The sequence below is a fragment of the Streptomyces sp. NPDC091280 genome (assembly GCF_044768565.1).
Classification (GTDB): domain Bacteria; phylum Actinomycetota; class Actinomycetes; order Streptomycetales; family Streptomycetaceae; genus Streptomyces.
Map to the genome: position 1 here is coordinate 66,810 of NZ_JBIVUZ010000021.1, position 55,197 is coordinate 122,006.

Below are 55,197 nucleotides of genomic sequence, written 5' to 3' on the forward strand. Positions count from 1 at the left end.
CGAAGGGCCACGACCTCGGGCACGCGACCGAGGCGCAGCTGAGCGCGATCGCGACCCTGTCCGAGGCGGAGGTGGCCGTCCTCAACTCCCTCAAGGACCGTCTGGAGGGCGAGGTCACCGCCCACCAGGAGGACGTGGCCGTCGGCGTTCTCGTCTGGTAGCCGACACCCCGGCCGAGCCAGGGTGAACGCAATCACCGTCGGCCGTGCCGTCCACAAGACGGCACGGCCGGCTTCACACACCGCTGTGCCGGGCGGCCCGGCAGGCGTTCGGCAGGAGGCACGCACGAGATGACGACCTCGCAGTACCGACGCCCCCGGACCGGCGAACTGTCCTGGCGGGCCACCGATCTCATGGAGGCGGACGAGAGTCTTCGTACGGCCTGGCCGTGGTCGGTATCGGTACCGGCGCAGGCGCAGGCGCAGGCGCAGGCGCAGGTGTCGGCGTCGGCACCGGCGTTGGCGGTGCGGGACCTCGACGGGGCCACCGGCGCGGGGGTGCGTGTCTGTGTCCTGGACAGTGGGGTCCAGCCGGACCATCCCCTGGTGGGCGAACTGTCCGCGGCCCACGCGGTGGCCGCCGGTCCGGACGGCCGGCCCGCCGTCGTCGAGGACGACTTCGGCGACGCGCACGGCCACGGCACCGCGTGCGCGGGCCTCGTCCGGTCACTGGCGCCCGAGTGCGAACTGACGAGTCTGCGGGTGCTGGGTGCCGAGTCCTCCTGCACGGGGGAGACCCTGCTCGCCGGGCTGGGCTGGGCGGTCGAGCAGGGCTTCGACGTCGTCAACGTCAGCCTGTCCACCACCAAGACGGAACTGCGGGACGCCCTGCACGACCTCGCGGACCGGGCGTACTTCGGCGGCACCGTGCTGGTGGCCGCCGCGAGCAACCGCCGTATCGAGAGTTTCCCGTGGCGCTTCTCCTCGGTCCTCTCGGTCGGCAGCCACGACCTCCCCGACCCGCGCCGCATCCTCTACAACCCCAGGCCGCCGGTGGAGTTCTTCGCCCGCGGCACGAACGTCCTCGCACCCTGGGCGGGGGGCACCACCCGAGTCTGCGCCGGCAACAGCTTCGCGGCGGCCCACGTGACGGGCCTCTGCGCCCAACTCCTGTCCCAGCACCCGGGCTTGACTCCGTTCCAGGTCAAGAGCGTGCTGCATCTCATGGCGGCGAATGTGGTTGTCGGGTGACGGGGGAGCGCGCTCGCACCGCCGGTCACATGCGCTCGGCTTCCGTATCTCCTTCCGCTTTCTCTTTCGCTTCCGTTTCTTCCTTCGTCTTGGCCGTTCTGCCGATCCAGGACCGGCAGCACCATTGGGCGAGTCCGCCCACACCGAGGGACACGAGGATCGCTCCCCAGTCGATGACGTGCGGCAGTCCGGGGAAGAACGCGAAAAAGGCGAGCGCGGCGAGAAGGCCCGAGAGGAACGCGGCGACACCGGCTCGGCGCCGCCGTGTTTTCCAGGCCTGTTCCGGTTGTTGGTCCTTGTTCTGCTCGATCATGAACAACTCACCTCGTGATGTTGTGACACTGGCTCACGCGACGCGCTCCGCCGACGTAGAGGCGGGCGCACGCCTTTCCGTAACGAGGCAGTGTCTGGGGGGAGTTGTTGCGCATCGGGTCGATCTTGCATTCGTTGTGCGTCGCGCCGCGGGACGTGCGGTAGGTCCGGTTGTCGGTGTCGGCATAGGTGAAGTCGATACGCCAGTTGCAGAAGCCGCTGCTCAACGCGCCGACGAATGCGCAGTCGACGCCGGCGTTCTGGTAGCTGATCTTCCGGCCGCCACCTCGGATGATGTGCGTGAACACGCAGCCCGTCGGAATCTTCATCGTCATACCGCCGACGCTGTATTCGAAGGTACGCACGGGAGTTGATCCGATCGCCCCCGCTTGAGCCCCGGTCGACATGGTGAGGACGAGAGCTCCCGCCGTCGCCAGAGTCGTGGTGAGGCGGCTGACGTACTGCATGACCAAGGCAGTCCCTTTCCGGTGATCTCTTGATGAGTACCTGGGACAACCGTGACCTGTAGCGGTCAGTTACAGGATTACTGGTCGATTCACCGCCGTGTGTGATCAGCGAACGACCGGCTGACCGGAAGAAGCGTTCATCCTCCATCCGCAAGACCACGCCGGACAGCGACTCGTACGACATCACGCGCCGAAGTCACGTATACAGGCACGAAGCAGCAGAGAAGCGAAGCAACGGCAGCGACGGCAGCAGCGGGCACCGCCCGTTACGGAGGTCACGGCATGGGTAACTCCAGTGCGGCGGGCGGGGGTTACTCCGCCACTCCGCTCGCCCGGAAGATCGGCGTCAAGCCGGGGCACCGGGTCGGCCTGAGGTGCGCGCCCGAGGGGTGGGGGATCCCCGGGCTGCCCGACGGCTGCGAGGTCGCCGACGGTGGTCCGCGGGACGTGGACGTCACCGTTGCCTTCTACCAGGAGCGGAAGGAACTGGACGCGGAGGCCGCGGAACTCGTCCTCGGTCTCGCCGACACGGCCATGCTCTGGATCGCCTGGCCGCGCAAGGCCGCAGGTCACGTCAGCGACATCACCGAGAACGGTCTCCGTGACCTCTTCCTGCCCCTGGGGGTGGTGGACGTGAAGGTCGCCGCGCTGGGCGAGGACTGGTCGGGGCTGAAGTTCGTGCGGCGGAGGGAAAACCGGCAAAGCCCCAACAAAGGTCCCGCAAAATGAACTTGAGTCGTAGCCACCCGCCGACGTAAGGCAACATCTTGGTGAACGGCGAGTGTTGCGCGGTCGGAGCGCGGGCATCGCCGGATGGCCGGATGGAGTGAGGGACGTGGTGGAACCGAGGATCGCCGTCGCCGTGGTGACCATGGGGAACCGGCCCGCCGAGGTCGACGCGCTCCTCGAATCCGTGGCCAAGCAGGACCTCCCGCCGACCCGCATCGTGATCGTCGGGAACGGCTGCCGGCTCCCCGAGTTCGCCGCCCGGCTCTCCCTGCCCGGCGAGGTCACCACCATCGACGTCGAGGAGAACCTCGGCTGCCCGGGCGGACGCAACGTGGGCCTGGCCCGGCTGCGGGACTTCGGGGACGTGGACGTCGTGGTCGAACTCGACGACGACGGACTCCTCGTCGACGCCGACGTGCTGCGCCGCGTCCGCGACCTGTACGCGGCCGAACCCCGCCTCGGCATCGTCGGGTTCCGGATCGCGGACGAGCACGGCGAGACCCAGCGCCGCCATGTGCCGCGCGTCGGCGCGGGCGACCCGATGCGGGGCGGCTACGTCACCGGGTTCCTCGGCGGCGGCCACGCGCTCAACATGGCGATGCTCGCCGAGACGGGGGACTGGCCGGCCGAGTTCTTCTTCGCGCACGAGGAGACCGACCTCGCCTGGCGGGCCGCCGACGCCGGCTGGCACATCCGCTACGTCCCCGAACTCCTCCTCCAGCACCCCAAGACCTCGCCCGCCCGGCACGCCATCTACCACCGCGTCACCGCCCGCAACCGGGTCTGGCTGGTCCGGCGCCGGCTGCCGCTCGCGCTGATCCCGGTGCACCTGGGCGTGTGGACGCTGCTCACCCTCGTACGGACCCGCTCGCTCGGCGGACTGCGGGCGTGGTTCGGCGGCTTCGCGGAGGGGCTGCGCGAACCGGCCGGGGAGCGGCGTCCCATGCGCTGGCGGACGGTGTGGCGGCTGACGCGACTGGGCCGCCCGCCCGTGATCTGACCTGTGGTCCGAGCAGGTTGGTGGTCCGCGGACATGATGGACGAGGGCCCCGGTCGTTCACCTCCGCCGACCGGGACCCTCTCGCGTCCCCGGACCCGGCCGCGACGGCGACACTCCCCCGAGCTGCGCGTCGCACGCGCGCACCGTCGGGCCAGCTCCGATGAAGTGATCACATCAGGTCGCGCCAACGAATCGCTAACATGTGGCCAACGGTGCGCCCGAGGCCCCGGGGACGGATGGCCTGAAGTCACCGCGCGGCAGCGGGAGAGGGCGGGTACGGTAGCGGATCCCGGCCCTCGACGACCGGGACAGCCTGGCGGGAAACCGCCGGACACCGGGCGGCAATCCGCCAAGGACGGCGGACCACTCCGCCGCGGAGCCACGGCCGCCAGGGCCGTGCGGAAGGGCGACGGGTCGGCGTGATGCGGTGCGAGCTGCGGTTCGGACTGCTGGGCACGACTGTCCTCTACGGCCCCGACGGCGACCTCGTGCGCACCATCGGCGGCACCAAGGTGCGCGTCCTGCTCGCCGCGCTGCTCCTCGAACCGGGCCGGGTCGTCTCCGTCGACGCGCTCAAGGACGCCCTGTGGGGCGGCTCGCCACCGGCCTCCGCGCACGCCTCCCTGCACAACCACGTGACCCGGCTGCGCCGCCTGCTCGACCACCCGGACCGGCTGCGCGCGATCCCGCCGGGCTACCGACTCCGCGTCGAAGAGGGCGAGTTGGACGTCCACGTCTTCGAGTCCCACGTCGCCGCGGCCCGCGCGGCCCACGCCGACCGGGACTGGCCCCGGACCGTCCGCGCCGGCACGGCGGCCCTCGCGCTGTGGCGCGGCACCCCGCTCAGCGGCCTGCCCGCCGACCTCGGCGGCTACGCCTTCGCCCAACGCCTCACCGAGGCCCGCCTCCTCGCCCTCGAATGGCGCTACGACGCGGAGCTGGCCCTGGGCGGTGCCCGACTCGGCGCGATCGTCCCGGAGTTGGCCGCGCTGGTCGCCGACCATCCCCTCCGGGAGGGCTACCACCGCCAGTTGATGCTCGCCCTCCACCGCACCGGCCGCCAGCCCGAGGCCCTGGCCGTCCACCGCGACCTGCGCAACCGCCTGATCGAGGAACTCGGCATCGAGCCGGGACCGACGGTACGGCAGGCGCATGTGGAGGTACTGCGGGTAGTCGCCGAGACCCGGGAGGACCGGGACCCCGGCCCCATCCGGGCCGGCGAAGGTCCCGTACGAGTCGGCGGAGGTCCCGTACGGGCCGGCGGAGGCTCCGTACGGGCCGACGCAGGTCCCGTACGGGGCGGCGGAAACCCTGTCGGTGTCGCCGGAGGTCCGTCCGAGGCCGGTGGGCACCCCGCCACGACTGACGGAGACCCTGCCGCGACCGGCGGAGGCCCCGTCACGACTGACGGAGACCCGGTCACGACCGGCGGACGCCCCGCCGCGGCCGACCGGCCGGACACCTCCGCCACCACATCTGCCACACCTGCCACATCCGGCACGACCGCCGCACCCGCTTCCCATTCACCTCCGTCACCCCACGCGCTCCTCTCGTCCCGTACACCCCGGCCACCCCAGTCCCCCCATTCGCCACCGCCACCGTCCCCACCCCGCCCCGCCCAACTCCCGCCCCCTCCCGCCCACTTCACCGGCCGCGAGGACACCCTCGAAGCCCTGCGCGGCACCCTCGCGCGCGGCCCTTCCACGGGCCCTTCCGCGGTGGTCGGCCCGCACCCCCTGGTCGTCATCAGCGGCATGGCCGGCGTGGGCAAGAGCGCCCTCGCGCTGCACACCGCCCACGCGCTGCGGGAGCACTTCCCGGACGGGCAGTTGTACGTGAACCTGCACGGCGCCACCCCGGGCATGACCCCCCTCACCGCCGGGCAGGCCCTCCACGCGCTGCTGCGCGACCTCGGCGCCGAGCCCCGGCACATCCCCGAACACCCGGACGCCGCAGCCGCGTTGCTCCGCTCCCTGCTGGCCCCCACCCGCACGCTGATGCTGTTGGACGACGCCGCGAACGCCGCCCAGATACGGCCGTTGCTGCCGGCGGGCAGCGGTTGCGCGGTCATCGTCACCAGCCGCTCCCCGCTGACCGCCCTCGACGGCGCCCGCCGCTTCCCGCTCGCGCCGCTGTCCGGGGAGGACAGCGCGGCACTGCTGCGCGCGGTGTCGGGACGGGACGGTCTCGACGCGGCCCACCCCCTCGTGGAACTCACCGGCCGCCTCCCGCTCGCGCTGCGCGTGGTCGCCGCCCGCCTGGCCGCCCGCAAGGCGCTCACCCCGGGCGTCCTGGCCGGTCAACTGGCCGCCACCGAAAGCCGATTGCCCCACTTGGAGTACGACGACCTCAGCGTCCGCCGCTCCCTGGCGGTGGCCCACGACGCCCTCGCCGCCTCCAGCCGTGAGACCGACCGCGACGCGGCCCGCGCCCTGCGCCACATCGGCGCCCTGGACCTCCCGACCTACGGCGCCCCGCTGCTCGCCCGCCTCTCCGCCACCGACGCACACCGCACCGAGGCCGCCCTCGACCGCCTGGTCGACGTGGCCCTCCTGGAGGAGACCGCGTACGGCCGCTACGCCCCGCACGACCTGATCCGCGACTTCGCCCGCGAACTGGCACGAAAGGAGGGGGAGTCGGAAGGGCAGGGTGACCTCGGCGATCCAGACCGAGACCGAGACCGAGACCTGGATCTTGACCTTGCCCTCTCCTGGTACGCCGCCGTCGCCGAACGCGCGCTCGCCGCGATCGTCGAACCGGGGCTCGATCTGGAGGACCGGCGGCGGCCGACCGCTGCTCAGCCGCCGGAGCACGCGGTGGCGGTGGAGGCCGTCGTTCCCTTCCCGGACTCTCAAGCGGCTTTCGCCTGGGGGGACTTGGAGATCGAGAACGTCGTGGCGCTCGTCAGGCGCTGCGGCGCCAGTCCCGACCGGTGTCGGACCGCTCGTGTCTCGACCCTCGTCCGGCTGCTCTTTCCGTATGCGCTGCGGGGCGGGAGGGTCGCCGAGATGGAGGTGCTCGGGCGGGTCGGGCTGGACGCGGCGCGGCGGCTCGGGGACGCGGCGGCGGAGGCGTACGCGCTGGGGGATCTCGCCGGGCTGCACTTCCTCACCGGGCGGCACAGCGAGGCGCTGGACCTCAACGACCGTGCGCTGGCGATCTGGTGGCGGCTCGACGCGACCTCCTGGATCCGGCGGTGCCTCAACAACCGCGGGCTCCTGCTCGAAGGCCTGGGCCGGCACGCCGAGTCGGGGGTGGCGCTGCGCCAGAGCCTCGCGTACTCACGGCAGTTGGACGACCCGTACGGCGAGGCCGTGACCTACAGCCATCTCGGCAACCTGTACGAGCACACCGACCCGCGCGCCGCCATCGAGCAGCACCGGCGTTCGCTGGCCATCGGTGTGCGGATCGGCGCGGTGATCGTGCGGCACTCCGCGCACTGCAACATCGGCTACGCCCACCTCGCCCTCGGTGAACCGGCCGCCGCCCTGCCGCACTTCGAGGAGAGCCTGCGTGTCCTCGGCGACCTCGGCGACTGGCACGGCGAGTCGCAGACCCGGCTCGGGCTGGTCCGGGCGCTGCGGCTGCTCGGCCGTACCGAGGTCGCCCGTGTCGAGTGCGGGGAACTGCTGCGCCGCGCCGACGCCCGCGCCGACCGCTACATGGGCGGCCTCGCCCGGCACCAACTCGGCCTGTTGCTGCGGGAACAGGGCCGCGCCGAGGAGGCGTACGAGGAGTGGCGGGCGGCGCTGGCCGCGCTCGACGGGACGGACGAGAAGGCGGTCGTGGCGGAGCTGGGCGAGTTGTTGTCGCAGGGTGACGCGCGTTGACCGCGGCCGTGGTGGTGGTCCTTCACTTGGCGTCCGCGTAGCACTCCACGACCGCGACGGTGAACGGGAAGCGGACCGGTGTCTCCCCGAAGGTCAGCCGTCCGGCGAGGTCGGCCGCCTCCCGTATCGCGGCCGTCACGGTCTCGGCCTCCTCCTTCGGGCAGTGCACGATCACCTCGTCGTGCTGGAAGAAGACCAGTTCGGCCGCGAGCCCCGCGCAGGACCGGCGGAGCGCGGCGAGCATCAGCAGTGCCCAGTCGGCGGCGCTGCCCTGGACGACGAAGTTGCGGGCGAAGCGGCCCCGGGCGCGGGAGTTGGTGGAGGCGTAGCCCGGCACCCAGCCCTGGTCGGCGGGGGTGGCCGCGGGTTCGTCCTGCGGGATGCCCGCCTCCTCCGCCGCGTCCTCGCCGCCGGCCACCGGCGGGCAGGTCCGGCCCAGCCAGGTCCGTACGAGCCGCCCCTCCTCGCCGGCCCGCGCGGCCTCGTCGACGTAGGCGACCGCCTTGGGGAACCGGCGGCGCAGCGCGGCGAGGTTCTTGAGGCCGTCGCCGGAGGTCTGGCCGTAGACCGCGCCGAGCACCGCGATCTTGGCCTGGTCGCGGTCGCCGGAGAAGGCGCGGTCGGAGACGGACTGGTAGAGGTCGGTGGGGCGGCCGGCCACCTCCATCAGCCCGGGGTCGCGGGAGATCGCGGCGAGCACCCGGGGCTCCATCTGGTCGGCGTCGGCGACGACGAGCCGCCAGCCCGGGTCGGCGACCACCGCCCGGCGGATGACCTTGGGGATCTGGAGGCCGCCCCCGCCGTTGGTGACCCAGCGCCCGGTGACGGTCCCGCCGGCCAGGAACTCGGGCCGGAACCGTCCCTCCCGCACCCAGTCCTGCAACCAGGACCAGCCGTGCGCGACCCAGATCCGGTACAGCCTCTTGTACTCCAGCAGCGGCTTCACCGCCGGATGGTCCAGGGACTGGATCTCCCAGCGCCGGGTCGACCTGACCTTGATCCCGGCCTGCCCGAAGGCCTTGACGACGTCGGCGGGCAGGTCCGGCCGCACCCGTCTCCCGAACGCGGCCGACACCTCGTCCGCCAGCTCGGCGAGCCGCCGCGGCTCGCCCCCGCCCGCGTACCGCTCGCCCAGCAGCTCGTGCAGCAGTTCGCGGTGCACGTCGGCGCTCCACGGCAGGCCCGCCCGGTTCATCTCGGCGGCGACCAGCATGCCCGCCGACTCGGAGGCGGTGAGCAGCCGCATCCGGTCGGGGTGCGCGGTGCCGTCGTGCCGCCGCTGCTGCTCGGCGTACACGGCGAGGAGGTCGGTGAGGGGGAGACGGACGCTGCGCGGTTCGAAGAGCGAGGACTGCGAGCCGGGTTCGGCGGCCCGCTGCGGCGGATCGGGCGGTACGGGTCCGCCGCGCAGCCGGGCCAGCGCGGCGGCGGCCGACCGCGGCTCGCCGTGCCGCCCCTCGTACCCGAGCAGCAGGGTCTCGGCGTCCTCCACGTCGTAGCACCGCTCCACCCGCACCCCCGCGGCGAGCAGCGCGGGATACACCTCGGCGGTGGACCGCCACACCCATCGGGTCACGTCGGGCCGGCCGCGCACGGCCCCGACGAGGTCCGGCTCCCAGCGCACGGCCCCCGGGCCGGGCAGCCCGTCCGGACCGAGGGCGGCGACCTCGACACCACCGCCCTCGGCCGGGGCCAGTGCCCAGCGATCGGTCATGTTCGCGAGTGTGGCACGCGGGTCTGACAGTGGCCCCGACCTGCGCGGACCGGTTCGCGCGTCCGGTGTCCCCGAGCGAAGAAGCGTCACGCGCACACTCGTACGAGTGACGTATCGCGCGATCGTGGACGGCCCTCTCGCCTACGCTGACAGGGTCGCTCCGTACGAAGGAGGTCCGCCGTGGCACTGACCGCCCCTGAGCGTCGACCGAGTCCTCATCCGATCCCGACGGAGGAGAGGCGCGTGGACGCGTCGGTGGAGGCCGCCTTCGAGGCGTTCGACGCTGCCGCCCCGGAGGGCAGTTTCGCCGACGACCGGCGCTACCACGATCCCGCGCCGGTCGTCCTCGTCGGCGAGGTGACCTCCGAGTCCACGGCCGTCAACGACCGCGGGCCCAAACTCCGCGGCTACGCCCGTGCGGGCATCCCCTGCTACCTGCTGATCGACCGCGAGGCCGGGACGGTCATCGTCTACAGCGAGCCGTCCGAGGGCCGCTACACGCGGGCCGCCGAGATCGAGATCTCCAAGACCGTGGCGCTGCCGGAGCCGCTCGGCTTCGACCTCGACACCAGCCGGTTCTGACCCGGGTGGCGCGGAGCGGTACGAGCGCCACGAGCGGTACGTCAGCCCTGGAGCCGGTTCAGCAGTTCGGCGATGTGCCGTTCGGACGTGGGCTTGTCGATGCCCAGGCCGTTGAGCAGGCCCTCGCCGTTCTCGTGCTCCAGGAGAGCGAGCAGGATGTGTTCGGTGCCGATGTAGTTGTGGCCGAGGCGCAGGGCCTCGCGGAAGGTGAGTTCGAGGACCTTCTTGGCGTCGGGGCCGTACGGCACGAGTTCGGGGGCATCGTCGGACGCGGCCGGGAGCGCCGCGGTGGCCGCCTCGCGGACCGCGCCGAGGGGGACGCCCTGCGCGACGATCGCCTTGGCGGCGAGGGCCTCGGGTTCGGCGAGCAGGCCGAGGACGAGGTGTGCGGGGAGTCCTTCGGTGTTGCCGGCTCCCTTGGCCGTTTCGTGGGCGGCCATCACCACGTTGCGGGCCCGGACGGTGTACCGGCTGAACCCCTGGCTCAGGTCGAGGTCGGCGGACTCCTTGGCGACGAACCGCTTCTGCGCGGCCTGCCGGGTGACGCCCATGCTCCTGCCGATGTCGGTCCAGGAGGCGCCGGAACGCCGGGCCTGGTCCACGAAGTGTCCGATCAGGTGGTCGGCCACGTCTCCCAGGTGGTCGGCGGCGATCACCGCGTCCTGGAGCTGGTCGAGCGGCGCGGGGTGGACCTTCTTGATGGCCGCGATGAGGTCGTCGAGACGTACGGATGAGGTGACGTTCGGGTCGGTCGTCATGTGTCAACCGTAGGTTGACAGTGCGTGGGCGTCAACCCCCGGTTGACAGCGGGAAGGTGGCGCGACGGTGTCCCGCCGTTCACCGCCGTCCGCGCGCGACGCCCCCAACACCCGTGAATCGGTGCGGAGTTGGTTGTCCACAGGGTGTGGACGGACCGGACGCCCCACCAAGAAGTGCCGTAGCGCTTCCGGGTCCCCCCTCCCCGCCGCGCCATGACACGATCGACGGGTGAGCAGCACGACCGGCACCGTCGAGCGCGCCTTCGAGGCGGCGCTCTACACCGACACCCACGACGCCCTCGACACGGGCGCCTCGATCCTCGCCGCCGACCCCGCGGCCGACGCCGAACTCGACCGGCGCGGGCGGGAGTTCGTGGCGGCGGCCTGGCGGCGCGGGTGGCAGCCGGCGGATGTCGTACGGCTGGTGCGGCGGGAGCTGGACGACGTACACGTACGACTGGTGTCCGAACTGATCCGGGCGCAGGCACCCGACGACCGGGCGCGCGGCCCGCGCTGGTCCGCGCAGCTGGACGGACTGGCCGCCGCGCCGGCCGCCCGCGCCGACCGTTTCACGTACGCCACCGCCGTGCTGGAGCTGTACCGGCTGCTGCTGCGGCTGCCCGGCCTCGAACCCCTGGACGAGCCGGGACGGCGGCGCGACGCCGAGCGGCCCGCGTCCCGCATGCTCACCCGGATCCGCGCGCTGCTCGCCAAGGCGGAGGCGACCGGGTTCCCGGAGGAGGCGGAGGCGCTGAGCGCCAAGGCGCAGGAGCTGATGGCGCGGCACAGCATCGACGAGGCGCTGCTCGACGCCCAGGCGCCCGCGAAGGACGCGCCCGGCGCGTGCCGGATCGGGGTCGAGGCGCCGTACGAGCAGGCGAAGGCGGTGCTGCTGGACGCGGTCGCCGGGGCGAACCACTGCCGGGCCGTGTGGAACGAGGCCTTCGGGTTCTCGACCGTCGTCGGCTTCGAGGGCGATCTGGAGGTGGTCGAGCTGCTGTACACCTCGCTGCTGGTGCAGGCCACCACCGCGATGACGAAGGCGGAGGCGGCCCAGCGCGCGGGCGGGCGGCGCCGCACGAAGTCCTTCCGGCAGTCGTTCCTCGCGGCCTACGCCCACCGGATCGGGACCCGGCTGGCCGAGGCCGCCGGGACGCAGGTGACCGACGATCTGCTGCCGGTCCTCGCGACCCGCGAGGTCGCGGTCACCGACCGCGTCGACGCGATGTTCCCGGAGACGACCACGACCCGGCTGCGCGGGGTCGGCGACGAGGCGGGCTGGACGCAGGGCGCACAGGCGGCGGACCGGGCCCGGGTCGGGGCCCGGCCGCGGCTGGACTGACGGGGGCGGCCGTCAGTCGCCGGCCTGGGTGAAGGCGCTGACCGAGGCCTCCGAGTCGCTCGCGGAACCCTTGCCCTGGACGGGGCCGTAGGACCACTTGTAGCTCGCGCTGTCGCTGCTGCCGGGCAGGGTGACGACCAGCTTGGTGGCGGCCAGGCTCAGCTTGTCGCCCGCCTTGCCGCGGACGTAGGTGACGGTGAAGGACGCCGCGTCGCCCTTGGCGAGCTTCAGCTTCTGGGCCTTCGCGCCCTTCTGGGTGGAGAGGGCGACCTTGGTGCCGCCACCCTCCAGGGTGGCGCCGGCGAAGCCGTCCAGGGTGCACGGCTTGCTCTGGTTGGTGAGCGAGACGGGCACCTCGCCCGTGTCGCCGGCGGACGGGGCGGTGCTGGCGGGACCGACCTGGACGGCGACTCCGTCGAAGGAGCAGGCCGAGCCGTTCTTGCCGTCGGAGGACGAGGACGAGCCACTGCCGCCGCACGCGGTCAGGAGCAGGGCCGACGCGACGGCGGTGACGGCGAGGGAAATGGTGCGCATGAGGGGATCATCCCGCACCCGCCACCCCTCCGCCGCCACGACCGGACCGCGCGGGGGCGGGTCCGACTTCTCCGGTCCGACATTCCCGGTCGGCATTTCCCGTCGCCGCGCGGCGGGCGGCCGGGTGACGACGGGTCCTCGCCCGCTGCGGCGAACGAGGGTGTCTTCCGCGCCCTTCAAGTAGTGGGGGAGCGCCTTGGCGCCGCCCGGCGGGCGGGGATCGCCGGGCTGGCGGGAATTGCCGGGCTGGCGGGAACCGCCGGGCGCGCCCCAGGCCGTGTCCGCAATTCCCGTCGTTCGCCCGGAGGGCGGGCCCGCCGGGTGTCGTGAGGCGGGCGGGGCCTCGCGGACCGGGCCTCGCGGACAGGGCCTACGACCCGAGGCCCGCCGTGGGCAGGCCCGACGGGAGTTTTCCGCCCTCCGCCTTGGTGTACGTCTCCTTACCGAGACTGCCCGACCAGGTGACCGAGAGGCCCGACCCGCTGACGGAGTCGACCATTCCGGTCGCTCGGGCCGTGCTCTTGTCCGTGCACTTGAGGTGGATCATCCGCATGCCCGCCTCCTCGCCCGCGGTCCCGCTGCAGACGCTCCCGCCGGTGGTGAACAGGGCGGCCTGCTTGCCGGTGACCACCAGCGCCACCGCCTTGCCGTCGGTGGTGGCGAGCCAGCTGCCCTGCAACTCGTCGGCGGCGGCCGACGGGCTGCTGCCGGTGGCACCCCCGGAGGTCGTGGCCGGGGCCGAGGTCGCGGACGCGCTCGGCGTGGCCGAGGAGTCGTCCTTGGAGTCGCCGCTGCACGCGGTCAGGACGAGTGCGCCCGCCAGACCGGCGGCGGTCGCCGCGATCCGTACCGTCGACACCGTCGGAATCGCCGTAGTCACTGGTAGCTCCCAAGCTGTAGCCGGACGGTCGTCCGGTCGGCCTTGGCCGGACGACCGCAGCAAGCTACCAGGGGCTACCAGGAGGATTTGCGGACGCCGGGTAGGTATCCGCTGTGAGCCTGCCCGCGCAGGTTCACCCGGGACAGTCCGAACGCGCGGAAGTAGCCGCGGGGGCGCCCGTCGACCTGGTCGCGGTTGCGCACCCGGGTGGCGCTGGCGTCACGCGGCTGGGCGCGCAACTCCCGCTGGGCGGCGAGGCGTTCGGCCTCGGTCGAGCCGGGCCGCCGGATGATCTCCTTCAGCTCGGCCCGTCGTGCCGCGTACCGCGCGACGGTCTCGCGGCGCCGCTCGTTCTTCGCGATCTTGCTCTTCTTGGCCATCAGATCCGCACCCCTCGGGCACGGATGCGGGCCACGGCCGCCTCGACGCCGATCGCGTCGACGGTCTTGATGGCCTTGGCGCTCAGCCGCAGCCGTACGTAACGGCCCTCGCCGGGCAGCCAGTAGCGCTTGGACTGGATGTTCGGGTCGAAGCGGCGCGAGGTGCGCCGGTGGGAGTGGGAGATGCGGTTGCCGAAGCCGGGCCGGGCGCCGGTCAGCATGCAGTGGGCGGACACGGGTGACGTACCTCTCCTCGATGGTCGCGGGATCGACCGAAGCCGATGATGCTAATGGAAGTCATTTTCAGTAAGGTATCAGCATGGCTCGCAACGAACTCCGCCCGGTCATCAAGCTCCGGTCCACCGCCGGCACCGGCTACACCTACGTGACCCGCAAGAACCGCCGCAACGACCCCGACCGCCTGACCCTGCGCAAGTACGACCCGGTCGCCGGCCGCCACGTCGACTTCCGAGAGGAGCGCTGACCGACATGCGCGAGAACATCCACCCGCCCTACGGCCCTGTCGTCTTCCGCGACCGGGCCGCGCGGCACGCCTTCCTCACCCGCTCGACGATGACGAGCGAGAAGACCATCGAGTGGGAGGACGGCCGGACCTACCCGGTGATCGACGTCGAGATCTCGAACGTCAGCCACCCCTTCTACACCGGCACCGCCCGCGTCCTGGACACGGCCGGCCGCGTGGAGCGCTTCGAGCGCCGGTACGGGAAGCGGGACTGACCGTGCCCGACCTCTCCGTCGTGATCGTCGGCGGCCTGCACGCCGACGCCCGCAGAGCGACCGTCGCCCAGCTCCTGCACGACGTCCCCGACAGCGTCGTACTCCACCACGACCTCGCCACGGCAGCCGCCGGCACGGTCGTCCGCACCATCCGGGACGCCACGGGCATCGTCGCCGCGGGCGAGGCCCCGCTCGTCAACGACTGCGCGTGCTGCGCCCTGCGCGAGGACCTGGTCCCGGAACTGCGCAGGCTCGCGGCGGCCGGTGAAGTCCGCCTGGCGATCGTCGAGTTGTGGGACTCCGTCGAGCCCAAGGCGATGGCCGAGGTGGTGGTCGCCGGCGGCCTCACGGTCACCGGTGTCATCACCGCCGTGGAGCCCGCCCTGCTGCTGCCCTGCCTCGGCAACGGCGACGACCTCGCCGACATCGGCCTCGCCGCGGCGGCCACGGACCAGCGCACGGTGGCCGACACCTTCGCCCGCCAGCTGGAGTACGCCCCAGTCCTCGCGATCCTCGACTCGCAGGAGGCGGACGACGAAGACCGGGAACTGCTGGGGCAGTTGCATCCGACCGCCCTGCAAATACCGCTCGGGGAAGGTGACTTGGCGTCCGCCGCGCTCGCCGGGTTCGACCTGGAGGCCGCCGCCGCGGCGCAGCATCCCGCCTGTGCGCTGCTTCCCGTCGAGGCCGACGCGTGCGGGGTGAGCACGTTCGTCTGGCACCGGTGCCGGCCCTTCCACCCGGAGCGGCTGTACGCGGCGCTTGAGGAGCTGACCTGCGCGGCGGCCCGCAGCCGGGGCCGGTTCTGGCTCGCGGACAAGCCCGACGCGCTGCTGCACTGGGACGCGGCCGGCGGTGCCCTGTGCGTGGAGGGCGCGGGGCCGTGGCTGGCCTCGTTGCCCGACGCCGCCTGGGAGTTGGTGTCGCCGACGCGCCGTGCCGCCGCCGCGCTCGACTGGCACCCGGAGCACGGCGACCGCTGCCAGCACCTCGTCTTCACGTCCCCGGGCCTCGACCGCGACGGCCTCGAACGGCTCCTGGAGCACTGCCTGTTGACCGACACCGAGTACGCGGCGGGCCGCACCGCGTGGAAACGCCTGCCGCCCGCCTTCGACACCCTCCTGGAGATCTGACCGTGCCCCGCAAGCCCGAACGCAAGACCGCCAAGTCCCGCCGCAATCCGCTGGACGCGGCCGGAGTGACGTACATCGACTACAAGGACACCGACCTGCTGCGGAAGTTCGTCTCCGACCGCGGCAAGATCCGCAGTCGCCGCGTCACGGGTGTGAACGCCCAGCAGCAAAGGCAGTTGGCCGCCGCGATCAAGAACGCCCGGGAGATGGCATTGTTGCCGTACGCGACCCGATAGCCCTCCCGCTCCCGGAACACGAGAGCCCCCGTGCGCGTCTTCACTAGTACATGTCCTTCGAGGACCGGGGCAGACGCTGGAACGGCATCGGTAAAGCGGTCGTCAAAGCTGTAACCGGATCAGCACCCCGCGTGCACGTGCATCTGCTCATGCATCTGCACATGAACAGGGCTATGATCCGGAACAGTTGACCACTGCATCAATGGCCACACCAGCCAGTGCACAACCGGGAGCGACCTGTGGACCACCGCGTTGACAGCGTGTACTTGGGGTTCGACGTGTACAACGGCATGGCTGCCACGCAGCTGGACGGAGTGGCCTGGCAGAAGAGCAGGCACAGCAACTCGCAGGGTTCCTGCGTGGAGTTCGCGCGGCTGCCCGGCGGCGATGTCGCGGTGCGCAACTCCCGCTTCCCCGACGGTCCCGCGCTCGTCTACACGCGCGCCGAGATCGAGGCGATGCTCCTGGGCATCAAGGACGGCGAGTTCGACCACCTGATAGCGGGATAGCGGTCACCGCAGGCCATCGGGACGACAACGCGCGTAGAACCGCGGCGCCGGAAAGCGCCGCGGTTCTCATGTGTCGTTGTGCGGACGGTCCGGCTGGAGCCGGAACAGCGCCCAGACCACCTTGCCGCTGAGCGTGCCCGCCAGCGGGTGCCAGCCCCAGCCGTCGCTGAAGGAGTCGACGAGGAACAGACCGCGGCCCGACTCCGCCGAGAAGTCCTCCGAGTCGCAGGCCGCGGGACTGTCGTGACTGGGGTCGCGCACCGCGCACACCAGCCGCTCGGTCCACCGCATCAGATGCAGCCGCACGGGCGGACCCTGCTCGACGGCGCGCGGGGTGTTGGCCGGCAGCGCGTGCCGCAGCGCGTTGGTGACCAGCTCGGAGACCACCAGGCAGACGTCGTCGAAACGGTCGCCTATGTCCCACTGGTCGAGCGTGCGGCGGGTGAACTGCCGTGCCTCGCGCACCGCTTCGTAGCGGGCGGGCAGTGAACACGACGCGGCGCTGGACACGGCCGAGGGGTCCAGCGGCGGAAGGCCCTGCCGTAACGGCTTGAGCATGGTCGATCCATTCGTCCCCATGCGAGGCACTCCCGGGAATTCGCGGTCGTTGCGATGCAGCGGTGGCGCGAGACCATGGTTTCGGATGCGTACAGCAGATGCAAGGGCAGATGCACGTGCAGCTGACCGAATTGGACCCTCCCGTACCGCTTGTTGGCCATTTTTTCCGCCAACTTCACGCCGTTCTCGCGCTCTGGCCTTGCTTCTTCCTGACTCCTTCCTGACGGCTTCCTGTGAACAGGAGCCTCTTCTTTCCATTTCTGTAATCGAACGAGTACTGCTCGAAGTGTTTTAGTGGCAGACTGCGGCCCCTGAAGACGGTTGGGGAGGCTGGCGAACGTGAGCGCGGGAGAGCCCGGATCGGTGGTGCGGCGGATGCTGCTCGGCTCGCAACTCAGGCGGCTGCGGGAAGCACGTGGGATCACTCGCGAGGCCGCGGGGTACTCGATCCGTGCCTCCGAGTCCAAGATCAGTCGCATGGAGCTGGGGCGAGTGAGCTTCAAGACGCGGGATGTCGAGGACCTGTTGACGCTGTACGGCATCACGGACGAGGCGGAGCGCATCTCGCTCCTCTCCCTCGCGAAGGAGGCCAACGTCGCGGGCTGGTGGCACAGTTACTCCGACGTCCTGCCCAGTTGGTTCCCCACCTATGTCGGCCTGGAGGGCGCCGCCTCGCTCATCCGCGCCTACGAGGTGCAGTTCGTGCACGGACTCCTCCAGACCGAGGCCTACGCCCGCGCGGTCGTCCGGCGCGGCATGAAGGGCGCCGGCGAGGCCGACGTGGAACGGCGCGTGGCACTGCGCCTGGAGCGGCAGAAGTACCTGGTGAACGAGAACGCCCCGGACTTCCACATCGTCCTGGACGAGGCCGCCCTGCGCCGCCCCTACGGCGACCGCGAGGTGATGCGCGGTCAGCTCCAGCACCTGATCGACATCTCCGAACACCCCAACGTCCGGCTCCAGATCATGCCGTTCGGCTTCGGCGGCCACTCCGGCGAGTCCGGCGCCTTCACCATCCTCTCCTTCCCGGAGTCCGACCTCTCCGACGTCGTCTACCTGGAGCAGCTCACCAGCGCGCTGTACCTCGACAAGGCCGAGGACGTCGCCCAGTACGAGAAGGCGCTCAAGGAGCTCCAGCAGGACAGCCCGGGCCCGGACGAGAGCCGGGATCTTCTCCGGGGACTGCTCCAACTCTCTTGAAACACAAGTACGATGACGTGTGATCAGACCGTGATGATCGTGATGATCGCGATGCCTCGGGTCTGCTGTTGATCGTGTCTGCTAGCGATTGAGGGATCACACATGTCGTCCTACTTCACCGACCTGGCTCAGCAGTACATCGACGGTGAATGGCGCCCGGGCACCGGCTCCTGGGACATCATCGACTTCAACCCGTACGACGGCGAGAAGCTGGCGTCGATCACGATAGCCACGGTCGACGAGGTCGACGAGGCGTACCGGTCAGCCGCCCGCGCCCAGAAGAAGTGGGCCGAGACCAACCCCTATGCCCGCCGTGCGGTGTTCGAGAAGGCACTGCGGCTCATCGAGGACCGCGAGCAGGAGATCGCCGAGGTGATCATCGCCGAACTCGGCGGCACGCACCTCAAGGCCGGCTTCGAACTGCACCTCGCCAAGGAGTTCCTGCGCGAGGCGATCCACCTCGCGCTGCGCCCCCAGGGCCGGATCATCCCCTCGCCGGTCGACGGCAAGGAGAATCGCGTCTACAGCGTCCCGGTGGGCGTCGTAGGTGTGATCAGCCCGTTCAACTTCCCCTTCCTGCTCTCCCTCAAGTCGGTTGCCCCCGCACTGGCGTTGGGCAACGGCGTGGTCCTCAAGCCGCACCAGAACACGCCGATCGTCGGCGGCTCCCTGGTCGCGAAGCTCTTCGAGGACGCGGGTCTGCCGGGCGGCCTGCTGAACGTCGTCATCACCGACATCGCGGAGATCGGCGACGCGTTCATCGAGCACCCGATCCCGAAGGTCATCTCCTTCACCGGCTCCGACAAGGTCGGCCGCCACGTCGCGACCGTCTGCGCCGCGCAGTTCAAGCGCTCGGTCCTCGAACTCGGCGGCAACAGCGCCCTCGTGGTCCTCGACGACGCCGACCTCGACTACGCGGTCGACGCGGCGGTCTTCAGCCGCTACGTCCACCAGGGCCAGGTCTGCATGGCCGCGAACCGGGTCCTGGTCGACCGCGCGGTCGCCCCCGAGTTCACCGAGAAGTTCGTCGCCAAGGTCAAGTCCCTCAAGGTCGGCGACCCGCGCGACCCGCAGACCGTGATCGGCCCGGTCATCAACTCCTCGCAGGCGGACGCCCTTTCGGGCGTCGTCGAGCAGGCCATCGCGGAGGGCGCGACGGCCCTCGTCCACGGCGAGACCACCGACAACCTGGTCGCGCCCTCGGTCCTCACCGGCCTGCCCGCCGACTCGGAACTGCTCCGCCAGGAGGTCTTCGGCCCGATCGCCTTCCTCATCCCGTTCGACGGCGAGGAGGAGGCGGTGAGCATCGTCAACGACACCCCCTACGGCCTGAGCGGTGCCGTCCACACCGGTGACATCGAGCGGGGCGTCAACTTCGCCAAGCAGATCGACACCGGCATGTTCCACGTCAACGACGGCACCGTCCACGACGAGCCGATCGTCCCCTTCGGCGGCGAGAAGTCCTCCGGCGTGGGCCGCCTCAACGGCGAGTCGATGCTGGACGCGTTCACCAGCCTGAAGTGGATCTCGGTGCAGCACGGCCGGAGCGGTTTCCCGTTCTGATGCCCGCCCCGCTGTGAGCCCCCGGGCCCTTTAGGACGCGATCTGTCCTAAAGGGCCCGTAGCTTCGTCGGTGTCAGCAAGTGCACGACCCGATGAAAGGCGGCCCGTCATGGTCACTCACGTTCCCGCAGAGGCGCCCGGCGACGAGCGCGGCGCACTGCTCGCCTTCGCCGAGGCCCAGCGCGGCGGACTGCGGCGCGCGGTGCTCGGCCTGAGCGACGAACAGGCGGCGCGGAAGCCGAGCGCCAGCGAGCTGTCCCTCTCGGGGCTGGTCAAGCACGTCGCCGAGTGCGAACTCAACTGGCTCCGGCTGGCCCAGCGGAAGCCCAACGAACGGGCGCGCACCCAGGAGACCTGGCAGGACGGCTTCCGCCTGGACCAGGACGAGACCCTGGCCGGGGTGCTCGCGTTCTGGGACGGCGTGGCGCGCGAGACCGAGGAGTTCGTCCGGTCCGTCGGATCGATGGACGACACCTTCCCGCTGCCCGAGGCGCCCTGGTTCCCCAAGGGCGAGGTGTCGATGCGGTGGCTCGTGCTGCACCTGGTCGAGGAGTTCGCCCGGCACGCCGGCCACGCCGACATCATCCGCGAGTCCCTGGACGGCGCCACCGCGTTCGAACTGGTCGCGAAGGAACAGGGCAGCAGCTGGGGCTGACCTGGACACGACCTACGCTGGGCCCATGTCAGCGATCCGTCTCCTCGTGCTCGGCGCGGTCCGCCAGCACGGGCGGGCCCACGGCTACCAGGTGCGCAACGACCTCGAATACTGGGGCGCGCACGAGTGGTCCAACGCCAAGCCCGGCTCGATCTACCACGCGCTCAAGCAACTGGCCAAGCAGGGCCTGCTGTACGCCCACGAGATCGCGCCGTCCACGGCCGGCGGGCCGCCCCGCATCGAGTACGAGATCACCGACCGGGGCACGGAGGAGTTCTTCCGGCTGCTGCGGGAGGCGCTGACGTCCTACGACCAGCGGATGGACGTGAAGTCCGCCGCCATCGGCTTCCTCGTCGAACTGCCGAGGGCCGAGGCGGTGGCTCTGCTGGAGGAGCGCACCCGGGGCATCGCCGCGTGGCGGGCCTCGGTCACTGAGCACTACATCCCCGAGGGCGGGCCCGAACAGCTGGGCCACATCGGCGAGATCATGAACCTCTGGGTCCACACGTCCGACGCCGAGTCCGCGTGGACCCAGGGGCTGATCGACCGCGTCGCGGCCGGGGCGTACACCTTCGCGGGGGAGGGCGCGCCGTTCGTCGGCGTCCTGAAGGACGGCGAGGAGAACCCGTACGCGACGGGGGAGCCGCATCCTGGGGATGCCCACTGACCGGGTGTGAGCGATGCCCCGGGTGCGGCGTTGCCTCCCGGCCCCCTTCGGGTCGTACGCGGGTGCCGGCCTCAGTGGTGGAAGCCCGTTGCCGCTCCCTTGTCGCCGGTCAACGGGTAGGGCTGGTTGCGTAGTTGGGGGAGGAGCTGTGTCAGGTCGTTCAGGAAGAGTTCGGCCAGGTCCGCGGTGAAGCCGTTGCGGCAGACGACGCGGAGGACCGAGAGGTCCTCGCGGTTGGCCGGGAAGGTGTAGGCCGGGACCAGCCAGCCGCGCTCGCGGAGGCGGCGGGACACGTCGAAGACGTCGTAGGCCTTGATGTCGGAGGCCGTGGTGAAGGCGAAGACCGGCAACTCGTCGCCCCGGGTGAGGAGTCGGAAGTCGCCGAGGGCTTCGATGCGGTCCGCCAGGCCGCGGGCCACGGTGCGGGTGCACTGCTGCACCGCGCGGTATCCCTCGCGGCCCAGGCGCAGGAACGTGTAGTACTGGGCCACCACTTGGGCGCCGGGGCGGGAGAAGTTCAGGGCGAAGGTCGGCATGTCGCCGCCCAAGTAGTTGACGCGGAAGACCAGTTCCTCCGGGAGGGCCTCCTTGTCGCGCCACAGGGCCCAGCCGACGCCCGGGTAGACCAGGCCGTACTTGTGGCCCGAGGTGTTGATCGAGGCCACGCGCGGGAGGCGGAAGTCCCAGATCAGGTCCTCGTCCAGGAAGGGGGCGACCATGGCGCCGGACGCGCCGTCCACATGGACCGGGATGTCGAGGCCCGTGCGCTCCTGGAGGGCGTCGAGGGCCGCGCACAGGTCGGCGATCGGTTCGTAGGAGCCGTCGAAGGTGGAGCCGAGGATGCCGACGACGCCGATCGTGTTCTCGTCGCAGAGGTCGGCCGCCGCCTGCGGGTCGAGGTGGAAGCGGTCGCCCTCCATGGGGACCTGGCGGGCCTCGACCTCCCAGAAGTTGCAGAACTTCTCCCAGCAGACCTGGACGTTGACACCCATCACCAGGTTCGGGCGGGCGGCCGGGTAGCGGTCCTTGTTGCGCTGCGTCCAGCGGCGCTTCAGGGCCATGCCGGCGAGCATGCAGGCCTCGCTGGAGCCGGTCGTCGAACAGCCCATGGCCGCGGCCGGGTCCGGTGCGTGCCAGAGGTCCGCGAGCATGGCCACGCAGCGTTTCTCCAGCTCCGCCGTGCGTGGGTACTCGTCCTTGTCGATCATGTTCTTGTCCCGGCACTCCGCCATCAGGAGGCCGGCTTCCGGCTCCATCCAGGTGGTGACGAACGTCGCCAGGTTCAGGCGGGAGTTGCCGTCCAGCATCAGCTCGTCGTGCACGAGCTGAGCCGCCGTCATCGGGGAGAGCGGTGCGTCCGGGAGCCGGTGCTTGGGGGGTGCCTCGGTCATGCCGCCGACCGGATTGGCCTCCCCGTAGAAGGGGTTCACCGACATGGGGCGTTCGTCGGGTTGCTCGGGACCTTTGTGCAACGGCATGTGCGGGCCTCCTGCGGAAAGGGTCAAAAGGATCAACGGGTGTCAGCGGACCGGAGTTCCGTCCGCGCGCAACTGCATCTGCGGTCGTCCGGTCACCAGCAGCCAGGCCGGCAGCGAGGCGATGCAGAGCAGGGCGAGGATCGCGGGCGAAGCGACCAGAACGGCGGCCGTGAACAGGCTCACCCAGCCCTGCCGGGTGATCGCCAGGAGCATGCCGAGGACGCCCGCGGCGACGCCGAGCGCGGGGTGCACCGCGGGGACCAGGGCGTGGGCGAACAGACCGAAGGCCGCGCCGATGAAGACTGACGGGAAGATCCGGCCGCCCCGGAAGCCACAGGCCGCGGCGACCACCAGGGCGGCCAGTTTGATCACCGTCATCGTCGCGAACTGGCCCGCCGACCAGCCCTCGGGGTCGGCGGCCAGCTCGCCGACCTCGTCCAGCCCCTTGAAGAGCGTCAGATGGCCGCCCACGGCCGCCAGGAGGCCCAGGACCAGTCCACCGGCCGGAAGCGCCAGCATGGGGTGCCTGAGGCGGGAGAAGGCCGCGTGGGCGTACGGGAAGGCGTGGACCGCGCACAGGCCGAGCAGCGCGGCCAGCGGTGCCAGCACCAGGGCCGCCAGCAGATCCCGCCAGCCGGGCCCGCCGAACGCGGGCAGGTGCAGGTCGAAGGTCGGATGGGCCACCAGCGCCGTCGTCATGGCGCCCGCCCCGGCCGCGGCGAGGGGCGCGAACACGTTGTCCCACAGCGCTCCCTTCGTCTGCCGCGCGGCCAGCGCCTCCGAGATGAGCAGCGCCGCCGCGACCGGCGTCCCGAACAGCGCCCCGATGGTCGCCGACTCGGCCAGCGCTCCCCAGACCCCGCCCGGCACCCGGGGCGCGAGTCTGCGTCCCGCCCAGAGCGCGAGCCCCACGTTCACGGCGATGATCGGGTTCTCCGGGCCGAGGCTCGGACCGCCCGCGAGCATCAGGGCGGTCGCCAGCACCAGTCCCGGCAGCACCAGGGGCGGCAGCGGTACGGCCTCCAGGCCGGTGGTGGCCGGGTCCGGTCCCGCGTGGCCCGGCACCTTCCAGACCACCAGGCCGACCGCGACACCGGTCGCCGTCAGCATGACGAGCATCCACAGCACCGAGTAGCGGCCGATGCCCAGGGCGTCGGGCAGGTTCTTCCAGAGCACGTGCTGGAGTCGCTCGGCGGCCTCGCTCACACCGAGGAAGAGCAGACTCGCGAGCACGCCCACGACCAGGGCGGGGACGATCAACGGCAGCAGGGTGCGCGCCGGGGTCGTAGGGGCGACGGGTGCCTGGTGAGCGCTGTCCTGGGCCACGCGATCACCATAAGCGGGCAAAACGGACCCAACATCTTGAGGATGTGCCCGCCTGCGGGGCTTGCACCTCACGTGGCGTGAGGCCCCACCGTGGAGCGCGGACACAGAAGGGAGCGGAAGTGAGCCACTCCGTGGGACAGGACTCCTACTCCGTGGGACAGGTCGCCGGATTCGCCGGGGTCACCGTGCGCACGCTGCACCACTACGACGACATCGGGCTGCTCGTTCCCGGCGGGCGCAGCCACGCGGGGCACCGGCGCTATCGCGACACCGACCTCGACCGGCTCCAGCAGATCCTGTTCTACCGGGAGCTCGGCTTCCCGCTCGACGAGGTCGCGGCCCTGCTCGACGACCCGGACACGGACCCGCGCGCACATCTGCGCCGTCAGCACGAGCTGCTGACCGCCCGGATCGAGAAGCTCCGGAAGATGGCCGAGGCCGTGGAACACGCCATGGAGGCACGCACTATGGGCATCAACCTCACCCCCGAGGAACGCTTCGAGGTCTTCGGCGACAAGGACCCCGAGCAGTACGCCGAAGAGGCCGAACAGCGCTGGGGCGGCACCGAGGCCTACGCCGAGTCGCAGCGCCGGGCCGCCCGCTACACCAAGGCCGACTGGAAACGCCTCCAGGCCGAGGTCGACACCTGGAGCGAGCGCTACGCCACCCTGGTGACCGCCGGCGCACCGCCCACCGGGGAGGCGGCCATGGACCTCGCCGAGGAGCACCGGCTCCACATCGACCGCTGGTTCTACGCGTGCTCCTACGAGATGCACGTCTGCCTCGCCGGGATGTACGTCTCCGACGAGCGCTTTAAGGCGTTCTACGACGCGATGGCGCCGGGTCTGGCCGCACACCTCAGGGACGCGATCGTGGCGAACGCGTCCCGGCACGCGTCCGCGGACACGGCCTAGGGGCCTGGTCCTGGCCCGGGGTCACATCCGGGTCAGGACCACCGCCGTTCCGTAGGCGCACACCTCGGTGCCCACGTCGGCCGCCTCGGTCACGTCGAAGCGGAACGCCAGGACGCCGTTGGCGCCACGCGCGCGTGCCTGTTCGACGAGGCGCTCCATGGCCTGGTTGCGGGTCTGCACCAGGGTCTTGGTGAGCCCCTTCAGCTCGCCGCCGACCATCGACTTCAGTCCGGCGCCGATCTGGCTGCCGAGATGCCGTGAGCGCACGGTCAGCCCGAAGACCTCGCCGATCACCTGCTCGACCCGGTACCCGGGGACGTCGTTCGTCGTCACGACCAGCACGTCGGCCTGCGGCCCCTGGCCGCCGCCGTATTCGTCGATACCCATGGCTCACAGCTTTGTCCTATGCGGCCCACAGTGCATCCTGGAGACACCGGTGGAACCTGGGGCGGACACATTGCGTTGATAGCTTTGTGCGGCCTCGCCCGGACGACGCCGTATCCCTCCACCCCTCAGGAGCCCGGAACCGTGATGACGCTCGCCCTCGGCCCGAGCTGGCTCGACCCGAACACCATGCTCGACCGGTTCGGGATCTGGGGCCTGCTGCTCGTGGTCTTCGCGGAGTCAGGCCTGCTCATCGGGTTCTTCCTGCCGGGCGACTCCCTGCTGTTCACCTGCGGTCTGCTGATCACCGCGGGCACCCTGGACTTCCCGCTGTGGGGGGCCGTCGCGCTGATCTGCGTCGCCGCGATCCTCGGCGACCAGGCGGGCTACGCCTTCGGCAAGAAGGTCGGCCCCTCGCTCTTCAACCGCCCGGACTCACGCCTCTTCAAGCAGGAGAACGTGGTCAAGGCGCACGAGTTCTTCGAGAAGTACGGCCCCAAGTCCCTGGTGCTGGCCCGCTTCGTGCCCGTCGTGCGCACGTTCACGCCGATCATCGCCGGTGTCAGCGGCATGAAGTACCGCTCGTTCCTCACCTTCAACATCATCGGCGGCATCCTGTGGGGCGCGGGCGTGACCCTGCTCGGCTCCTGGCTCGGCAACATCGACTTCGTCCACAAGAACATCGAAGCGATCCTCATCCTGATCGTCTTCGTCTCCGTGGTCCCGATCCTCATCGAGTTCCTGCGCGCCCGCTCCAAGGCCAAGAAGGCCCCCCAGGGGCACGAGGACCAGTCCGCCGACCCGGCCGCCACCCAGCCGTTCCCGGTCGTCATGGACGACTCGACGACCCAGCTCCGCCGCGTGGACACCCCTCGGCAGCAGCCGCAGCCCCAGCAGCAGGCCAACGGCCACGACCAGAACCACGGCCACCAGCAGCACAACGGCTACGACCAGTACTACGCGCAGCCCCAGCAGCAACAGCCGTACCAGCAGCAGCCGTACCAGCAACAGCCCTACGGCAACCAGCAGTACGACCAGTACGAGCAGTACCCGCCGTACAACAACCAGGGCCAGGGCCAGGGCCAGGGCCAGGGTCAGGGCTACTAGGCCTCAGAACCCGCGAGTCCGCTTCGCGGCCCGCCGGGCCCCGGCCGAAGCCCCCGGGACCCGCAGGAACAACCGCGAGATCTCCGAGCCCAGATTGACCCCGATGGCGATGGCCATGGCCAGCGACGCGGCCGTGGCCAACGACACCAGCCCCTTGTCGACCTCGTTCTGGGCGATGGCCAACAGGCCGAAGTACGTGGCGGACCCCGGCAGCAGGGGGCCGATCGCCGCGGTCGTGTAGGGCAGCGCCGACGCGAACCGGTACCGGGACAGCAGCTGCCCGAAGAGTCCGACCAGCCCCGCCGCCACGGCCGTGGAGGCGACCGGTGAGATCCCGGCGACGTAGTGCATCGCTCCGTAGACCGACCAGGCGACGCCCCCGTTGAGGGAGACCAGCAGGACGGTGGATCGTTCCTGCTGGAGCAGGACGGCGAAGGTCAGGGAGAGCAGGACGGACGCGCCGATCTGCCAGAGGGGGCGCTCGGAGTTGCCCAGGGCCACGTCCGGGTTGAGCTGGGCGTCGAGCTTGACGCCGAAGTACAGGACGGTCAGCACACCGGCGACGATGCCGACGAAGAAGTACATGACCTCAAGGAGCCGGGCCGCCGCGGTGATGTAGAAGCCGGTCAGGCCGTCCTGCACGCCCGCCACCAGGGCCCGTCCGGGCAGCAGCGCGAACAGACCGCCGGTGATGACCGCCGAGGCCTTCACGTCGACGTCGGCGACCGTGAGGGCCACCCCTATCGCGGCGGGCGGCATCGCGGCGGCCGTGAACTGGTAGAACTCCGGCAGCCCGCGCCCCGCGCACAGCCACGCCAGCCGGTCGCCGAGCATCGCGCCGAGCGCGGCGGCGAAGAACACGACGATGTCGCCGCCGACGAGGACCGAGGCGGCGCCCGCGAGCAGCCCGCCGGCGGACGTCAGGACCCACCCGGGGTACGGGTGCCGGTTGCGCCGCATCTCCGCGAGCCGCCGGTAGGCGTCCTCCAAGGAGAGTGCGGTTTCCGGGTCGCTGAGGTCCTGGACCAGCCGGAACACGGCCGCGAGCCGCGTGTAGTCGGTGCCCCGGCGCCGGACGGTCCGTGACGCGGTCACCGGATCGTCGACCAGGGAGGGCTGGTAGGAGATCGACAGGAGCGTGAAGGTGACGGTCGGTTCGCAGCGGTCGAGGCCGTAGGAGCGGCAGACCGCGAACATCGCGGCTTCGACGTCCTCCGCGCCCTCGCCGCCCGCGAGCAGCAACTCGCCGATGCGGAGCGTCAGATCGAGCACGCGCGGGACGGCGGGGCCGTTGTCGTCCGCCTTCTGCACCGGCTCCGGCGCGGGCCGCTCGGCCACCGGCATGCGCAGCATCGTGCGCATCCGGTCCTGCCAGGGCACGTCCTTGGTGAGGCTGACGAGGGGGACGCCGGTGGGCGGGGTGAAGGCGGGAGGCGCCTCTCTGGCGCGGTAGGTGCTGGGCGGACTGAACGCCGAGCCCTCGGAGTCCTCGACGGCCGGCAGAGCCACGTCCAGGCCCCGCGGAACGGCGAACTCGGACGTCGTGGACGACTCCCCGTCGGCCGCGGCGACGCCCGGGGGCGCGGTGAACGCGCTCCTGGCCTCGTCCGACTGCGGCTTGCGGTCCTCCGCTTCCGTCACTCCGTAGCACTCCCTGTACGACACCCCGGGTGATCCTCAGTATGCGCACAGACACACGAACGGCCGCACGCGCGCGTGCGGCCGTTCGCGGACAGGGGGCTCAGTGGCCGCCCTGCTCCTTCAGTCGCTTGTACGAGCGCTCGATCTCCGCCTCGGCGTCCGTACGGCCCACCCAGTTGGCACCCTCGACCGACTTGCCGGGCTCCAGGTCCTTGTAGACCTCGAAGAAGTGCTGGATCTCCAGGCGGTCGAACTCCGACACGTGGTGGATGTCACGCAGGTGCTCCACACGCGGGTCGGACGCCGGGACGCACAGCAGCTTGTCGTCGCCGCCGGCCTCGTCGGTCATCCGGAACATGCCGATCGCGCGGCACTTGATGAGGCAGCCGGGGAAGGTCGGCTCCTCCAGGATGACCAGCGCGTCCAGCGGGTCGCCGTCCTCGCCGAGCGTGTTCTCGACGAAGCCGTAGTCGGCCGGGTAACTGGTCGAGGTGAAGAGTCGACGGTCCAGGCGGATCCGACCGGTCTCGTGGTCCACCTCGTACTTGTTCCGCGAACCCTTCGGGATCTCGATCGTGACGTCGAACTCCACCGGTGGCTCCTCCATGATCAGCACATAGTTCTGGTGGTTAAGTGTCCCTCACGCAGGTGGGTGATCGCGAAAGGGGCTGGTGGTCGTGCCGGAGCTGAGGCCTTGGCGGGCCGCGAGACCGCACGTGACGCGGGTCGCGCGAGCCGTCCGGCCCCGTCTCGAGCGGGCCGCGGAATCCGTGAAACCGCAGGTCGCACGGTTCAGGCAGACCGTGAGGCCACAGGCCGTACGGATCAACCAGGCAGTGCGGCCCCAGGTCACGCGGATCACCCGAGCCGTGAAGCCCGGGGTGACGCGACTCACTGACGCCGTGTCACCGCGGGTCACCCGGCTCGTCCGAACCGTGTCACCCCGGGTCGCGAGCCTGCCGAGGCCCGACAGGACCTGGCGGTTCACGGCCGTCGCCACCACCGCGGGGATGGCGCTGGCCGCCGTCGTGGTGACCGCCGCCGGTCCCTGGGACTCCTCGGGTCAGCGTACGGCCGAGCGGGACCACGCAGTCGCACAGGAACGTTCAGGTGGCGTAGATCACGGCCGTAATTCCGATACGTCTGCCAAGGCACCCCGGCCCGCGCCGAGCGCCGCATCCGTTCTCGTCGCCCTGGGCGGTTCCGCGAACAACGTGACGTCCGCGCCGACCGGTACGGCCCTCGGGGGCGTCCTGAACCCCCTCCTGGACAACGCGGCGCTCGGCACCCGCCACACGGCCGCCGTCGTGGACGTGTCGACCGGAAAGCACCTCTACGGAGTGGGCGCCGACGACGCGCTGGCCCCGGCCTCGACCACGAAGATCGCCACCGCGGTGGCCGCGCTCTCCGCGATGGGCGTCGACCACCGCTTCACCACCCGCACCGCCCTGGAGCCCGACACCAAGGAACTCGTCCTGGTCGGCGGCGGCGACCCCACGCTGACCGCCCACAAGGACGCCGAGGGCTGGGCCGACCTGCGCACCCTGGCCGACGAGACGGCCGCCGCCCTGAAGAAGCGCGGGATGCGCGAGGTGACGCTGTCGTACGACACGACCCTGTACGCCGGTTCCGAAGTCCACCCGATCGGGACCAACGAGAACCTCGCCCGGGTCAGCGCCCTCACTGCCGACGAGGGCCGTACCGACGACTCCTCCAGCGGTCCGGTGCGGCGCGTGCCGGACCCGGCCTCGGACGCGGCCGGGAAGTTCGCGGGCTTCCTCCAGGAGCACGGCATCAAGACGACGTCCCCGGGGCCCTCGAAGGCGACCGCCCGCGCGGACACCCTCGCCTCGGTGTCCTCGCCGCCGCTGTCCGACATCGTCGAGCGGATGCTGACCAACAGCGACAACGACATCGCGGAGGCGCTGGCCCGCCACACCGCCGTGGCGACGGGCCGCCGCGCCGACTTCGACGGGGGCGCCGCCGCGATCGGCGCCCAGCTGGCGAAGCTCCGACTCCCGGTCAAGGGCGCGGTGTTCAACGACGGCAGCGGCCTCAACCGCGACGACCGCCTCACCGCCGACCTGCTGACCGCCCTCCTCGTCAAGGCCGGCGCCCCGGCCCACCCCGAACTCCGCCCGGTCCTCACCGGCCTCCCCATCGCCGCCTTCACCGGCACCCTGACGACCCGCTACACGGACGCCACGGGTGCGGCGGGCGTCGTACGCGCCAAGACCGGCACCCTGACGGGCGTCAACACGCTGGCGGGCACGGTCGTGGACAAGGACGGCCGCCTCCTGGCCTTCGCCTTCATGGCCTCCGGTACGACGAACACGCTGGAGGCCCAGGCGGCCCTGGACCACACCGCGACGGCGCTGGCGGCCTGCGGCTGCGGCTGAACCGCGGGGCGACGTTCCGGCGGAGCCCGCCCTCGTGCCCTGCCCCAAGCGGGAGCGACCACGTACGGTTGACGCATGACGAGCATCGGTGGTGCCGAGATGGTCGACTGGAATCTCGCGGTGGCGACCGCGACCCGACTCGTGCGGCCGGGCCCCGACGTGAGCCGTGACGAGGCCCGTGCCGTCGTCGCGGAGCTGCGCCGGCATGCGAAGGCCTCGGAGCAACACGTCCGGGGATTCACCCGGATGGGCACGGACGACATCCACGACACCCCGATCCTGGTCGTCGACCGCCCCGGCTGGGTGCGGGCGAACGTCGCCGGGTTCCGGGAGGTCCTCAAGCCGCTGCTCGACAAGATGCAGGAGCGGCGGAGCAACACTCCCGGGGGCGCCGTCTTCGGCGCGGTGGGCGGCAAGGTGACCGGCGTCGAGCTGGGCATGCTGCTGTCGTTCCTGTCCTCCCGGGTGCTCGGCCAGTACGAGACGTTCGCCCCGGCCACCCGCGAGTTGCCGGCGGGCGCGAAGGGCGGGCGGCTGCTGCTGGTCGCGCCGAACATCGTCCACGTGGAGCGCGAACTCGACGTACAGCCCCACGACTTCCGCCTGTGGGTGTGCCTGCACGAGGAGACCCACCGCACGCAGTTCACGGCCGTGCCCTGGCTGCGCGACCACCTGGAGGGCGAGATCCAGTCGTTCCTGGGTGAGACCGAGGTCGACCCCATGACGGTCCTGGAGCGCATCCGGGAGGCTGCCCAGTCGCTGGCCGGCGGTCGGCCCGAGGGCGAGGAGGACGACGAGAGCCGGTCCCTGGTGGAGATCGTGCAGACGCCCGCGCAGCGCGAGATCCTCGGCCGGCTCACCGCCGTGATGTCCCTCCTGGAGGGGCACGCCGACTTCGTGATGGACGGCGTCGGCCCGGACGTGGTGCCGAGCGTCGCGGAGATCCGGGAGAAGTTCCAGCAGCGGCGGGCCAAGGGCGCCTCCCGGCTGGACTCGGCGCTGCGCAAACTGCTGGGCCTGGACGCCAAGCTGCGGCAGTACCGGGACGGCGAGCGTTTCGTACGCGCGGTCGTCGAACAGGTGGGCATGGACGGCTTCAACCGGGTGTGGACCTCCCCGAACACGCTGCCGACGAAGACGGAGATCGCCAAACCGGCGGACTGGGTCGCGCGGGTGCACCGCAAGGCCGAGTCGTGAACCGGTCGCGGACCGGGTGAACGGATTCGGCCCACGGCAGGCGAACGCCCCCGCAATCACCCGTCCGAGGGACCGTGAGCGATGGGTGGGCGTGCGATGCTCGGGGAACACCCCGGTTCTGTCACCATCTACACACTCTGAGTGACCGGATCTCGGGCCAACCCCCCGAAAACTTCATGAAGGGAACCGGACATGGGTCCCCATCCTGCGGTCGCGGCGATACGCCTGGCGGTCCGCCGCGTCCTCCACGACATCCTCACCGACCACGAGGCGCTCCAGACCGTCGGCGCCTCCCGGCACACCCCGCACGAGCGCCCGCCCTCGCCGCTCGTGCTCGTGGCGTGCTCCGGCGGCGCCGATTCCATGGCGCTCGCCTCCGCGCTCGCCTTCGAAGCACCCAAACTCGGCATCCGGGCCGGCGGCATCACCGTCGACCACGGCCTCCAGGACGGTTCCGACCTGCGCGCCGACGAGGTCGTCCTGCGCCTGCGCGAACTGGGCCTGGACCCCGTCGAGGCCACCGCCGTGACCGTGGGCCGCGAGGGCGGCCCCGAGGCAGCCGCCCGGGACGCCCGCTACGCCGCCCTCGACGCCTGTGCCGCCCGCCACGGCGCCGCCGCCGTCCTGCTCGGCCACACCCGCGACGACCAGGCGGAGACCGTCCTGCTCGGCCTCGCCCGCGGCTCCGGCATCCGCTCCCTGTCCGGAATGGCCGCGGTCTCGGGGGCCGACGGCCGTTACCGCCGCCCCTTCCTCCAGCTCGACCGGCAGACCGCCCGCAAGGCCTGCATGGTCCAGTCGCTGCCCGTCTGGGACGACCCGCACAACGCCGACCCCGCCTACACCCGCTCCCGGCTGCGCCACGAAGGCCTGCCCGCCCTGGAGAAGGCCCTCGGCAAAGGCGTCGTCGAAGCGCTCGCCCGTACGGCACAGCTCTCCCGGGACGACGCCGACGCCCTCGACACCTGGGCCAGCCAGGCCGAGGCCTCCGTACGGGACGCCACCGGCCTCCTGGAGTGCGCCAAGCTCTACGCCCTGCCCCCCGCCGTGCGCCGCCGCGTCCTGCGCCGCGCCGCCATCCAGGCGGGCGCGCCGGCCGGTTCGCTGTTCGCCCGGCACATCGAGGAAGTCGACCGCCTGATCACCGGCTGGCGCGGCCAGGGAGCCATCAATCTCCCGGGCAAGGTCGTCGCCCAGCGGCAGGGTGGCAGACTGGTGATTCGGCAAGGCTGAGTCGACACCCCCTCCGGACCTCCGGGGGCGGGACCAGGCAGTAGCCGCGAGCCGGGACAATGGGGACGACCGAAAGTGATGCGGGTGGACGCGAAAGACATGGGCGACGACCTCCAGTCGGTGCTCATCACCAAGGAAGAGATCGACGCGAAGCTCGTGGAGCTCGCCGCGAAGATCGACGCGGAGTACGCGGGCAAGGACCTGCTGCTCGTCGGCGTCCTCAAGGGCGCGGTGATGGTCATGGCGGACCTCGCCCGGGCACTGTCCACCCCCGTCACCATGGACTGGATGGCCGTGTCGTCGTACGGCGCGGGCACCCAGTCCTCCGGTGTGGTGCGGATCCTCAAGGACCTCGACACCGACATCAAGGGCAAGCACGTCCTGATCGTCGAGGACATCATCGACTCCGGGCTCACGCTGTCCTGGCTGATCTCCAACCTCGGCTCGCGCGAGCCCGAGTCGCTGAAGATCTGCACCCTCCTGCGCAAGCCGGAGGCGGCCAAGGTCGCCATCGACGTGGAGTGGGTCGGCTTCGACATCCCGAACGAGTTCGTCGTCGGCTACGGCCTCGACTACGCGGAGAAGTACCGCAACCTCCCGTTCGTCGGTACGCTCGCGCCGCACGTCTACGGCGGCTAGGGCCACTCGGCCCAAGCCCCGTAAGACGATCGGGAACCCCAGCGGGTTTCGCGCCGTTGGAGCATGCAGACACGTCTCCCAGCCGTCCCGTGCGACTTCGGGCAACATTGCTGGGGTACGGTCAGAAGAACTGTCTTTATCAAACTCACTATGGCAGGAGGGACGGAGCGAATTCGCTCCGTATGGATGGACGTGAAGCGATACTTCCGTGGGCCGGTCATGTGGATCGTGCTGGCCGTCCTTGCCGTGGTCGTGTTGATGCAGGTCGTCGGCTCGTCCGGCGGCTACAAGACGGTGGACACCGGCCAGGTCGTCCAGGCGATCAACGACAACAAGGTCGAGTCGGCCAAGATCACCACCGGTGACGAGCAGACCATCAAGGTCACGCTCAAGAGCGGCTCCAAGGTCGACGGCAGCTCCAAGATCCAGGCGAGCTACATCGGCGACCAGGGCGTGGACCTCGCGGCCACGCTCCAGACCAAGTACCAGGACAAGCAGATTCCGGACGGCTACACGGTCTCGCCGACGAAGCAGAACGCTTTCGTCGGCATCCTGCTGTCCCTGCTCCCCTTCGTCCTCATCGTGGTCGTCTTCCTGTTCCTGATGAACCAGATGCAGGGCGGCGGCTCCCGAGTCATGAACTTCGGGAAGTCCAAGGCCAAGCTCATCACCAAGGACACCCCGAAGACGACGTTCGCGGACGTCGCGGGCTCCGACGAGGCCGTCGAGGAACTGCACGAGATCAAGGAGTTCCTCCAGGAGCCGGCGAAGTTCCAGGCCGTCGGCGCCAAGATCCCCAAGGGCGTACTCCTGTACGGCCCTCCCGGCACCGGCAAGACGCTGTTGGCGCGCGCCGTCGCCGGCGAGGCCGGGGTGCCCTTCTACTCGATCTCCGGTTCCGACTTCGTCGAGATGTTCGTCGGTGTCGGTGCCTCCCGGGTCCGTGACCTGTTCGAGCAGGCCAAGGCGAACGCCCCGGCGATCGTCTTCGTCGACGAGATCGACGCGGTCGGCCGCCACCGCGGCGCCGGCCTCGGCGGCGGTCACGACGAGCGCGAGCAGACGCTGAACCAGCTGCTCGTCGAGATGGACGGCTTCGACGTCAAGGGCGGCGTGATCCTCATCGCCGCGACGAACCGGCCCGACATCCTCGACCCGGCCCTCCTGCGCCCCGGCCGCTTCGACCGCCAGATCGCGGTCGACCGCCCGGACATGCAGGGCCGTCTGGAGATCCTCAAGGTCCACCAGAAGGGCAAGCCGGTCGCACCGGACGTCGACCTCTCCGCGGTCGCCCGCCGTACGCCGGGCTTCACCGGCGCGGACCTGAGCAACGTCCTCAACGAGGCCGCCCTGCTCACCGCCCGGGGCAACCGCAAGCTGATCGACAACGGCATGCTGGACGAGGCGATCGACCGTGTGGTCGCGGGCCCGCAGAAGCGGACCCGGATCATGTCGGACAAGGAGAAGAAGATCACCGCGTACCACGAGGGCGGACACGCCCTGGTCGCGGCGGCTTCCCCGAACTCCGACCCGGTCCACAAGATCACGATCCTCTCCCGAGGCCGTGCTCTGGGCTACACGATGGTCCTGCCCGAAGAGGACAAGTACTCGACCACGCGCAACGAGATGCTGGACCAGCTGGCCTACATGCTGGGCGGTCGCGCGGCCGAGGAACTGGTCTTCCACGACCCGACCACCGGTGCGGCGAACGACATCGAGAAGGCCACCGCCACGGCCCGCGCGATGGTCACGCAGTACGGCATGACCGAGCGTCTCGGCGCGATCAAGTTCGGCGGCGACAACACCGAGCCCTTCCTGGGCCGGGAGATGTCGCACCCGCGCGACTACTCGGAAGAGGTCGCCGCGCTCGTCGACGAAGAGGTCAAGAAGCTCATCGAGAACGCGCACAACGAGGCCTGGGAGATCCTGGTCGAGAACCGTGACGTGCTCGACGCGCTCGTGCTCCAGCTGCTGGAGAAGGAGACGCTGAACAAGGAGCAGATCGCCGAGATCTTCGCTCCCATCGTGAAGCGCCCGGCCCGCCCCTCGTGGACCGGCTCCTCCCGCCGTACGCCCTCCACCCGCCCGCCGGTGCTCTCCCCCAAGGAGCTGTCACTGACGAACGGGTCGAACGGCGCGGGACCCGCGATCACCGCCGGTGCGACCACCGAGTCCGCTCCCACGCTGGAGAAGGCTCCGGAGGACCGCCCCGAGAACTGACGCGCGTCTCACACGGCCTGAAATGGATGCCGCGCCCCCCTGGATTTAGCCTGGGGGGCGCGGCCTTTCCATATGCCCGCAACTGAGGCGTGTGTCCGCACACGCGTGACCCGCACAGGAACGAGGCACGACATGACCGACCCCGTGACGCTGGACGGCGAGGGAACGATCGGAGTCTTCGACGAGAAGCGTGCCGAGAACGCCGTACGGGAACTCCTGATCGCGGTCGGTGAGGACCCGGACCGGGAGGGGCTGAGGGAGACGCCGGGGCGGGTGGCGCGGGCGTACAAGGAGATATTCGCCGGGTTGTGGCAGCGGCCCGAGGACGTGCTGACGACGACGTTCGACCTGGGGCACGACGAGATGGTCCTCGTGAAGGACATCGAGGTGCTCAGCAGCTGTGAGCATCATCTGGTGCCGTTCGTCGGGGTCGCCCATGTGGGGTACATCCCGTCCGCCGACGGCAAGATCACCGGGCTGTCGAAGCTGGCCCGGCTGGTGGACGTCTACGCCCGCCGGCCGCAGGTGCAGGAACGACTCACCACGCAGATCGCCGACTCCCTGATGGAGATCCTGGAGCCGCGCGGAGTGATCGTCGTGGTCGAGTGCGAGCACATGTGCATGTCGATGCGGGGGGTCCGCAAGCCGGGGGCCAAGACCATCACGTCGGCCGTGCGGGGGCAGTTGCGGGACTCGGCCACTCGCAACGAGGCGATGAGCCTGATCATGGCGCGGTAGCGCACAGCCGGGGCGCCTCAGCCGACCGGCGCCGCCCCCGCCGTGTTGTTGTCGTCGTCCTCCGGGAGCTTGCACACCCGCTCCAGGAAGATCGCCGCCGCTATCACCGCGATGCCCGCCAGGACCGAGAAACCGGCGTAGATGGCCTGGTCCCGGCGGGCCGGGATGTCCAGGGACTCCAGGAGGTAGGCGCCGGTGCCGCCGTACATACCGGCGACGAGGGCGGCGACCAGGGCGCTGGCCTGGCCGAAGACGACCGCGCGGGCGGCCATCAGGGGGTCGACGCCCTTGGCGCCGGGGCGGCGCTCGCGCTGTGCCTTGAGGCGGGCGCGCAGCGAGAGCGCCGTGGCCAGCAGGACGGCGGCGATCACGGCGAGGACGATGGGCGCGGCCAGCGGGACGCTGGGCAGGGTCCCCACCGCGCTCCACAGTCGCGCCCCCGCCCAGGACAGCACTCCGGCGACGACGAACACGCCGGCCAGCACCCTGATCCGCAGCTCTCTCACGGTGTCCCTTCAGCTCCCCGTTCGGTTCCCCGTGCCCTGTCCGGGCGTTGTGGTCGTCTCGACCTTAACGACTACTCGGGCAGCCGGAGTTCCAGGTCCTTGCGGGGCGCCACACCGGTTCGGGTGATGTCGTCCAGGAGGGCGGCGACCGAGCCACGGCCCGGCAACTGCGCCTCGGGCTCCACGTCGTGCCAGGGGACGAGCACGAAGGCCCGTTCGTGGGCGCGTGGGTGGGGGAGCGTCAGCACCGGGTCGTCGGAGACGACGTCGGCGTAGGCGACGATGTCGACGTCGAGCGTGCGGGCGCCCCAGCGCTCCTCGCGGACCCGGTGGAAGGCCTCCTCGACCGCGTGCGCCCGCTCCAGCAGGGAGGACGGGGGCAGGGTGGTCTTGAGGACGACGACGGCGTTGAAGTACGAGGGCTGGCTGCCGGGTTCGACGCCCCAGGGCTCCGTCTCGTAGACCGGGGACACGGCCTTGACGCGGACGCCGGGGGTGTCCTCCAGGGCGTCGATGGCGCCCTGGAGGGTCTCCAGGCGGTTGCCCAGGTTGGCGCCGATGGAGACGACGGCGCGCCTGGGGTTGCTGAGGGTGGTGTCGGCGGCGTCCACCTGCCGTACCACCGAGGCGGGTACCGGCTGGACGGTCGGGTCGCTGTGACCCTCGGTGAACGAGAAGGTCATACTCGGCTCCGGGTGATGGTGACGGTCACGTCGTCGAAGGGGACGGTGATCGGGGCGTCCGGCTTGTGGACGCGGACCTCGACCTCCTCGACCCCTTCGTGCTTCAGGCAGGTCTGCGCGATGCGCTCGGCGAGGGTCTCGATGAGGTTGACCGGCTCGCCCTGCACGACGGCCACGACCTCCTCGGCGACGATGCCGTAGTGCACGGTCTTCGTCAGGTCGTCGTCGGCGGCGGCCGGCCGGGTGTCCAGGCCCAGGACGAGGTCCACGACGAAGGTCTGGCCCTCCTCGCGTTCCTTCGGGAACACGCCGTGGTACCCGCGGGCCTTGAGGCCGCTCAGCGCGACACGATCCACGCGAATCACTCCTGCAATCGTCGGTGGTGGCCGGTTCGTACCGGGTGCGGGCGGTACACCGGCCTCGAACGAATCTACCTGCGGGCACTGACAGTGCCGGGCCGCGAGGGCGCGGGCGCCGTCCGGGCCCGCAGGTTTCGCCGACCGTTTCCCCCGGGGAACCCGGCGGCTCATGGGTCGGTAGCCGCCCCTACCCGCCGGTTCGTGATTCCAACCACTTCTTGGTCCTGATGGGTCCCGGCCGACTCCTCCGGGTGCGTGTACCCCCTCAGGAGGGTGTGTCGTCGCTTTCGTCCTCGTCGTTCTCGGCCAGGACCGGGGACGCGTGGTGCGACCAGAGCTTCCAGCCCTCGGAGGTGCGCCGGAACACGTTCGTGGCGACCACGAGCTGGCCGACGAGCGGGCCGAGTTCGTCGCTGTCGTCGGGGGCCGGGCCGCCGCTGAGGATGTTCTCCGTGCAGGTGACCAGAGCGGTGTCGCCGGTCACCGAGACATGCACATCGGTCAGGAAGAACTGGATGTACTCGGTGTTCGCCATGATCAGGGCGTACGACCGCAGCACCTCGCCGCGTCCGGTGAGCACCGGCCAGCCCGGGTGCACGCAGGAGATCACACCGGTGTCCGCCGGGTCGTGGTACTCCTCGTCGACGCCCAGGTCGGCCGGGGTGAGCCAGAGGTCGGACAGCTCGTCGAAGTCGCCGCGCTCCAGGGTCTCGTAGAACGCGGTGTTGGCGAGTTCGACCTGTTCGACGTCGGTGTGGGGGGCGCTCACCGGGCTCCCTCGGAGCTGGTGCGGGAGGCCGGGCGGGCGCCGTGGACGCGCGCCCCCTCGACGGCGCGTGCGACGCGTACGGCGTCCGCGGTGGCGTGCACCTCGTGCACGCGCACCGCCCACGCGCCGGCGTGCGCCGCGAGCGCGGACACGGCGGCGGTGGCCGCGTCGCGCTCGCGCGCGGGCGGGGGCGCTCCCTCGGGTCCGGCGAGGACATGGCCGAGGAACCGCTTGCGGGAGGCGGCGACCAGCAGGGGGTGGCCGAGAGAGAGCAGCCGGTCGAGGTGGGCGAGCAGGACCAGGTCGTGTTCGGCGTCCTTGGAGAAGCCGAGGCCCGGGTCGACCACGATCCGGTCGGGGGCGACGCCTCCGGCGAGAACGGCCTCCACGCGCGCGTGCAGTTCGTCGACGACTTCGGTGACGACGTCGTCGTAGACCCCCTTGACGTTGCCGCCCGCCAGGAAGCCGCGCCAGTGCATGACGACGAAGGGGGCGCCCGAGGCGGCGACGACCGGGATCATCGCGGGGTCGGCGAGGCCGCCGCTGACGTCGTTGACCAGGGCGGCGCCCGCGCCGAGGGCCTGTTCGGCGACGGAGGCGCGCATGGTGTCGACGGAGACGGTGACGCCCTCGGAGGCGAGTCCGCGCACTACGGGGATGACGCGTTTGAGTTCTTCCGCCTCGTCGACGCGGGTGGCGCCGGGGCGGGTGGACTCGCCGCCGACGTCCACGAGGTCGGCGCCCTCGGTGACCAGACCGAGGCCGCGCTTGACGGCGGCCGTGGTGTCGAAGAAGCGACCGCCGTCGGAGAAGGAATCAGGGGTGACGTTCACGACCCCCATGACCGCGCACCGGTCCCATTCCGGAAGGCCCGCGACGCGCCCGCGCCCGCTCTGCTTGCTCATGCGTTCAGCGTAGGCCTTGGGGGCGGCGGGACCGTCCCGCGGGCCGAACGCGAAAGGGCCGGTCCGGGCGGTCGCGCCCCGCCCGGAGGCAGGGTGCTCGCCCGGACCGGCCCGGTCGGTCAAGCGGCCCGCACGTCCCGCTCCGCGAGCCCGTGGGCGCAGGCCGGAGCCACGGCCTTGCGGCGGCGGAGGAAGCGGGGCAGGGGGAGGGCGAGGTTGACGAAGCCCTCGGCCTGCATCGCGGCGAAGCCGATGCGGGGCAGGTCGCCGGAGGCGCGGTAGACGACGAAGCGCGGCTCCCAGCGGGGCTGGAACTTGGCGTTGAACTTGTACAGCGACTCGATCTGGAACCAGCGCGACAGGAAGACCAGCAGCCCGCGCCAGGCGCGCAGCACCGGGCCCGCGCCGATCTTCTCGCCGCGGGCGAGCGCCGCGCGGAACATCGCGAAGTTGAGCGACACGCGCGTGATGCCGAGCTTCGGCGCCGCCTGGAGGGAGGCGACGATCAGCAGTTCGTTCATCCCCGGGTCGGCCGCGCGGTCGCGGCGCATCAGGTCCAGGGACATGCCGTCGGTGCCCCAGGGCACGAAGTGCAGGATCGCCTTCAGGTCGCCGTACTCGCCCGGCTGTTCGTCCGCCTTGTGGGCGGTCGCGATGAAGCAGTCGCCGTCCGCGGGGTCGCCGATGCGGCCGAGTGCCATGGAGAAGCCGCGTTCGGTGTCGGTGCCGCGCCAGGCTTCCGCGGCGAGCCGGATCCGCTCCAGCTCGCCCTCGCCGAGGTCACGTACACGCCGTACCCGGGTTTCGTAGCCGGCCCGCTCGATGCGCTTCACCATTTGGCGTACGTTGCGCATCGCGCGCCCGGCGAGCGAGAAATCCGCTACGTCCACCACCGCCTCGTCACCGAGTTCGAGGGCGTCGAGGCCGGTCTCGCGGGTCCACACCTCGCCGCCCGTCTCGGAGCAGCCCATGACGGCCGGCGTCCAGGAGTGGGCCTTCGCCTCGTCCATGAACCGCTCGATGGCGCCCGGCCAGGCCTCCACGTCGCCGATGGGGTCACCGCTGGCGAGCATCACCCCGGAGACGACGCGGTACGTGACCGCCGCCTTGCCGCTGGGCGAGAAGACGACGGCCTTGTCGCGGCGCAGCGCGAAGTGGCCGAGCGAGTCGCGGCGGCCGTGCTTCTCCAGGAGGGCGCGCAGCTGCGTCTCGTCCTCCGGGGTGAGCCGCGCGGCGGGGTGTTCGGGCCGGAAGGCCAGGTAGATCGTCGTCACCGCGGTGAGCAGCCCCAGGGCGCCCAGCGAGAAGGCGACCGTCCAGGAGGTGCTGCCCTCGTAGTCGACCGGTCCCTCGAAGCCGAACAGGCCGTACAGGACGTGGCTGATCCGGTCGGCCAGGCTCGGGTCGCCGACCATGCGCTTGGAGTGGACGCTGACGATGACCAGTCCGAGGATGAGCGAACCGGCGCCCATGAGCACGAAGTTGGCGAGCGCGCGCCACCGGCTGCGCGGGTCGGGCAGCGCGCGGAACTCGTCCCGGTGCAGCAGCAGCGGCGCGAGCAGCGCGGCCGAGATGACGACTCCTATGACCGAGTGCCGGTACGCGAACTGCGCGACCGCGCCCGCCGGCAGCAGTGCCACCGCGGCCCGCCAGGCCCGGCGCTTGCGCCGCCTGAGCCCGTGCGCGAGGAGCAGCAGCAGGACACCGGCGCTGAGCGAGAGCGCGGCGGCGAAGGGGCCGAGCGCACCCGGCAGCACCTCGGCCATGGTGTGCATACGGCTGTGCCGGAAGCGCGGGAACACTCCCGCGGCGATGTCCAGCAGGCCGACGAGGGCGCAGGCCCTGGCGACGAGCGTGGGAACGACCTCGGGGCGCGGGCCTCGGACTATGCGCCGGACCCGGCCTGACCGGCTCGGAACCCCACCCGACATTTCCCCATCTATCCTGACAGACATCGCATCCCGTAGTTCTGCGAGAGACCTTGGATCCGGGCCCGATACGGGCATCCGGCGACATTGCGCCCTCTAGGACGGTGTCTAGGGGAAGGAGGTTCCTTCCTCACCGGAAAGCCGGTTCAAAGGCAGTGGAAAGCCCGGGGCAAACGTGCGCGAAGGTTGCGTGCCGGCAGGGCGGAAAGCGCAGGCGGGACAGGTCATGGGACTCACGAGCAACAAGGTGCTGGCACTGGCGTTCGTGTGCGCCGCGCTGCTGTTCGTCGGCACGGTCTGGCTGTGGCCGCGGCTGGCCCGCCGCAACTGGCGGGCCGTCAGCGGACGCGTGGGCCTGCTGCTGGCAACGCAGTTGGTGCTGTTCGCCTCGGTGGGCCTGGGCGCCAACCAGGCCTTCGGCTTCTACGCCAGCTGGGCCGACCTGTTCGGCCGGGAGACCGACCAGGGGGTGGTCGTCGACCACACGGCGTTCCAGAACTCCGGCGGCCCGCTCCACGTGGTCGGCACCCGGCGGGTGGACGCCCCGGGCGGCGCGTCCCTGCCGAGCAGCGTGGGCCAGGTGCAGCGCGTCGACATAGTCGGCCGTACGACCCACATCGCCACCCCCGCCTACGTCTACCTGCCGCCGGAGTACTTCCAGCCGCGCTACCGCACCCGCACGTTCCCCGCGACAGTAGTCCTCACGGGGTACCCGGGCACAGCCCAGGCGCTCGTCGACAAGCTCGACTACCCGCGCACGGCACTGCGACTGGCCAGGAGCGGCAGGATGCGGCCGATGATCCTGGTGATGCTGCGGCCCACGGTGGCGCCGCCGCGCGACACGGAGTGCGTGGACGTCCCGGGCGGGCCGCACACCGAGTCGTTCTTCGCCAAGGACCTCCCGGACGCGGTGACCGCCCACTACAGGGTGGGCAAAAACCCCGGGAGCTGGGGCATCGTCGGTGATTCCACGGGCGGTTACTGCGCCCTGAAGCTCGCGATGCACCACCCGGGGGTGTACGCGGCGGGCGCCGGCCTGTCGCCGTACTACAAGGCGCCGATCGACCCCACCACCGGTGACCTCTTCCAGGGCGACGCGACGCTGCGCAACGAGGCGAACCTGTGGTGGTACCTCAAGCACCGGCCCGCGCCCGACACCTCACTGCTCGTCACCAGCAGCAAGGCCGGGGAGCACAACTACAAGGACACCCTGAAGTTCATCGACAAGGTGCGGGCCAACAACTCCACCCGGATCGCGTCGATCATCCTCGACAGCGGCGGCCACAACTTCAACACCTGGCGGCGCGAGATCCCGGCGACCCTGGAGTGGTTGAGCGGACAACTGGGCAACGGCTGAAAGTGACCGCTGAAGCGATGCGGGAGCTCAGGGGTGGCTGTGTTTTTACCGGGCGGGGCACCATGATTCGCCTACGCGCGGTAAGTTTCTGGCCATGCCACGTGGACGTCACCGCCATTCCCCGCCGTTGCACCGGCTGTTGCCTCCCTCGGCGATCGCAGGCGTGTCGCTCGTCTGCGCCTTCGGGCCCTGGGTCTTCTCGCACGCCGCCGCGCTGCGGATAGTCGCCGCGATAGCCGCCGCGACCGCGCTCGTCGGGGCGGCCGTCATGCGCCGCTGGGACACGCAGGCGGGCAAGCAGGTCGCCGACCTGGTACGCGCGCGTACGAGCGACGAGTGGCGCTACGAGGAGCGGCTCGCCGAACTCGAATCCGACCTCGACGAGTCGCGCGAACTGCGCGTCAAGCTGGAGCACAAGCTGCGCGCCAAGCGCACGGAGCTCGCGGGCCTGCGCAACGAACACGCGGCGCTGCTGCGCCGGTACGCCACGGCGGAGACCGAGCGCGCCAGCGCCCTGGAAGGCCGCCGCCTGCTGGAGATAGAGGCCGCGGAGCCCGCCACGCACGCGTTGCCGCCGGTGTCGGCGGACGGCGACGACGAGGTCCCGGCGGACATGGACCTGGATCTCGTGGATCCCCAGGACGTGGACTCCCAGGACCACGAGGGCGACGAAGGCGACGAGAGCGACGACACCGGGGCTGTGGCTGCCCAGGTCGAGGCCGCGACGGACGCCCAGAGGGACGCCGAGACGGACGCCCAGGACGAGACCGGGGACGCCGACGAGGAGTCCGGCACCGAGGCCGCCGCGGAGAAGACGGACCAGGCGGACGAGGCGAAGAAGCCCGCGGTTTCACCGGTGTTCTCCCCGGAGGGGTCCAAGCTGTTCCTGCGCGCCCAGGCGGCGCTGGTGCGGCTCGACGACGACGCCGAGTCCGCGGCGCCCGCGCCTAAGGACGCCGACTCCGCGCCGGCCGAGCCCGCCCCGGTGGAGGTCACCGGCGGCCCGGCGGCCGAGTCGGAGGCCGTGCGGGAGGACGAGGCGGAGGGGAAGCCCGAGGCGGTCGACGGGCATGAGCACTCGGCCGCCGTCCCCCCGGCCGCGAAGCCCGCCCAACCCGCGCACCCCTCGGGGCACTTCACCGTGCCGACCGCGGTGGCGGTCGTACCGGCGGCTCCCGTGCGGCGGCCGATGGTCCAGGGCGGGTTCGACTTCTTCGGCATGCAGAAGGGCGCCGCGTCCGCCGAGATGGACGCCGTGCAGAACGAGGACCTCGCGGACGTCGTGGGCCAGGAGGCCCTGGCGGTGCACAAGGCGGAGGCCGAGGCGCAGTTCAAGCCAGCCGACGAGCGGTCCCGGGGTGTCGGCGCGGTCCAGGTCATCGACCTGACGGCGCACGACGAGACCGAGCAGATCAACCTTCCCGGACTGCGCAGCGCGGCTTCCTGACCGCCCGCGCCCTGACGCCCGTGCTTTGACCGGGCGTCGGGCCAGGGGTACGGAACAGGCGGTCGGGCCAGGGGGCCCGGACCAGGCCGTCAGGCCATCCAGCGGTCCGGGCGGGCGTCCCTGCGGCCCGTCCGGGAGCGCTCGGCCTGGGCGCGGAGCAGCTCGGCGGCCTCGCCCGCGTCCCGCAGACGGGCCGTCACGGTCGCGTTGGCCCCTGTGTCCACATGCACCTCCGCAAGCCCCCAGAGCCGCTCCCAGAGCCCTTGCGTGAGTCGTACGCTCTGCACCTTCGCGTGCGGTACGAGCGCCGTGCTGCGGCGCAGCAGTCCGTGCCGGGCCACGAAGACCGTGTCGGTGACCGCGAGGCCGTAGCCACGCCACCACAGCGGCACGCACCGGCCCGCCCGGCGCGGGGGCCGCGACAGGGCCGGGCGCGGCGGCACCGTCACCCCGGGCAGCACGCGCGCGACGACCGACTCGGCGATCTCGCGCGGGGCGACCGGCACCAGCACGGAGTTGGACGATCCGGCCACGTCCAGCTCGACCCGCACCCAGCCGCGCCGCCGCCACAGCAGCGGCTCCACGATCCGTACGGTCTGCACCCGCCCCGGGGGCACCGTCTCGTGCGTGCGGTCCAGCAGTCCGTGGTCGATGCGCAGCCCGTCCGGGGACTCGCCCACCGTCCAGTCGTACTCGCCGACGAACCGCCCCACACTGCTCGCGCCCGCCGCGCCCAGCAGCGGCAGCGCGGTCGCCAGAACCGACCACACACTGTGGGTGGCCAGCCACAGCAGCGGCGGTACGACGAGTGCGGCGGCCAGCGATCCCCAGGTGGCGCCGGTCAGCACCAGGGACACCGCGAGGACCCCGGCCGGTACGTGCAGCAGCCGCTGGGCGGGCGCCTCGCCGACCTCGTGGGCGGTCTCGGGCGCGAACCCGGCCGCCCGCGCGAGGAGTTCGGCCCGCAGCGCCCGTGCCTCGGCCTCCCCGAGGAAGGCCAGTTCGTCCTTCTTGTCGGTGCCTACGACGTCGAGCTTCAGCTTGGCGACGCCCGCCACGCGCGCGAGGAGCGGCTGCGTCACGTCGACCGCCTGGATGCGCTCCAGCCGGATGTGCGCGGTGCGCCGGAACAACAGGCCGGTACGGATGCGCAGTTCGGTGTCGGTCACCGCGAAGTGGGTGAACCACCAGGTGAGGAAGCCGTAGAGACCGGCGGCCGGCACGATCACGGCCAGCGCGATCAGCAGGGTCAGGGTGGTCAGCCGGGTCAGCTGTTCCTGCGCCTGGTTGGGGTCGTGCACCGCCCACCCGATGACGACGGCGACCGGCGCCCACGCCCGGCGCAACGGCGTCACCGGATGCAACCGCCGCTCCACGACGGGCACTTGTTCCCGTACGGCCGCTACGACCTCCACGGCCTCGGGTACGTCCTTGTCGGCGCCCGGCGTCGTCACAGCCCCGCCGATCTGGCCTCGCCGAGTTCGGTGAGCCGGTCGCGCAGCCGCTCCGCCTCGGCCGGGTCCAGTCCCGGGATGGTCGCGTCGGTCGCCGCGGCGGCCGTGTGCAGCTGCACGCTGGCCAGCCCGAAGTGCCGCTCCACGGGCCCCGACGTGACCTCCACGAGCTGCATCCGCCCGTACGGCACGATCGTCTCGTGGCGCCACAGCACGCCCTTGCTGATCAGCAGGTCGTCGGCGCGCTCGGCATACCGCCAGGAGCGCCAGTTGCGGCCCAGGACCACCCAGCCCCACGCCATGAGGCCTAGCGGCAGCAGCGCGAACGCGGCCCACCCCGGGCCGGCGAACAGGCCCAACGGCACCCCCAGGGCGACGGCCAGCACCCCCAGCCACACCACCAGCAGCATCCGGCGCATCTTCAGCAGCCCCGGCGGCAGCCCGGTCCACACCGGCTCGCGCGCCGCGTCGTCCTGAGCGGCAGTCCCCGTTTCCATGGCGCAAGCGTACGTACGAGAGACTGTGTCCATGACTCCCACGACGGAGACCACGGTCGGTATCGGCGGCGCCGCGGAGAGCACCGACATGGTGCTCAACATCGGCCCCCAGCACCCCTCCACGCACGGTGTGCTGCGGCTGCGGCTCGTCCTGGACGGCGAGCGCATCCAGCACGCGGAGCCGGTGATCGGCTATATGCACCGGGGCGCCGAGAAGCTCTTCGAAGCGCGCGACTACCGCCAGATCATCATGCTCGCCAACCGCCACGACTGGCTGTCGGCGTTCTCGAACGAGCTGGGCGTGGTCCTCGCGGTGGAGCGCATGCTCGGCATGGAGGTGCCCCCGCGCGCGGTGTGGACGCGCACCCTGCTCGCCGAGCTGAACCGGGTGCTCAACCACCTGATGTTCCTGGGCTCGTACCCTCTCGAACTCGGCGGTATCACCCCGGTGTTCTACGCGTTCCGCGAGCGGGAGGTCCTCCAGAACGTCATGGAGGAGGTCTCCGGCGGGCGCATGCACTACATGTTCAACCGTGTCGGCGGCCTCAAGGAGGACCTGCCCGCCGGATGGGCCTCACGCGCGCGTGAAGCCGTCGCCGCGGTGCGCTCCCGGATGGACCGCTTCGACGACCTGGTGCTCGGCAACGAGATCTTCCGGGGGCGCACCAGGGGAGTCGGCGCGCTGTCCGCGGAGGCCGTGCACGCCTACGGGGTGAGCGGGCCGATCGCGCGCGCCTCGGGCGTCGACTTCGATCTGCGGCGCGACGAGCCGTATCTCGCGTACGGCGAGCTCCAGGACACCCTGAAGGTCGTCACGCGCCAGGAGGGCGACTGTCTGGCCCGCTTCGAGGTGCTCCTGGAGCAGACCCACAACGCGCTCGACCTCGCGGACGCCTGCCTCGACCGGCTCGCCGGGCTGGAGCCCGGGCCGATCAACCAGCGGCTCCCGAAGGTCCTGAAGGCGCCCGAGGGGCACACCTACGCGTGGACCGAGAACCCGCTCGGCATCAACGGCTACTACCTCGTCAGCAAGGGCGAGAAGACCCCGTACCGGCTGAAGCTGCGCTCGGCGTCCTACAACAACATCCAGGCGCTCGCGGTGCTGCTGCCGGGGACGTTGGTGGCGGACATGGTGGCGATCCTGGGGTCGTTGTTCTTCGTGGTCGGGGACATCGACAAGTAGGGCCCCCGGGCGGTCAGTTCGGCGGTGGGTCCGGGATGCCGGCCCGGAGCGGGTCCGGGACGCCGACCGGCTGCACGAGCCAGCCGAAGTCGCCGAGGCCGCCCGGTGCGGTGAGTTCGGCGGCCTCGCCCGCACGCGCGAGGGCGCGGACGTACGCCGCCGGGTCGGTGGAGGCCAGCGTGAGCGGGGGGCGCGCGCCGGTGACGTCCAGGGCGCGCAGGGCGGCCCGTTGGGTGAGCAGGCGTGCGCCGGGGAGCGCACAGGCGTCCAGGGCGACGTGCGCGGTGATGTCGCACGAGCCGTCCGGGACGGGTGCCGTTTCGCGGCCCTCGCGGAAACCGGTGAGCGTGCCGAACGGAGGGCGGGTGTCCACGGTGTGCGCGTAGTCGACGGCGACCGCCAGGCCCCGGTCCACGGTGGCCACGGCGGACGCCCAGGCGGTGTCCCTGGGGAGCCCGATCTCGGCGCGCAGTCCCTCCTCGGGCGGCAGCGGCCACCACCGCGCGAGCCAGTCGGCCGCCGCGCCGGTGACCGGCTCCCCGAGCCGCTCGGTCCCGTCCGCGCGGACGAGCACGAGCCGCGGCAGGCCCGCCGGGTCCACCTCGGCGACCTCCACGGGTACGTTGTCCAGCCACTCGTTGGCGAACAGCAGCCCGGTGATCCCCTTCGGGGAGTGCGTCCGCCACTCGACGCGGGGATCGAGCCCTTCGGGGCGGTCGGCGATCTCGACGGCGTACGCACGCACGCGTGCCGCCACTTCGGCGGGCAGCGCGGCGAGCACACCGGTCACCAGCTCGCCGCGGCCCGCGCCCAGGTCCACGAGGTCCAGTACGGCCGGCCGGTCCAGCGCCTCGTCCACCCGGCACAGCAGACGGGCCACGGCCCCGGCGAAGAGCGCCGACGCGTGCACGGACGTACGGAAGTGCCCGGCGGGCCCCTCGGGCCTCCGGTAGAACCCCTGGGGCCCGTACAGCGCGTCCTCGGCCGCCGTCCGCCACCCGGCCGCAGTGTCGTCCGTCACGGGGCCAGATTAAGTGCACAGGACAACCGGGCCTCCACCTTGGGGAGTACGCCGGGCGTATGCGGATCGATCCTCCGGTTGACCCCCGCACACTTCGCGCTTCCCTACGCTGGGTTACGTGCAGCGCCTCTATGACTTCCTCCGCAGACACCCGACATGGGTCGACACCTTCTGGGCCGTCTTCCTGCTGGGGCTGAGCGGCGTGAGCATCGCGAGTACCAGCTATGTGTCGGGCCGGCACGGGACGGTCCCGGCCGCGCTGGCGGTGTCCGCCGTGATGTGTGTGGCGATCGCGCTGCGCCGCCGCTGGCCGGAGCAGATGCTGGTCCTGGTCCTCCTGACGGGACTCGCGCAACTCGTCCTCGACGTCGAGCCGGTGGCGGCCGACTTCGCCATGCTGGTGATCGTCTACACGGTCGCGGCGATCGGCGCCCGCTGGGCCTCCCGCTTCGCCCTGGCCACCGGTCTGAGCGCGGCGACGATGTCGCAGATCCGCTGGCCCCAGGAGCACACCAGTTCCGCCGGCCTGGTCGCCATCGCGGTCTTCCAGACGGTGCCGTTCGCGCTGGCCTGGGTGCTGGGCGACTCGATGCGCACCCGGCGCGCCTACTTCGCGCAGCTGGAGGAGCGGGCCGCCCGGCTGGAGAAGGAGCGCGAGGCGCAGGCGAAGGTCGCGGTCGCCGCCGAACGCGCCCGGATCGCCCGCGAGCTGCACGACGTGGTCGCGCACAACGTGTCCGTGATGGTGGTCCAGGCCGACGGCGCCGCCTACGTCCTGGACTCCGCGCCGGACCAGGCGAAGAAGGCCCTGGAGACGATCTCCTCCACCGGCCGCCAGGCCCTGGCCGAGATGCGCCGCCTGCTGGGCGTGCTGCGCACCGGCGAGCACAAGGAGGCCGGCGAGTACGTTCCGCAGCCGGACGTCGAGCAGATCGACGACCTGGTCGAGCAGTGCCGTACGTCCGGACTGCCCGTCGACTTCAAGGTCGAGGGCACCCCGCGCCCGCTGCCCAGCGGTGTCGAGCTGACGGCGTACCGGATCGTGCAGGAGGCCCTCACCAACACCCGCAAGCACGGGGGGCCGAACACGGGCGCCAGTGTGCGGCTGGTGTACTTCGACGACGGCCTCGGGCTGCTCGTCGAGGACGACGGCAAGGGCGCCCCGCACGAGCTGTACGAGGAGGGCGGCGCCGACGGCCAGGGGCATGGTCTGATCGGTATGCGCGAGCGGGTCGGCATGGTCGGGGGCACCCTGGACGCGGGCCCGCGCCCGGGCGGCGGGTTCCGCATCAGCGCCCTGCTGCCGCTGAAACCCGCGCACTGAACTCTCGTACGCCGCCTGCTGACACCTGTAACGAACTGCTGAACCAGCGGCGAACTGTTGAACGAGCCGTCGAACGATCTCGACCTGTTGAATGAATTGTTGAACGATCCTGTCGATGGAACGGAAGAGGACCCGATGACGATCCGCGTGATGCTCGTCGACGACCAGGTGCTGCTGCGCACCGGTTTCCGGATGGTGCTCGCCGCCCAGCCGGACATGGAGGTCGTCGCGGAGGCGGGCGACGGCGTCGAGGCCCTTCAGGTGCTGGCCGCGACCGCCGTCGACGTGGTGCTCATGGACGTCCGCATGCCGAAGCTGGACGGGGTGGAGACCACCCGCCGCATCTGCCAGGGCGAGAACCCGCCCAAGGTGCTGATCCTGACCACCTTCGACCTCGACGAGTACGCCTTCTCCGGGCTGAAGGCCGGTGCCTCCGGGTTCATGCTCAAGGACGTGCCGCCCGGTGAACTGCTCACCGCGATCCGCTCCGTGCACAGCGGCGACGCGGTGGTGGCGCCCTCGACGACCCGGCGGCTCCTGGACCGCTTCGCCCCTATGCTGCCCGCCGCCGGCAAGGAGCCCCAGCACAAGGAGCTGGAGCGGCTCACCGAGCGCGAGCGCGAGGTCATGATCCTCGTCGCCCAGGGGCTGTCCAACGGCGAGATCGCGGCCCGTCTGGTGCTGTCCGAGGCGACCGTGAAGACCCATGTCGGCCGCATCCTGACCAAGCTCGGACTGCGGGACCGGGTGCAGGTGGTGGTCCTGGCCTACGAGACGGGGCTGGTGCGGGCCGGCGGGCACGGCTGACGCACGGCTGAGGCGCCGCTCAGGCGCGGAGACGGCACCCGGGAGAGAGTGCCTACCTGAGGATGCCCTCCACGAAGTCGCTGCCCAGGCGGGCCACCGTCGTGACGTCCAGCTGGTGCAGGACGTAGCGACCCCGGCGGCGGGTGGTGATCAGACCGGCCTTCTTCAGGACGCCGAGGTGGCGGGATATCTCGGGGGCGGTCATGCCGTGCACCTGGGTCAGCTCGCTGGTGGTGAACGCGGTACGGGCCAGGCTCCGGCACAGCCGCATGCGGACCGGGTGGGACAGGGCGGTCATCCGCAGGGTCAGCTGCTCCAGAGAGGTCGGCGCGGCGAACTTGGGCGACCCTACGGGGTAGTGCACGACGGGCTGCCAGCCGTACCGGTACAGGACCGTCAGATGCGGCCAGCCCAGGCTGGTGGGAACCAGGAGGAGACCGCCGTCCTGGGTCGCCGTACGGCCGTCGCCGAGCTTGTCGACCGTGATGCGGGTGGCGCTCTCGTCGAGCGTCACCGCGGTGGAGATCGACGTCAGCGCCTCCGCCAGGCCCTTGTGCCGCAGCAGGTCCGTCTTGTGGCGGGCGTCGGCCGCGAGCTGGTGCTCCATCCGCGACCAGGTGTCCGCGAAGAACGCCTTGTCGCAGTCCTCCAGGAACTGCCGCAGCCAGGCCCTGGTCCGCGGCGGGTCGGCCAACAGGCGCTCGGTGAACGCCAGTTGATGCGGTCCGCGGGTCGCGGCCTGCTCCAGGGCGCGCAACCTGACCGTGGCGTCCGAGAGCGGGCCGGGTCCGCCGGTGCTGTAGGTGAGGGTGCAGGTGGTGAACTCCAGCGCCGCGTCCACGAACTGCTCGTCCGTCAGCTTGTCGACCAGGTCCAGTTCCTCGGCGAGGGTCGCCCCGGGGAGCGTGCCGCGGCCCGGGATGCCCGCGTACGGCAGGAACAGGTCGGAGAACGTCGACCGCCACAGGAAGTCCGCCTCGCACATCCGGTCCGCCAGGTGCGGGTCGAGCCGCGCGGTGACGCCGGCCACCCACCCCTGGAGGCCGGGGTGATGCCCCGGCTCCGCCATCGCGTGCAGCGCCATGCACAGCTCGCCCAGGGGCGAGGGCGCGAAGACGACCCGCTCCTGCCGCAGCCCCGTGATGTCGATGTGCACGCTCATGTCCCTATCGTGCACCCCGCCACTGACAACGCCACCGTCGATTGACGGCGCCCGTCAATCGACGCCACGGCCGGGGGGCGGCGCACCGCGCGCGAGCCGGTCGGCCGCCCGAGGTCCTGCCCGTCCCACCTGTCGCCGCCCCTCAGCCCCCGGTCCCCTCCTTCAGGAGGGCGTCTCCTTGAGGAGGGCCACGAAGTCCGCGACCGCCGTCCTCACGTCGTCGGCCGTCCACTCCAGGGCGGCGGCCCGCACATAGACCTCCGTCACCGCCAGCCCCGGACCCTTCGCGTTCCAGGGGTTGGCGAACAGGGCGGTACCCGTCTCCTCCGCCTGCCGGATCGCGGCCTCCGTGACGGCGTCGCGGTCGTACGGCAGCCAGACCTGGAAGTCGTGCGTGTGCGGCTGCTCGGGGTGGACGCGCGTCCACGGCACACCGGCGGCGGCGAACCCCTCGCGCAGCGCCTCGGCCACCACGCGCGCGTGGGCCACGTACGCGGGCAGCCGGGGCAGCTCCCGGTCCAGGCCCGCGAGCGCCGTCAGCACGGTGGGGAACTGCTGGAAGACCATGCCTCCGTAGCGGTGCCGCCAGGTCTTCGCCTCGTCGATCAGGGTCTTCGGGCCGGCGAGCGCGGCGCCGCCGAGGGCGTCGAGGGACTTGTAGAACGACACGTAGACGCTGTCCGCCAGCCCCGCGATCTCGTCGAGCGGGCGGCCGAAGTGGGTGGTGGACTCCCACAGGCGGGCGCCGTCGAAGTGGACCACCGCGTCGCGTTCGTGGGCGGCGTCGACGACGGCGGACAGCTCCTCCCAGGAGGGCAGGACGAAACCCGCGTCCCGGAGGGGCAGTTCCAGCATCAGCGCCCCGAAGGGCTCCGGGAAGTCGTGCACCTCGTCGGCGGTCGGCTGCCTCGGCTCGCTGGTCACATGGACCGGGCGCAGGCCGCTGAGCTGGCTGAACGCGTTCCGTTCGTGCACTTCGGGGTGGGCCAGCGGGTGCACGGCGACCGCCGGGTTCCCGGTGCGGCCCGCCCAGCAGCGCAGGGCCACCTGCTGCGCCATCGTGCCCGTGGGGAAGAAGGCCGCGGCCTCCTTGCCGAGCAGTCCGGCGACCCGCTCCTCCAGGGTCTCGACGACCTCGGTGCCGTACAGGTCCGACGCCTCGTCCAGGTCGTACAGCTCGGCCGCCTCCCGCACGAAGGCGAGCCGCTCCCGGAGGGGGCCCAGGAACCCGAGCCGCGCGAGGGATCGCCCGGCGCCCCGGGTCGCCGCGATACGCCGTCTGCGGCGCTTCAGGTTCCGTTCCTCCTCGGTCGCCGACTCCGCCTCTTGGCCACTGTGCTCCGCCGCATCGCTCATGCTCCGGATGATGCCCGGCGTACGTGCGTGCGAGCACCCGGGTTTCCGCCGGACCTCCCGTGCGCGGGGCTGTGTGACAACCCACAGCCTGTGGACAACCGGACGGCTCCCGAACCGATCGCGTTAACATGACGAGAAATCGTCCGGTACCCGGAGCGGACTGGAACGGGAAGGCCGCACTCGCGTGAGCACATTCCAACAGCCAGAGCCCAAGGACCGCCCCGCGCGGCTCGCCGTCGGTGTCGTCGGCGCCGGCCGGGTGGGCCCCGCGCTGGCCGCGTCCCTCCAACTCGCCGGACACCGCCCGGTGGCCGTCTCCGGGGTCTCCGACGCCTCCAGGCGACGGGCCGCGCTCATGCTCCCCGACGTGCCGGTGCTGCCGCCCGCGCAGGTCCTGGAGCGCGCCGACCTGGTACTGCTCACCGTCCCGGACGACGCACTGCCCGGCCTCGTGGAGGGCCTCGCCGACACCGGGGCCGTACGCCCCGGCCAGCTCCTCGTGCACACCTCCGGGCGCTACGGCGCGAAGGTCCTCGACCCCGCTCTGCGCGTCGGCGCGCTGCCGCTGGCCCTGCACCCCGCGATGACCTTCACGGGCAGCCCTGTGGACGTCCAGCGGCTCGCCGGATGCTCCTTCGGGGTCACCGCCCCCGAGGAACTGCGGCTGGCCGCCGAGGCCCTGGTGATCGAGATGGGCGGCGAGCCTGAGTGGATCGCCGAGGAGAACCGCGCGCTCTACCACGCGGCCCTGGCTTTGGGCGCCAACCACCTGGTCACGCTGGTCGCCGAGTCCATGGAACTGCTGCGCACGGCCGGTGTCGAGGCCCCCGACCGGATGCTCGGCCCGTTGCTGGGCGCCGCCCTGGACAACGCCCTGCGCTCCGGGGACGCGGCCCTGACCGGCCCCGTCGCGCGCGGGGACGCGGGCACCGTCGCCGCGCACGTCACCGAACTGCGCAAGCACGCCCCACAGACCGTCGCCGGCTATCTGGCGATGGCCCGCGCGACCGCCGACCGGGCCCTGGCCCACGGACTGCTCAAGCCGGAACTCGCCGAGGACCTCCTCGGTGTACTCGCCAACGGCACCGAGGGAGCTGCCGGATGACCACCACCCTGCTGCGCACCGCCGACGAACTGCACGCAGGCGCGCGTGCGGGCCGTCGCGCCGTCGTCATGACGATGGGCGCCCTGCACGAGGGCCACGCCACGCTGGTCCGCACCGCGCGCGAGATCGCCGGACCGGACGGCGAGGTCGTGGTCACCGTCTTCGTGAACCCGCTCCAGTTCGGCGAGGGCGAGGACCTCGACCGCTACCCGCGCACCCTGGACGCCGACCTCAAGATCGCCGAACAGGCGGGCGCCGACGTCGTGTTCGCCCCCTCCGCGGACGAGGTCTACCCCGGCGGCGAACCCCAGGTCCGCGTCTCGGCCGGCCCCATGGGCACCCGCCTGGAGGGCGCGGTCCGCCCCGGGCACTTCGACGGCATGCTCACCGTCGTCGGCAAGCTGCTGCACCTCACCCGCCCCGACGTCGCCCTGTTCGGCCAGAAGGACGCCCAGCAGCTCGCCCTGATCCGCCGCATGGTGCGCGACCTGAACTTCGGCGTCGACATCGTCGGCGTGCCGACCGTGCGCGAGGCCGACGGCCTGGCCCTGTCCAGCCGCAACCGCTATCTGTCCCCCCAGGAGAGGCGCACCGCGCTCGCCCTCTCCCAGGCCCTGTTCGCCGGCCGCGACCGGCACGCGGCCCAGGAGGCGCTGCGCGCACGGGCCCGCGAGGTGCCCGCCACGCGCGCGCGTGCCGAGGCGCTCAGCGCCATCGGGGAGTCCCGCGCGGCGGCCGACGCGCACGCCGTCGCCAAGGCCGCCCCCGGCCCCGGCGGCCCGGCGTCCGTCCGCGCCGCCGCCCGCCTGGTCCTCGACGACGCGGCCCGCCTCGACCCGCCGCTCGCCCTGGACTACCTCGCCCTGGTCGACCCGTCCGACTTCACCGACGTGGACGAGGACTTCACCGGCGAGGCCGTCCTCGCCGTCGCCGCCCGGGTCGGGACGACCCGGCTGATCGACAACATCCCACTCGCCTTCGGAACCCTCGGAGCCGCCTCGTGACCAGCACAGGCATACGACTGCACGCCCCCGCCCCGGGGTGGTCCATCGCCGCGGACGTGGTCGTCGTCGGCTCCGGA

General features: G+C 71.5%; 57 protein-coding genes (1 of these 57 cut by a window edge). 32 read left to right on the top strand and 25 right to left on the bottom strand.

Annotated elements, in window-relative coordinates; translation table 11 throughout:
* A partial coding sequence (locus tag ACIQPR_RS44380; protein ID WP_403662042.1) for an aroma-sacti cluster domain-containing protein occupies nt 1-161 on the top strand: 161 nt, incomplete at its 5' end.
* A 129-nt stretch (nt 162-290) separates the two neighbouring features.
* Nucleotides 291-1,190 carry a S8 family peptidase gene (locus tag ACIQPR_RS44385; protein WP_403661794.1) on the top strand — a complete coding sequence of 300 codons (900 nt, stop codon included), beginning with the start codon at nt 291-293 and terminating at the stop codon, nt 1,188-1,190.
* 25 nt (nt 1,191-1,215) lie between these two features.
* On the opposite strand, the gene ACIQPR_RS44390 is transcribed toward ACIQPR_RS44385, so the two are convergent.
* Both ACIQPR_RS44390 and ACIQPR_RS44395 read right to left on the bottom strand, forming a co-directional pair.
* Nucleotides 1,216-1,503: a hypothetical protein gene (locus ACIQPR_RS44390; RefSeq protein WP_403661797.1), complete on the bottom strand. Its 288-nt coding sequence runs from the start codon at nt 1,501-1,503 to the stop codon at nt 1,216-1,218.
* 7 nt (nt 1,504-1,510) lie between these two features.
* A complete protein-coding gene (locus tag ACIQPR_RS44395) occupies nt 1,511-1,969 on the bottom strand; it encodes a hypothetical protein (RefSeq protein ID WP_403661800.1) in 459 nt (152 codons plus the stop codon).
* A gap of 282 nt (nt 1,970-2,251) precedes the next feature.
* Here ACIQPR_RS44395 and ACIQPR_RS44400 point away from each other — a divergent pair, with 282 nt between their 5' ends.
* The 3 genes from ACIQPR_RS44400 (at nt 2,252) to ACIQPR_RS44410 (ending at nt 7,528) form a co-directional block, all read left to right on the top strand.
* A complete protein-coding gene (locus ACIQPR_RS44400) occupies nt 2,252-2,698 on the top strand; it encodes a DUF3052 domain-containing protein (protein ID WP_403661803.1) in 447 nt (148 codons plus the stop codon).
* A 106-nt stretch (nt 2,699-2,804) separates the two neighbouring features.
* Nucleotides 2,805-3,698, top strand: a complete 894-nt coding sequence (locus tag ACIQPR_RS44405) for a glycosyltransferase family 2 protein (protein ID WP_403661806.1) — start codon at nt 2,805-2,807, stop codon at nt 3,696-3,698.
* Nucleotides 3,699-4,120: 422 nt separating this feature from the next.
* Nucleotides 4,121-7,528 (top strand): BTAD domain-containing putative transcriptional regulator, encoded by a 3,408-nt coding sequence (locus ACIQPR_RS44410; protein WP_403661808.1) that lies wholly within the window; start codon nt 4,121-4,123, stop codon nt 7,526-7,528.
* Nucleotides 7,529-7,550: 22 nt separating this feature from the next.
* Here the strand turns inward: ACIQPR_RS44410 and ACIQPR_RS44415 are convergent, their stop codons facing one another.
* Nucleotides 7,551-9,242, bottom strand: coding sequence for a bifunctional 3'-5' exonuclease/DNA polymerase (locus ACIQPR_RS44415; protein WP_403661811.1), 1,692 nt, complete (start codon nt 9,240-9,242; stop codon nt 7,551-7,553).
* Nucleotides 9,243-9,485: 243 nt separating this feature from the next.
* Here ACIQPR_RS44415 and ACIQPR_RS44420 point away from each other — a divergent pair, with 243 nt between their 5' ends.
* Nucleotides 9,486-9,824, top strand: coding sequence for a Uma2 family endonuclease (locus ACIQPR_RS44420; protein WP_403661813.1), 339 nt, complete (start codon nt 9,486-9,488; stop codon nt 9,822-9,824).
* Between the two features lie 41 nt (nt 9,825-9,865).
* On the opposite strand, the gene ACIQPR_RS44425 is transcribed toward ACIQPR_RS44420, so the two are convergent.
* Nucleotides 9,866-10,582 carry a Clp protease N-terminal domain-containing protein gene (locus ACIQPR_RS44425; protein ID WP_403661815.1) on the bottom strand — a complete coding sequence of 239 codons (717 nt, stop codon included), beginning with the start codon at nt 10,580-10,582 and terminating at the stop codon, nt 9,866-9,868.
* Nucleotides 10,583-10,811: 229 nt separating this feature from the next.
* On the opposite strand from ACIQPR_RS44425, the gene ACIQPR_RS44430 reads away from it, so the two are divergent.
* Nucleotides 10,812-11,924, top strand: coding sequence for a DUF2786 domain-containing protein (locus ACIQPR_RS44430; RefSeq protein WP_403661818.1), 1,113 nt, complete (start codon nt 10,812-10,814; stop codon nt 11,922-11,924).
* 12 nt (nt 11,925-11,936) lie between these two features.
* Here ACIQPR_RS44430 and ACIQPR_RS44435 read toward each other — a convergent pair whose 3' ends face one another.
* The 4 genes from ACIQPR_RS44435 to rpmB form a co-directional block, all read right to left on the bottom strand.
* Nucleotides 11,937-12,458: a DUF4232 domain-containing protein gene (locus tag ACIQPR_RS44435; protein ID WP_403661821.1), complete on the bottom strand. Its 522-nt coding sequence runs from the start codon at nt 12,456-12,458 to the stop codon at nt 11,937-11,939.
* A gap of 370 nt (nt 12,459-12,828) precedes the next feature.
* The gene (locus ACIQPR_RS44440; protein ID WP_403661823.1) at nt 12,829-13,338 is read right to left on the bottom strand and encodes a hypothetical protein; all 510 of its coding nucleotides are present in this window, start codon (nt 13,336-13,338) and stop codon (nt 12,829-12,831) included.
* A 74-nt stretch (nt 13,339-13,412) separates the two neighbouring features.
* Complete coding sequence (gene rpsN / locus ACIQPR_RS44445; RefSeq protein WP_403661826.1) at nt 13,413-13,718, bottom strand: 30S ribosomal protein S14; 306 nt, start codon at nt 13,716-13,718, stop codon at nt 13,413-13,415.
* On the bottom strand, nt 13,718-13,954 hold the full coding sequence (rpmB, locus tag ACIQPR_RS44450) for a 50S ribosomal protein L28 (RefSeq protein WP_403661829.1): 237 nt from the start codon (nt 13,952-13,954) through the stop codon (nt 13,718-13,720). Before rpmB ends, rpsN begins: the two co-directional genes overlap by 1 nt.
* A gap of 83 nt (nt 13,955-14,037) precedes the next feature.
* Between rpmB and rpmG the strand changes: the two genes are divergently transcribed.
* The 5 genes from rpmG to ACIQPR_RS44475 all read left to right on the top strand — a co-directional run bounded on the left by rpmG (nt 14,038) and on the right by ACIQPR_RS44475 (nt 16,334).
* Nucleotides 14,038-14,202, top strand: coding sequence for a 50S ribosomal protein L33 (gene rpmG / locus ACIQPR_RS44455; protein WP_030361075.1), 165 nt, complete (start codon nt 14,038-14,040; stop codon nt 14,200-14,202).
* 5 nt (nt 14,203-14,207) lie between these two features.
* Nucleotides 14,208-14,456: a type B 50S ribosomal protein L31 gene (locus tag ACIQPR_RS44460; protein ID WP_403661833.1), complete on the top strand. Its 249-nt coding sequence runs from the start codon at nt 14,208-14,210 to the stop codon at nt 14,454-14,456.
* Between the two features lie 2 nt (nt 14,457-14,458).
* Nucleotides 14,459-15,589 carry a CobW family GTP-binding protein gene (locus ACIQPR_RS44465; protein ID WP_403661836.1) on the top strand — a complete coding sequence of 377 codons (1,131 nt, stop codon included), beginning with the start codon at nt 14,459-14,461 and terminating at the stop codon, nt 15,587-15,589.
* Nucleotides 15,590-15,591: 2 nt separating this feature from the next.
* Complete coding sequence (gene rpsR / locus ACIQPR_RS44470; protein ID WP_019070238.1) at nt 15,592-15,825, top strand: 30S ribosomal protein S18; 234 nt, start codon at nt 15,592-15,594, stop codon at nt 15,823-15,825.
* Nucleotides 15,826-16,115: 290 nt separating this feature from the next.
* Nucleotides 16,116-16,334 (top strand): DUF397 domain-containing protein, encoded by a 219-nt coding sequence (locus tag ACIQPR_RS44475; RefSeq protein WP_051105974.1) that lies wholly within the window; start codon nt 16,116-16,118, stop codon nt 16,332-16,334.
* Nucleotides 16,335-16,400: 66 nt separating this feature from the next.
* Here ACIQPR_RS44475 and ACIQPR_RS44480 read toward each other — a convergent pair whose 3' ends face one another.
* Entirely contained in the window at nt 16,401-16,913 is a 513-nt protein-coding gene (locus ACIQPR_RS44480) for an ATP-binding protein (RefSeq protein WP_403661840.1), read from the bottom strand.
* Between the two features lie 354 nt (nt 16,914-17,267).
* Here ACIQPR_RS44480 and ACIQPR_RS44485 point away from each other — a divergent pair, with 354 nt between their 5' ends.
* The 4 genes from ACIQPR_RS44485 (at nt 17,268) to ACIQPR_RS44500 (ending at nt 20,977) form a co-directional block, all read left to right on the top strand.
* A complete protein-coding gene (locus ACIQPR_RS44485) occupies nt 17,268-18,092 on the top strand; it encodes a helix-turn-helix domain-containing protein (RefSeq protein WP_403662045.1) in 825 nt (274 codons plus the stop codon).
* 102 nt (nt 18,093-18,194) lie between these two features.
* Nucleotides 18,195-19,655, top strand: coding sequence for an aldehyde dehydrogenase family protein (locus ACIQPR_RS44490; protein WP_403661843.1), 1,461 nt, complete (start codon nt 18,195-18,197; stop codon nt 19,653-19,655).
* 109 nt (nt 19,656-19,764) lie between these two features.
* Entirely contained in the window at nt 19,765-20,310 is a 546-nt protein-coding gene (locus ACIQPR_RS44495) for a DinB family protein (protein ID WP_403661846.1), read from the top strand.
* Between the two features lie 25 nt (nt 20,311-20,335).
* Nucleotides 20,336-20,977, top strand: a complete 642-nt coding sequence (locus ACIQPR_RS44500) for a PadR family transcriptional regulator (protein WP_403661849.1) — start codon at nt 20,336-20,338, stop codon at nt 20,975-20,977.
* Between the two features lie 71 nt (nt 20,978-21,048).
* On the opposite strand, the gene ACIQPR_RS44505 is transcribed toward ACIQPR_RS44500, so the two are convergent.
* Nucleotides 21,049-22,455, bottom strand: coding sequence for a glutamate decarboxylase (locus ACIQPR_RS44505; protein ID WP_403661852.1), 1,407 nt, complete (start codon nt 22,453-22,455; stop codon nt 21,049-21,051).
* Nucleotides 22,456-22,497: 42 nt separating this feature from the next.
* Entirely contained in the window at nt 22,498-23,781 is a 1,284-nt protein-coding gene (locus ACIQPR_RS44510; protein ID WP_403661855.1) for an ion channel protein, read from the bottom strand.
* A 119-nt stretch (nt 23,782-23,900) separates the two neighbouring features.
* Here ACIQPR_RS44510 and ACIQPR_RS44515 point away from each other — a divergent pair, with 119 nt between their 5' ends.
* The gene (locus ACIQPR_RS44515; protein ID WP_403661858.1) at nt 23,901-24,695 is read left to right on the top strand and encodes a MerR family transcriptional regulator; all 795 of its coding nucleotides are present in this window, start codon (nt 23,901-23,903) and stop codon (nt 24,693-24,695) included.
* A 21-nt stretch (nt 24,696-24,716) separates the two neighbouring features.
* Here the strand turns inward: ACIQPR_RS44515 and ACIQPR_RS44520 are convergent, their stop codons facing one another.
* On the bottom strand, nt 24,717-25,082 hold the full coding sequence (locus ACIQPR_RS44520) for a YbjQ family protein (protein ID WP_403661861.1): 366 nt from the start codon (nt 25,080-25,082) through the stop codon (nt 24,717-24,719).
* Between the two features lie 144 nt (nt 25,083-25,226).
* On the opposite strand from ACIQPR_RS44520, the gene ACIQPR_RS44525 reads away from it, so the two are divergent.
* Entirely contained in the window at nt 25,227-26,186 is a 960-nt protein-coding gene (locus tag ACIQPR_RS44525; RefSeq protein ID WP_403662049.1) for a DedA family protein, read from the top strand.
* Nucleotides 26,187-26,189: 3 nt separating this feature from the next.
* Here ACIQPR_RS44525 and ACIQPR_RS44530 read toward each other — a convergent pair whose 3' ends face one another.
* Nucleotides 26,190-27,827: a threonine/serine exporter ThrE family protein gene (locus ACIQPR_RS44530; protein WP_403661864.1), complete on the bottom strand. Its 1,638-nt coding sequence runs from the start codon at nt 27,825-27,827 to the stop codon at nt 26,190-26,192.
* A gap of 100 nt (nt 27,828-27,927) precedes the next feature.
* Nucleotides 27,928-28,419 (bottom strand): inorganic diphosphatase, encoded by a 492-nt coding sequence (locus ACIQPR_RS44535; RefSeq protein ID WP_019070224.1) that lies wholly within the window; start codon nt 28,417-28,419, stop codon nt 27,928-27,930.
* 79 nt (nt 28,420-28,498) lie between these two features.
* Between ACIQPR_RS44535 and dacB the strand changes: the two genes are divergently transcribed.
* The 6 genes from dacB to folE all read left to right on the top strand — a co-directional run bounded on the left by dacB (nt 28,499) and on the right by folE (nt 36,253).
* A complete protein-coding gene (gene dacB, locus ACIQPR_RS44540; RefSeq protein WP_403661867.1) occupies nt 28,499-30,226 on the top strand; it encodes a D-alanyl-D-alanine carboxypeptidase/D-alanyl-D-alanine-endopeptidase in 1,728 nt (575 codons plus the stop codon).
* A gap of 75 nt (nt 30,227-30,301) precedes the next feature.
* Nucleotides 30,302-31,423: a zinc-dependent metalloprotease gene (locus ACIQPR_RS44545; protein WP_403661869.1), complete on the top strand. Its 1,122-nt coding sequence runs from the start codon at nt 30,302-30,304 to the stop codon at nt 31,421-31,423.
* A 192-nt stretch (nt 31,424-31,615) separates the two neighbouring features.
* On the top strand, nt 31,616-32,656 hold the full coding sequence (gene tilS / locus ACIQPR_RS44550) for a tRNA lysidine(34) synthetase TilS (RefSeq protein WP_403661872.1): 1,041 nt from the start codon (nt 31,616-31,618) through the stop codon (nt 32,654-32,656).
* A gap of 78 nt (nt 32,657-32,734) precedes the next feature.
* Nucleotides 32,735-33,295 carry a hypoxanthine phosphoribosyltransferase gene (hpt, locus tag ACIQPR_RS44555; protein WP_093627540.1) on the top strand — a complete coding sequence of 187 codons (561 nt, stop codon included), beginning with the start codon at nt 32,735-32,737 and terminating at the stop codon, nt 33,293-33,295.
* A gap of 186 nt (nt 33,296-33,481) precedes the next feature.
* Nucleotides 33,482-35,515 (top strand): ATP-dependent zinc metalloprotease FtsH, encoded by a 2,034-nt coding sequence (gene ftsH, locus ACIQPR_RS44560; RefSeq protein ID WP_403661876.1) that lies wholly within the window; start codon nt 33,482-33,484, stop codon nt 35,513-35,515.
* 132 nt (nt 35,516-35,647) lie between these two features.
* Nucleotides 35,648-36,253 carry a GTP cyclohydrolase I FolE gene (folE, locus tag ACIQPR_RS44565; RefSeq protein ID WP_403661879.1) on the top strand — a complete coding sequence of 202 codons (606 nt, stop codon included), beginning with the start codon at nt 35,648-35,650 and terminating at the stop codon, nt 36,251-36,253.
* 17 nt (nt 36,254-36,270) lie between these two features.
* On the opposite strand, the gene ACIQPR_RS44570 is transcribed toward folE, so the two are convergent.
* From ACIQPR_RS44570 to ACIQPR_RS44595, 6 genes are all read right to left on the bottom strand, one after another.
* Nucleotides 36,271-36,759 carry a DUF3180 domain-containing protein gene (locus tag ACIQPR_RS44570; RefSeq protein ID WP_403661882.1) on the bottom strand — a complete coding sequence of 163 codons (489 nt, stop codon included), beginning with the start codon at nt 36,757-36,759 and terminating at the stop codon, nt 36,271-36,273.
* Nucleotides 36,760-36,830: 71 nt separating this feature from the next.
* A complete protein-coding gene (gene folK, locus ACIQPR_RS44575; protein ID WP_403661885.1) occupies nt 36,831-37,442 on the bottom strand; it encodes a 2-amino-4-hydroxy-6-hydroxymethyldihydropteridine diphosphokinase in 612 nt (203 codons plus the stop codon).
* On the bottom strand, nt 37,439-37,798 hold the full coding sequence (gene folB / locus ACIQPR_RS44580) for a dihydroneopterin aldolase (protein ID WP_403661888.1): 360 nt from the start codon (nt 37,796-37,798) through the stop codon (nt 37,439-37,441). Before folB ends, folK begins: the two co-directional genes overlap by 4 nt.
* 268 nt (nt 37,799-38,066) lie before the next feature.
* A complete protein-coding gene (locus ACIQPR_RS44585; protein WP_403661891.1) occupies nt 38,067-38,570 on the bottom strand; it encodes a nuclear transport factor 2 family protein in 504 nt (167 codons plus the stop codon).
* Nucleotides 38,567-39,475, bottom strand: coding sequence for a dihydropteroate synthase (gene folP, locus ACIQPR_RS44590; protein ID WP_403661894.1), 909 nt, complete (start codon nt 39,473-39,475; stop codon nt 38,567-38,569). The genes ACIQPR_RS44585 and folP overlap by 4 nt, the downstream gene beginning before the upstream one ends.
* Before the next feature lie 119 nt (nt 39,476-39,594).
* Nucleotides 39,595-41,406: a phosphatidylglycerol lysyltransferase domain-containing protein gene (locus tag ACIQPR_RS44595; protein WP_403661897.1), complete on the bottom strand. Its 1,812-nt coding sequence runs from the start codon at nt 41,404-41,406 to the stop codon at nt 39,595-39,597.
* A gap of 223 nt (nt 41,407-41,629) precedes the next feature.
* On the opposite strand from ACIQPR_RS44595, the gene ACIQPR_RS44600 reads away from it, so the two are divergent.
* Nucleotides 41,630-42,760, top strand: coding sequence for an alpha/beta hydrolase (locus ACIQPR_RS44600; protein ID WP_403661900.1), 1,131 nt, complete (start codon nt 41,630-41,632; stop codon nt 42,758-42,760).
* 94 nt (nt 42,761-42,854) lie between these two features.
* A complete protein-coding gene (locus ACIQPR_RS44605) occupies nt 42,855-44,207 on the top strand; it encodes a hypothetical protein (protein ID WP_403661903.1) in 1,353 nt (450 codons plus the stop codon).
* Between the two features lie 89 nt (nt 44,208-44,296).
* Here the strand turns inward: ACIQPR_RS44605 and ACIQPR_RS44610 are convergent, their stop codons facing one another.
* On the bottom strand, nt 44,297-45,661 hold the full coding sequence (locus ACIQPR_RS44610) for a PH domain-containing protein (RefSeq protein WP_403661906.1): 1,365 nt from the start codon (nt 45,659-45,661) through the stop codon (nt 44,297-44,299).
* Nucleotides 45,658-46,158, bottom strand: coding sequence for a PH domain-containing protein (locus ACIQPR_RS44615; RefSeq protein ID WP_403661909.1), 501 nt, complete (start codon nt 46,156-46,158; stop codon nt 45,658-45,660). Before ACIQPR_RS44615 ends, ACIQPR_RS44610 begins: the two co-directional genes overlap by 4 nt.
* A 31-nt stretch (nt 46,159-46,189) precedes the next feature.
* Between ACIQPR_RS44615 and ACIQPR_RS44620 the strand changes: the two genes are divergently transcribed.
* Nucleotides 46,190-47,341: an NADH-quinone oxidoreductase subunit D gene (locus tag ACIQPR_RS44620; RefSeq protein WP_403661912.1), complete on the top strand. Its 1,152-nt coding sequence runs from the start codon at nt 46,190-46,192 to the stop codon at nt 47,339-47,341.
* A 13-nt stretch (nt 47,342-47,354) separates the two neighbouring features.
* On the opposite strand, the gene ACIQPR_RS44625 is transcribed toward ACIQPR_RS44620, so the two are convergent.
* A complete protein-coding gene (locus tag ACIQPR_RS44625) occupies nt 47,355-48,362 on the bottom strand; it encodes an SAM-dependent methyltransferase (protein ID WP_403661915.1) in 1,008 nt (335 codons plus the stop codon).
* A 118-nt stretch (nt 48,363-48,480) separates the two neighbouring features.
* Here ACIQPR_RS44625 and ACIQPR_RS44630 point away from each other — a divergent pair, with 118 nt between their 5' ends.
* Both ACIQPR_RS44630 and ACIQPR_RS44635 read left to right on the top strand, forming a co-directional pair.
* Nucleotides 48,481-49,686 carry a sensor histidine kinase gene (locus ACIQPR_RS44630; RefSeq protein ID WP_403661918.1) on the top strand — a complete coding sequence of 402 codons (1,206 nt, stop codon included), beginning with the start codon at nt 48,481-48,483 and terminating at the stop codon, nt 49,684-49,686.
* 135 nt (nt 49,687-49,821) lie between these two features.
* A complete protein-coding gene (locus tag ACIQPR_RS44635; protein ID WP_403661921.1) occupies nt 49,822-50,493 on the top strand; it encodes a response regulator in 672 nt (223 codons plus the stop codon).
* A 52-nt stretch (nt 50,494-50,545) separates the two neighbouring features.
* Here ACIQPR_RS44635 and ACIQPR_RS44640 read toward each other — a convergent pair whose 3' ends face one another.
* Nucleotides 50,546-51,655: a DUF5937 family protein gene (locus tag ACIQPR_RS44640; protein WP_403661924.1), complete on the bottom strand. Its 1,110-nt coding sequence runs from the start codon at nt 51,653-51,655 to the stop codon at nt 50,546-50,548.
* A gap of 162 nt (nt 51,656-51,817) precedes the next feature.
* Nucleotides 51,818-53,011 carry a threonine aldolase family protein gene (locus ACIQPR_RS44645; protein ID WP_403661927.1) on the bottom strand — a complete coding sequence of 398 codons (1,194 nt, stop codon included), beginning with the start codon at nt 53,009-53,011 and terminating at the stop codon, nt 51,818-51,820.
* A gap of 184 nt (nt 53,012-53,195) precedes the next feature.
* On the opposite strand from ACIQPR_RS44645, the gene ACIQPR_RS44650 reads away from it, so the two are divergent.
* The 3 genes in view from ACIQPR_RS44650 to ACIQPR_RS44660 are tightly spaced (each overlapping or abutting the next) and all read left to right on the top strand, a layout consistent with a single transcriptional unit that may run on beyond the window.
* Nucleotides 53,196-54,116 (top strand): Rossmann-like and DUF2520 domain-containing protein, encoded by a 921-nt coding sequence (locus tag ACIQPR_RS44650; protein ID WP_403661930.1) that lies wholly within the window; start codon nt 53,196-53,198, stop codon nt 54,114-54,116.
* On the top strand, nt 54,113-55,120 hold the full coding sequence (gene panC, locus ACIQPR_RS44655; RefSeq protein WP_403661933.1) for a pantoate--beta-alanine ligase: 1,008 nt from the start codon (nt 54,113-54,115) through the stop codon (nt 55,118-55,120). The genes ACIQPR_RS44650 and panC overlap by 4 nt, the downstream gene beginning before the upstream one ends.
* Nucleotides 55,117-55,197, top strand: the 5' portion of a protein-coding gene (locus tag ACIQPR_RS44660; protein ID WP_403661937.1) for an L-aspartate oxidase. Its footprint extends 1,638 nt past the window's final position; the window shows 81 of its 1,719 coding nt (coding positions 1-81); the start codon lies at nt 55,117-55,119; its stop codon lies beyond the right edge, outside the window. The genes panC and ACIQPR_RS44660 overlap by 4 nt, the downstream gene beginning before the upstream one ends.

Coding starts and splice junctions, on each gene's coding strand:
- ACIQPR_RS44545 (WP_403661869.1), top strand. CDS start 30,302: ATGACGAGCATCGGTGGTGCCGAGATGGTCGACTGGAATCTCGCGGTG.
- ACIQPR_RS44485 (WP_403662045.1), top strand. CDS start 17,268: ATGCTGCTCGGCTCGCAACTCAGGCGGCTGCGGGAAGCACGTGGGATC.
- ACIQPR_RS44435 (WP_403661821.1), bottom strand. CDS start 12,458: ATGCGCACCATTTCCCTCGCCGTCACCGCCGTCGCGTCGGCCCTGCTC.
- ACIQPR_RS44595 (WP_403661897.1), bottom strand. CDS start 41,406: ATGTCGGGTGGGGTTCCGAGCCGGTCAGGCCGGGTCCGGCGCATAGTC.
- rpmG (WP_030361075.1), top strand. CDS start 14,038: ATGGCTCGCAACGAACTCCGCCCGGTCATCAAGCTCCGGTCCACCGCC.
- ACIQPR_RS44500 (WP_403661849.1), top strand. CDS start 20,336: ATGTCAGCGATCCGTCTCCTCGTGCTCGGCGCGGTCCGCCAGCACGGG.
- folK (WP_403661885.1), bottom strand. CDS start 37,442: ATGACCTTCTCGTTCACCGAGGGTCACAGCGACCCGACCGTCCAGCCG.
- ACIQPR_RS44415 (WP_403661811.1), bottom strand. CDS start 9,242: ATGACCGATCGCTGGGCACTGGCCCCGGCCGAGGGCGGTGGTGTCGAG.
- ACIQPR_RS44505 (WP_403661852.1), bottom strand. CDS start 22,455: ATGCCGTTGCACAAAGGTCCCGAGCAACCCGACGAACGCCCCATGTCG.
- hpt (WP_093627540.1), top strand. CDS start 32,735: ATGCGGGTGGACGCGAAAGACATGGGCGACGACCTCCAGTCGGTGCTC.
- ACIQPR_RS44395 (WP_403661800.1), bottom strand. CDS start 1,969: ATGCAGTACGTCAGCCGCCTCACCACGACTCTGGCGACGGCGGGAGCT.
- ftsH (WP_403661876.1), top strand. CDS start 33,482: ATGGACGTGAAGCGATACTTCCGTGGGCCGGTCATGTGGATCGTGCTG.
- ACIQPR_RS44645 (WP_403661927.1), bottom strand. CDS start 53,011: ATGAGCGATGCGGCGGAGCACAGTGGCCAAGAGGCGGAGTCGGCGACC.
- ACIQPR_RS44635 (WP_403661921.1), top strand. CDS start 49,822: ATGACGATCCGCGTGATGCTCGTCGACGACCAGGTGCTGCTGCGCACC.
- ACIQPR_RS44620 (WP_403661912.1), top strand. CDS start 46,190: ATGACTCCCACGACGGAGACCACGGTCGGTATCGGCGGCGCCGCGGAG.
- ACIQPR_RS44605 (WP_403661903.1), top strand. CDS start 42,855: ATGCCACGTGGACGTCACCGCCATTCCCCGCCGTTGCACCGGCTGTTG.
- ACIQPR_RS44475 (WP_051105974.1), top strand. CDS start 16,116: ATGGCTGCCACGCAGCTGGACGGAGTGGCCTGGCAGAAGAGCAGGCAC.
- ACIQPR_RS44400 (WP_403661803.1), top strand. CDS start 2,252: ATGGGTAACTCCAGTGCGGCGGGCGGGGGTTACTCCGCCACTCCGCTC.
- ACIQPR_RS44390 (WP_403661797.1), bottom strand. CDS start 1,503: ATGATCGAGCAGAACAAGGACCAACAACCGGAACAGGCCTGGAAAACA.
- folE (WP_403661879.1), top strand. CDS start 35,648: ATGACCGACCCCGTGACGCTGGACGGCGAGGGAACGATCGGAGTCTTC.
- rpsN (WP_403661826.1), bottom strand. CDS start 13,718: ATGGCCAAGAAGAGCAAGATCGCGAAGAACGAGCGGCGCCGCGAGACC.
- ACIQPR_RS44525 (WP_403662049.1), top strand. CDS start 25,227: ATGACGCTCGCCCTCGGCCCGAGCTGGCTCGACCCGAACACCATGCTC.
- ACIQPR_RS44425 (WP_403661815.1), bottom strand. CDS start 10,582: ATGACGACCGACCCGAACGTCACCTCATCCGTACGTCTCGACGACCTC.
- ACIQPR_RS44480 (WP_403661840.1), bottom strand. CDS start 16,913: ATGGGGACGAATGGATCGACCATGCTCAAGCCGTTACGGCAGGGCCTT.
- ACIQPR_RS44490 (WP_403661843.1), top strand. CDS start 18,195: ATGTCGTCCTACTTCACCGACCTGGCTCAGCAGTACATCGACGGTGAA.
- folP (WP_403661894.1), bottom strand. CDS start 39,475: ATGAGCAAGCAGAGCGGGCGCGGGCGCGTCGCGGGCCTTCCGGAATGG.
- ACIQPR_RS44640 (WP_403661924.1), bottom strand. CDS start 51,655: ATGAGCGTGCACATCGACATCACGGGGCTGCGGCAGGAGCGGGTCGTC.
- ACIQPR_RS44460 (WP_403661833.1), top strand. CDS start 14,208: ATGCGCGAGAACATCCACCCGCCCTACGGCCCTGTCGTCTTCCGCGAC.
- ACIQPR_RS44495 (WP_403661846.1), top strand. CDS start 19,765: ATGGTCACTCACGTTCCCGCAGAGGCGCCCGGCGACGAGCGCGGCGCA.
- ACIQPR_RS44410 (WP_403661808.1), top strand. CDS start 4,121: ATGCGGTGCGAGCTGCGGTTCGGACTGCTGGGCACGACTGTCCTCTAC.
- ACIQPR_RS44385 (WP_403661794.1), top strand. CDS start 291: ATGACGACCTCGCAGTACCGACGCCCCCGGACCGGCGAACTGTCCTGG.
- panC (WP_403661933.1), top strand. CDS start 54,113: ATGACCACCACCCTGCTGCGCACCGCCGACGAACTGCACGCAGGCGCG.
- ACIQPR_RS44600 (WP_403661900.1), top strand. CDS start 41,630: ATGGGACTCACGAGCAACAAGGTGCTGGCACTGGCGTTCGTGTGCGCC.
- tilS (WP_403661872.1), top strand. CDS start 31,616: ATGGGTCCCCATCCTGCGGTCGCGGCGATACGCCTGGCGGTCCGCCGC.
- ACIQPR_RS44615 (WP_403661909.1), bottom strand. CDS start 46,158: ATGGAAACGGGGACTGCCGCTCAGGACGACGCGGCGCGCGAGCCGGTG.
- ACIQPR_RS44520 (WP_403661861.1), bottom strand. CDS start 25,082: ATGGGTATCGACGAATACGGCGGCGGCCAGGGGCCGCAGGCCGACGTG.